The 57,671-nt window shown below is 66.7% G+C and carries 50 protein-coding genes and 3 pseudogenes (1 of these 53 running past the window's edge); 29 read left to right on the top strand and 24 right to left on the bottom strand.

The genetic code is table 11. The annotated features are described in order from the left end of the window. From BAY60_RS35690 to BAY60_RS35625, 14 genes are all read left to right on the top strand, one after another. Positions 1-327: the final stretch of a phytoene desaturase family protein gene (locus BAY60_RS35690; protein WP_110341472.1), read on the top strand. It extends 1,086 nt beyond the left edge of the window; only the last 327 of its 1,413 coding nucleotides appear in the window; its start codon lies beyond the left edge, outside the window; its stop codon occupies positions 325-327. A 334-nt stretch (positions 328-661) separates the two neighbouring features. After that, on the top strand, positions 662-997 hold the full coding sequence (locus BAY60_RS35685) for a hypothetical protein (RefSeq protein ID WP_233520111.1): 336 nt from the start codon (positions 662-664) through the stop codon (positions 995-997). A gap of 141 nt (positions 998-1,138) precedes the next feature. Further along, entirely contained in the window at positions 1,139-2,002 is an 864-nt protein-coding gene (locus tag BAY60_RS35680; RefSeq protein ID WP_009156926.1) for an MlaE family ABC transporter permease, read from the top strand. 16 nt (positions 2,003-2,018) lie between these two features. Then, positions 2,019-2,903, top strand: a complete 885-nt coding sequence (locus BAY60_RS35675) for an ABC transporter permease (protein WP_232285490.1) — start codon at positions 2,019-2,021, stop codon at positions 2,901-2,903. Positions 2,904-2,939: 36 nt separating this feature from the next. Next, complete coding sequence (locus BAY60_RS35670; protein WP_009156924.1) at positions 2,940-3,800, top strand: ABC transporter ATP-binding protein; 861 nt, start codon at positions 2,940-2,942, stop codon at positions 3,798-3,800. A gap of 4 nt (positions 3,801-3,804) precedes the next feature. Then, on the top strand, positions 3,805-5,034 hold the full coding sequence (locus BAY60_RS35665; RefSeq protein WP_110341470.1) for an MlaD family protein: 1,230 nt from the start codon (positions 3,805-3,807) through the stop codon (positions 5,032-5,034). Beyond that, entirely contained in the window at positions 5,031-6,461 is a 1,431-nt protein-coding gene (locus tag BAY60_RS35660; RefSeq protein ID WP_112285700.1) for an MlaD family protein, read from the top strand. The genes BAY60_RS35665 and BAY60_RS35660 overlap by 4 nt, the downstream gene beginning before the upstream one ends. Next, positions 6,461-7,741 (top strand): MlaD family protein, encoded by a 1,281-nt coding sequence (locus BAY60_RS35655; protein WP_110341466.1) that lies wholly within the window; start codon positions 6,461-6,463, stop codon positions 7,739-7,741. The genes BAY60_RS35660 and BAY60_RS35655 overlap by 1 nt, the downstream gene beginning before the upstream one ends. Positions 7,742-7,746: 5 nt before the next feature. Further along, positions 7,747-9,066 carry an MlaD family protein gene (locus BAY60_RS35650; protein ID WP_009156920.1) on the top strand — a complete coding sequence of 440 codons (1,320 nt, stop codon included), beginning with the start codon at positions 7,747-7,749 and terminating at the stop codon, positions 9,064-9,066. After that, positions 9,063-10,328 (top strand): MlaD family protein, encoded by a 1,266-nt coding sequence (locus BAY60_RS35645; RefSeq protein WP_110341464.1) that lies wholly within the window; start codon positions 9,063-9,065, stop codon positions 10,326-10,328. Before BAY60_RS35650 ends, BAY60_RS35645 begins: the two co-directional genes overlap by 4 nt. 13 nt (positions 10,329-10,341) lie before the next feature. Then, entirely contained in the window at positions 10,342-11,637 is a 1,296-nt protein-coding gene (locus BAY60_RS35640) for an MlaD family protein (RefSeq protein WP_009156918.1), read from the top strand. A 119-nt stretch (positions 11,638-11,756) separates the two neighbouring features. Then, complete coding sequence (locus tag BAY60_RS35635; RefSeq protein WP_233520112.1) at positions 11,757-13,973, top strand: MMPL family transporter; 2,217 nt, start codon at positions 11,757-11,759, stop codon at positions 13,971-13,973. Further along, positions 13,970-15,325: a peptidylprolyl isomerase gene (locus BAY60_RS35630; protein ID WP_110341460.1), complete on the top strand. Its 1,356-nt coding sequence runs from the start codon at positions 13,970-13,972 to the stop codon at positions 15,323-15,325. Before BAY60_RS35635 ends, BAY60_RS35630 begins: the two co-directional genes overlap by 4 nt. Beyond that, on the top strand, positions 15,322-15,534 hold the full coding sequence (locus tag BAY60_RS35625; RefSeq protein ID WP_112285699.1) for a hypothetical protein: 213 nt from the start codon (positions 15,322-15,324) through the stop codon (positions 15,532-15,534). The genes BAY60_RS35630 and BAY60_RS35625 overlap by 4 nt, the downstream gene beginning before the upstream one ends. A 12-nt stretch (positions 15,535-15,546) precedes the next feature. On the opposite strand, the gene BAY60_RS35620 is transcribed toward BAY60_RS35625, so the two are convergent. Then, positions 15,547-16,215, bottom strand: a complete 669-nt coding sequence (locus BAY60_RS35620) for a response regulator transcription factor (RefSeq protein ID WP_110341457.1) — start codon at positions 16,213-16,215, stop codon at positions 15,547-15,549. Between the two features lie 38 nt (positions 16,216-16,253). On the opposite strand from BAY60_RS35620, the gene BAY60_RS35615 reads away from it, so the two are divergent. The 9 genes from BAY60_RS35615 (at position 16,254) to BAY60_RS35575 (ending at position 25,828) form a co-directional block, all read left to right on the top strand. Further along, positions 16,254-17,654, top strand: a complete 1,401-nt coding sequence (locus BAY60_RS35615) for a sensor histidine kinase (protein WP_199542760.1) — start codon at positions 16,254-16,256, stop codon at positions 17,652-17,654. Between the two features lie 189 nt (positions 17,655-17,843). Next, positions 17,844-18,950: an NDMA-dependent alcohol dehydrogenase gene (locus tag BAY60_RS35610; RefSeq protein WP_009156912.1), complete on the top strand. Its 1,107-nt coding sequence runs from the start codon at positions 17,844-17,846 to the stop codon at positions 18,948-18,950. Positions 18,951-19,031: 81 nt separating this feature from the next. Continuing rightward, a complete protein-coding gene (locus BAY60_RS35605; RefSeq protein ID WP_110341455.1) occupies positions 19,032-20,015 on the top strand; it encodes a R2-like ligand-binding oxidase in 984 nt (327 codons plus the stop codon). Between the two features lie 109 nt (positions 20,016-20,124). Next, positions 20,125-21,198 carry an NAD(P)/FAD-dependent oxidoreductase gene (locus BAY60_RS35600; RefSeq protein ID WP_110341453.1) on the top strand — a complete coding sequence of 358 codons (1,074 nt, stop codon included), beginning with the start codon at positions 20,125-20,127 and terminating at the stop codon, positions 21,196-21,198. Next, on the top strand, positions 21,186-21,506 hold the full coding sequence (gene fdxA, locus BAY60_RS35595) for a ferredoxin (RefSeq protein ID WP_110341451.1): 321 nt from the start codon (positions 21,186-21,188) through the stop codon (positions 21,504-21,506). Before BAY60_RS35600 ends, fdxA begins: the two co-directional genes overlap by 13 nt. Before the next feature lie 51 nt (positions 21,507-21,557). Next, positions 21,558-22,229, top strand: coding sequence for a sigma-70 family RNA polymerase sigma factor (locus tag BAY60_RS35590; RefSeq protein WP_110341449.1), 672 nt, complete (start codon positions 21,558-21,560; stop codon positions 22,227-22,229). A gap of 11 nt (positions 22,230-22,240) precedes the next feature. Beyond that, positions 22,241-23,731 carry an aldehyde dehydrogenase family protein gene (locus BAY60_RS35585; RefSeq protein ID WP_308191222.1) on the top strand — a complete coding sequence of 497 codons (1,491 nt, stop codon included), beginning with the start codon at positions 22,241-22,243 and terminating at the stop codon, positions 23,729-23,731. Between the two features lie 46 nt (positions 23,732-23,777). Continuing rightward, entirely contained in the window at positions 23,778-24,185 is a 408-nt protein-coding gene (locus BAY60_RS35580) for an SCP2 sterol-binding domain-containing protein (RefSeq protein WP_110341445.1), read from the top strand. A gap of 11 nt (positions 24,186-24,196) precedes the next feature. Next, on the top strand, positions 24,197-25,828 hold the full coding sequence (locus BAY60_RS35575; RefSeq protein WP_110341443.1) for a long-chain fatty acid--CoA ligase: 1,632 nt from the start codon (positions 24,197-24,199) through the stop codon (positions 25,826-25,828). Between the two features lie 570 nt (positions 25,829-26,398). On the opposite strand, the pseudogene BAY60_RS38690 reads toward BAY60_RS35575, so the two are convergent. Then, positions 26,399-27,387, bottom strand: a pseudogene (locus tag BAY60_RS38690) (CoA transferase). On the opposite strand from BAY60_RS38690, the gene BAY60_RS38685 reads away from it, so the two are divergent. Continuing rightward, positions 27,386-27,763 (top strand): enoyl-CoA hydratase-related protein, encoded by a 378-nt coding sequence (locus BAY60_RS38685; protein WP_425466513.1) that lies wholly within the window; start codon positions 27,386-27,388, stop codon positions 27,761-27,763. The pseudogene BAY60_RS38690 and the gene BAY60_RS38685 sit on opposite strands and share 2 nt — an antisense overlap. Here the strand turns inward: BAY60_RS38685 and BAY60_RS35560 are convergent. From BAY60_RS35560 to BAY60_RS35505, 12 genes are all read right to left on the bottom strand, one after another. Then, on the bottom strand, positions 27,722-28,459 hold the full coding sequence (locus BAY60_RS35560; RefSeq protein ID WP_112285696.1) for an enoyl-CoA hydratase-related protein: 738 nt from the start codon (positions 28,457-28,459) through the stop codon (positions 27,722-27,724). The genes BAY60_RS38685 and BAY60_RS35560 overlap by 42 nt on opposite strands. Before the next feature lie 205 nt (positions 28,460-28,664). Further along, positions 28,665-30,104 carry an aldehyde dehydrogenase family protein gene (locus tag BAY60_RS35555; protein ID WP_112285695.1) on the bottom strand — a complete coding sequence of 480 codons (1,440 nt, stop codon included), beginning with the start codon at positions 30,102-30,104 and terminating at the stop codon, positions 28,665-28,667. Between the two features lie 38 nt (positions 30,105-30,142). Then, positions 30,143-31,246: a zinc-binding dehydrogenase gene (locus BAY60_RS35550; RefSeq protein WP_112285694.1), complete on the bottom strand. Its 1,104-nt coding sequence runs from the start codon at positions 31,244-31,246 to the stop codon at positions 30,143-30,145. 531 nt (positions 31,247-31,777) lie between these two features. Beyond that, positions 31,778-32,560 carry an N-acyl homoserine lactonase family protein gene (locus BAY60_RS35545; protein WP_112285693.1) on the bottom strand — a complete coding sequence of 261 codons (783 nt, stop codon included), beginning with the start codon at positions 32,558-32,560 and terminating at the stop codon, positions 31,778-31,780. 38 nt (positions 32,561-32,598) lie between these two features. Beyond that, entirely contained in the window at positions 32,599-34,233 is a 1,635-nt protein-coding gene (locus tag BAY60_RS35540) for a long-chain fatty acid--CoA ligase (RefSeq protein WP_245992962.1), read from the bottom strand. Between the two features lie 52 nt (positions 34,234-34,285). Further along, positions 34,286-34,804, bottom strand: a complete 519-nt coding sequence (locus tag BAY60_RS35535; RefSeq protein WP_112285691.1) for a flavin reductase family protein — start codon at positions 34,802-34,804, stop codon at positions 34,286-34,288. Beyond that, a complete protein-coding gene (locus tag BAY60_RS35530) occupies positions 34,801-36,114 on the bottom strand; it encodes a bifunctional 3,4-dihydroxy-2-butanone-4-phosphate synthase/GTP cyclohydrolase II (RefSeq protein WP_112285690.1) in 1,314 nt (437 codons plus the stop codon). The genes BAY60_RS35535 and BAY60_RS35530 overlap by 4 nt, the downstream gene beginning before the upstream one ends. A gap of 14 nt (positions 36,115-36,128) precedes the next feature. Continuing rightward, the gene (locus BAY60_RS35525; RefSeq protein ID WP_112285689.1) at positions 36,129-36,929 is read right to left on the bottom strand and encodes an enoyl-CoA hydratase/isomerase family protein; all 801 of its coding nucleotides are present in this window, start codon (positions 36,927-36,929) and stop codon (positions 36,129-36,131) included. Further along, complete coding sequence (locus tag BAY60_RS35520; protein ID WP_112285688.1) at positions 36,922-37,983, bottom strand: acyl-CoA dehydrogenase family protein; 1,062 nt, start codon at positions 37,981-37,983, stop codon at positions 36,922-36,924. Before BAY60_RS35520 ends, BAY60_RS35525 begins: the two co-directional genes overlap by 8 nt. Beyond that, the gene (locus tag BAY60_RS35515) at positions 37,980-39,146 is read right to left on the bottom strand and encodes an acyl-CoA dehydrogenase family protein (protein ID WP_112285687.1); all 1,167 of its coding nucleotides are present in this window, start codon (positions 39,144-39,146) and stop codon (positions 37,980-37,982) included. The genes BAY60_RS35520 and BAY60_RS35515 overlap by 4 nt, the downstream gene beginning before the upstream one ends. A gap of 82 nt (positions 39,147-39,228) precedes the next feature. Further along, positions 39,229-40,413: an LLM class flavin-dependent oxidoreductase gene (locus BAY60_RS35510; protein WP_112285686.1), complete on the bottom strand. Its 1,185-nt coding sequence runs from the start codon at positions 40,411-40,413 to the stop codon at positions 39,229-39,231. 29 nt (positions 40,414-40,442) lie between these two features. Continuing rightward, on the bottom strand, positions 40,443-40,799 hold the full coding sequence (locus BAY60_RS35505) for a VOC family protein (RefSeq protein WP_199542770.1): 357 nt from the start codon (positions 40,797-40,799) through the stop codon (positions 40,443-40,445). Between the two features lie 329 nt (positions 40,800-41,128). On the opposite strand from BAY60_RS35505, the gene BAY60_RS35500 reads away from it, so the two are divergent. Together BAY60_RS35500 and BAY60_RS35495 are read left to right on the top strand one after the other, a co-directional pair. Further along, positions 41,129-43,018, top strand: coding sequence for a sigma-54-dependent Fis family transcriptional regulator (locus tag BAY60_RS35500; RefSeq protein ID WP_110341381.1), 1,890 nt, complete (start codon positions 41,129-41,131; stop codon positions 43,016-43,018). Between the two features lie 30 nt (positions 43,019-43,048). After that, a complete protein-coding gene (locus tag BAY60_RS35495; RefSeq protein ID WP_110341383.1) occupies positions 43,049-43,573 on the top strand; it encodes an AMP-binding enzyme in 525 nt (174 codons plus the stop codon). On the opposite strand, the gene BAY60_RS35490 is transcribed toward BAY60_RS35495, so the two are convergent. The 4 genes from BAY60_RS35490 to BAY60_RS35475 form a co-directional block, all read right to left on the bottom strand. Then, positions 43,482-44,093, bottom strand: coding sequence for a TetR/AcrR family transcriptional regulator (locus tag BAY60_RS35490; RefSeq protein ID WP_009156875.1), 612 nt, complete (start codon positions 44,091-44,093; stop codon positions 43,482-43,484). The genes BAY60_RS35495 and BAY60_RS35490 overlap by 92 nt on opposite strands. An 895-nt stretch (positions 44,094-44,988) precedes the next feature. After that, complete coding sequence (locus BAY60_RS35485; RefSeq protein ID WP_110341385.1) at positions 44,989-46,191, bottom strand: NAD(P)/FAD-dependent oxidoreductase; 1,203 nt, start codon at positions 46,189-46,191, stop codon at positions 44,989-44,991. Then, entirely contained in the window at positions 46,188-47,576 is a 1,389-nt protein-coding gene (locus BAY60_RS35480) for a cytochrome P450 (RefSeq protein ID WP_110341387.1), read from the bottom strand. Before BAY60_RS35480 ends, BAY60_RS35485 begins: the two co-directional genes overlap by 4 nt. Before the next feature lie 17 nt (positions 47,577-47,593). After that, positions 47,594-47,914 (bottom strand): 2Fe-2S iron-sulfur cluster-binding protein, encoded by a 321-nt coding sequence (locus tag BAY60_RS35475; RefSeq protein WP_110341590.1) that lies wholly within the window; start codon positions 47,912-47,914, stop codon positions 47,594-47,596. Between the two features lie 161 nt (positions 47,915-48,075). On the opposite strand from BAY60_RS35475, the gene BAY60_RS35470 reads away from it, so the two are divergent. Further along, the gene (locus BAY60_RS35470) at positions 48,076-49,047 is read left to right on the top strand and encodes an AraC family transcriptional regulator (RefSeq protein WP_233520115.1); all 972 of its coding nucleotides are present in this window, start codon (positions 48,076-48,078) and stop codon (positions 49,045-49,047) included. 85 nt (positions 49,048-49,132) lie between these two features. Here BAY60_RS35470 and BAY60_RS35465 read toward each other — a convergent pair whose 3' ends face one another. The 3 genes and pseudogenes from BAY60_RS35465 to BAY60_RS38680 all read right to left on the bottom strand — a co-directional run. Continuing rightward, entirely contained in the window at positions 49,133-50,821 is a 1,689-nt protein-coding gene (locus BAY60_RS35465; protein WP_110341391.1) for an MDR family MFS transporter, read from the bottom strand. Beyond that, positions 50,818-51,312, bottom strand: coding sequence for a MarR family winged helix-turn-helix transcriptional regulator (locus BAY60_RS35460; protein ID WP_233520116.1), 495 nt, complete (start codon positions 51,310-51,312; stop codon positions 50,818-50,820). The genes BAY60_RS35465 and BAY60_RS35460 overlap by 4 nt, the downstream gene beginning before the upstream one ends. Before the next feature lie 85 nt (positions 51,313-51,397). Further along, a pseudogene (locus BAY60_RS38680) lies at positions 51,398-51,544 on the bottom strand (TetR/AcrR family transcriptional regulator); the annotation flags it as partial. A gap of 412 nt (positions 51,545-51,956) precedes the next feature. Between BAY60_RS38680 and BAY60_RS35455 the strand changes: the two are divergent. Continuing rightward, a complete protein-coding gene (locus BAY60_RS35455) occupies positions 51,957-52,559 on the top strand; it encodes a TetR/AcrR family transcriptional regulator (RefSeq protein WP_199542772.1) in 603 nt (200 codons plus the stop codon). A gap of 48 nt (positions 52,560-52,607) precedes the next feature. Further along, entirely contained in the window at positions 52,608-54,947 is a 2,340-nt protein-coding gene (locus tag BAY60_RS35450; protein WP_110341395.1) for an MMPL family transporter, read from the top strand. Between the two features lie 208 nt (positions 54,948-55,155). Here the strand turns inward: BAY60_RS35450 and BAY60_RS35445 are convergent, their stop codons facing one another. The 3 genes and pseudogenes from BAY60_RS35445 to BAY60_RS35425 form a co-directional block, all read right to left on the bottom strand. Continuing rightward, positions 55,156-55,461 (bottom strand): MarR family transcriptional regulator, encoded by a 306-nt coding sequence (locus tag BAY60_RS35445; RefSeq protein WP_110341397.1) that lies wholly within the window; start codon positions 55,459-55,461, stop codon positions 55,156-55,158. A gap of 1,131 nt (positions 55,462-56,592) precedes the next feature. Next, a pseudogene (locus tag BAY60_RS38225) lies at positions 56,593-57,033 on the bottom strand (tyrosine-type recombinase/integrase). After that, a partial coding sequence (locus BAY60_RS35425; protein WP_211330572.1) for a site-specific integrase occupies positions 56,979-57,671 on the bottom strand: 693 nt, incomplete at its 5' end. The pseudogene BAY60_RS38225 and the gene BAY60_RS35425, both read right to left, overlap by 55 nt.

Here is a 57,671-nt window from a genome sequence, read left to right as displayed (position 1 = left end):
CCGCACGGCTATTCGGGCGACGCGACCGAGTCGATCCTCGCTCAGATCGAACGGTTCGCACCAGGCCTGGGCGACCGGATCGTCGGCCGGTCGGTGACGGCCACGACCGCGTGGCCGACCTACAACGCCAACTACGTCGGTGGCGACATCATCACCGGTGAGAACACACCGCTGCAGGTCGCCTTTCGTCCCACAGTGGCGCTCGATCCTTACTACACCGGGATACCCGGCGTGTACATCTGCTCGGCGGCGACCCCGCCGGGTGGCGGCGTGCACGGGATGTGCGGCTATAACGCCGCACGCTCGGCGCTGCGGCGACTCAGTTGAGGCGGTTCGCGATACGTGCGAGCAACAAGATTTTGGAACAGTCCCCAGGCCAGTGACGGGGCCTTTGGTCTGGCACCCCAGGCGGGCTCTCCGTTTCGTTCGTTGGCCCGTTCGGACCAGTGTTGGCCCACACGTGCCGTGTGATCCACGGCATACTCTCACTGCGTTCGGGTCGTGCCTGCGGCGTCGAACGGGAACTGCGCAGCGCCGCGCGACAGAGAGGTTTGATCACATGGGTGTGACGTCGGTTCGCCGCCAGCATGCGGAGCGGACCCGCCGAAGCGGCTCCGGTCAAGGAGGAGCCGGGCAGCGAGCGCCTGGGGACGTCATCGACATGCCGCTCGCGGTACGTGGCGCGTCTACGGGATTCACCGTCCTGCTGCTGGGAAGTCTTGCGCATCCGCTCGTCGCCGCTTGGACTCCAGCATTGTCTCAGCTGTGGCTTCCACTCGTGGCATTGGTTGCTTTCGTGGTGGCGGCGCGCCGCGTCGGCAGGGCGCGCATTCCCATCGTGCACGGCGCGGTGGCCGCGATGAGCAGCTATTTACTGATGTTGCCGCTGGTGTTGCTCGGCCCCGCCGGCGGTGATCCGGCGCAGATCGCTCTGACGGTGGCGGCCTCGCTGATCACCGGAGCTGCCGTCGGCTTTCTGCAGGGCAGCCGAAGGTAGTCGGCTACCTCATGTGAGCCTCGCGTTCGTCGATCCTGTACGGGTTGACGGCCTGGCAAGCCCCCCGCCGCCGGGCAGCTCCGGCCATGTCTGCTGCCCAAGTCGTCAGCATCGGCACACGTCTGAATCATAGGAGCGGCTTTGACTTCCACCGACATCTCGGTGTCATCGCGGCGGCCGTCGCGCGAGCCCGAAGCCAAAACGCGCACACTTGGTGGTCTGGGTTCGTCGGTAGCGAAGCCGTTCGAGCAGGCCGGCGAGATGGTGCGGCTACTCGGTGTCGTTCTGTACTCGGCGATTCGCCACCCGATGGGCTACTGGGGCGAGGTCCGGGACCAGATGTTCCTCACGCTGAGGTTGTGCTCAATTCCGATGATCATTTCCACGATCGCATTCGGACTTGGCGCACCTGGCCTCCAAGGTGGCAACATCTTCTATCTGTTCGGCATTCCCGAGCGTCTGGGTTCGTTCTTCATCATGGCGAGCGTGCGCGAGTTCGCGCCGTGGATCAACGCGATGATCATCGCCGGAGTCATGGGCACCGCCATCACCGCCGACCTCGGTGCGCGCCGTATTCGGGAAGAGATCGACGCCATGGAAGTGCTCGGCGTCGATCCGATCCGGACGCTTGTGGTGCCTCGAGTTGTCGCGCTGACGCTCATCACGGGATTGATGGACATCGTGGCGTTGGTATTCGGCGTCGTCGGTGGATACATCGCGGCCGTCCCTATTCTCGAGGCGAATCCGAGCGCCTTCGTGGCGAGCTTTTTCGACAATGCGACAACGACCGATATCTGGGCGAGCGTGGTCAAGACGTCGCTGTTCGGCATGATCATAGGCGTCGTCTGCTGCTACAAGGGGATGAACCCGGGGAGCGGCCCCATCGGTGTCGGCAAGGCGGTGAACCAGGCGGTCGTCATCGCATTCGCGACCATCTGGATCGTCAATGCCGTGTTCACCGCGATCATCCTCGGTGTGAACCCGGACATGATTGTCTTCAAGTGATGAGGCGGTGGACCCTGTGAGTAGCGGAATGCCACGACCGACAGAGACCGGCACGCAGGCTGGCCGTTCACGAGCCCGTCCTCCGAAGCCGGCCGATGTCATCGTCTCCCCGGGCAGTATCGTCAAGTCCATCAAGGAGGCGGTGACGACCGGTGGTGACATCGCGCGGTTCTCCTGGCAGGTGGTTCGCGCGTTACCTGACTTGCGTCATTACCCGACCGAGGTGTTCCACCAATGTGGCGTGCTCATCCTGTCAAGCGGATTGATCATCTGGATGATGCAGTTCGTCATGGGATACGAGTGCGGCTTGGAGGGCAACTACACGCTGAAACAAATCGGCGCGCCGTTATACTCTGGTATTTTCAACGCCTGGTGTGGCATCCGCGAGATGGCGCCCTACATGTGGGGATACATCATCTCCGCGAAGGTCGGATGCGGCCTTGTAGCCGAAATCGGGTCCATGCGTATCTCGGACGAGATCGATGCGATGGAAGTCATGGGCGTGAAATCGCGCAGTTACCTGGTCGGAGCCAGGGTGGTCGCGGCGTGGCTCGCGCTTCCGTTTCTCTACATCGTCGGACTCGGCATCATGTACATCGGTGAGTATCTCACGACGGTGAAGATGCTGGGCGGGGTGTCCGAAGGCGGATACAGCTTCATTTTCTGGCTCTATCAAAATCCCGCCGATCTGCTGTATTCCCTTGTCAAAGTGATGGCGATGGGAACAGCCGTCGTGTTCGTGGGATGCTACTACGGCTACACGGCCAGTGGCGGGTCCGTCGGTGTGGGCCGAAGTACGGCGAAGTCCATGATGCTGAACATGGTGCTGGTGCATGTGATCGGAGTGCTGGGCACCCAACTGTTCTGGGGCCTCAGTCCCAACGCGCCGATCGCGAACTGATCTTGAGCCAGGTCCCTCTACGGCAAGGAGTTGACGATGTCCTTTGTGTCACCCTCGACGGCGACAGAGCCGACGACGCAACTTCCCCATGCGGGGAACCTGCCTGCCGGCGATCAGGTGCGTCGAGACGGCAACGGACAGCTGCGGCACTCGATGGAAGTGCGGAATGTCGTCAAGTCGTTCGGCAGCTTCCGGGTGATGAACGGAATGAGCATCGACTTCGTCGATGACGCGATCACGACCGTCCTGGGACCTTCAGGGACCGGCAAAAGCGTACTTTTGAAGCACCTCGTAGGACTGCTGGAGCCGGATGACGGAGAGATCGTCGTGTTCGGCAAGAACATCTGGCAAATCAGCGAGAAGGAACGCTACGACCTGCGCAAGAAGTTTGGCGTCCTGTTTCAGGACGGTGCACTTTTCGGATCGATGAATATTTATGACAACACCGCCTTCCCGCTGCGTAAGCACACCGATCTCGACGAGTCGGATATCGAGGAAATTGTGGTGAGTCGGCTCCAGGAGGTCGGGCTGGAGAAGGCAATGGCGAAACTACCCAGTGAGGTTTCGGGTGGGATGCGCAAGCGGGCCGGATTCGCGAGGGCGCTCGTGCTGGATCCCGAGGTCGTGCTGTTCGACGAACCGGATTCCGGTCTCGATCCGGTGCGTACCAGCCTGCTCAACGACCTCATCCTCAAAATGCACAACGAGCACAAGGGGACCTACCTTCTCGTCACGCATGACATTAGGACCGCGCGGAAGGTCAGTGACTATGTTGGCCTGATCTGGCAGGGACAGGTGGTGCATTACGGCGAGGCCGAGGAGGCATTCGCGTCCGAGGACCCGTTTGTCCGGCAGTTTCTCTCCGGAGATTCCGCTGGACCGTTGGGAATGGACTGACTCGATGCGACGCATCTTGGCTTTCGGCGTCGTCGCCGTCGTCGTTCTCGGAGTTGCTGGCTTCGTGCTGGGGAGGGACGACGGTTATCGAGTCGACGTCGTGCTCGCATCAGCCACCAACGTCGTCGAAGGCGGCTCAGTTCACGTCAAGGGTTTCGAGGCGGGCAGGGTAGAGAACATCGCGGTGCAGGACGGCAAGGCCCGGGTCACGTTGGCGATGAACAACGACCACGCTCCGCTGCACGACGGTGCGGTCGTGACCATCGAGTGGAAGGCGGCGCTGGGTGAACGTATCGTCGCCGTCGCGGACGGGCCCGCCGGGAACGCCGTCATCCCGGACGGAGGAATGATCCGAGGGGAAATGCCTACGCCGATGGAGGTCGACCAGGTCCTCGCGGCACTGGATGAGCCCACGCGAGAGCACCTGTCCTCCCTGATCCGGCGGCTTGACAAGTCCGTGGACGGCAACGAAGAGGACCTCCGTGACACGTTGCGGTCGGCGGGGCCGGCGCTGGAGGCCCTGGGTGAGGTTCTGCGGGCGGTCGGCAGTGACGGTCCGGCGATCAAGCAACTGATCACCCAACTGGATGGCATCGTGTCCACGCTCGTCAACCGCGAGCAGGCCATCCGCAATATCATCGAGCAGGTTTCGACCACGACCCGTCTCACCGCACAGCAAAAGCACGCGGTGGCGGAGGCGTTGGACAAACTTCCGGGCACGTTGGACACGGCGAAGACGACACTGGACCGGGTCCCTTCCGTCGCGGACAAGGCGGTTCCGCTGCTCGAGGATCTGAAACCCGCTACCGACAAGTTGCCGTCGGTGGCGCGGAACCTGAGGCCGGTGCTGGCTGACCTGCGCCCGCTCGTCGCGGAACTGCGGCCAACACTGGCGGTGGCGCGGGATCTGCTTCGCTACACCCCGGGGTTGCTGGACAGCGCTCATGGGGTACTGCCGGGCGCCAACTCACTAGTCGGGGACCTCACTCCCGCGTTGAGTTTTCTCCGGCCCTACACCCCGGAGATCGCCGGATGGGCCGCGAACTGGGGCTCCGCGAACGCCAACTATGACACCAACGGCCATTACGCCCGGATCTACGTTCAGGCCGGGCTCGGCAGCGTCAACGTCAATCCGGGCATCGTCCCCCCCGGCTACAAGAAGGACCTGACACCGGCGCCCGGTTCGCTGGTCGACCAGCCCTGGGTGGATGCCGCCGGAGGTGGAGTGCGATGAGCAAGCAGCCCAACCAGGTGCCTCGTCGGCTACCGCGTGGCCGGATTCTCGCCGTCGTCGCGGTGGCCGTGCTCGGGGTGACAGCGGGAACAGTCGGCATTGACCAGGAGAGCGAGCCGGGCCAGACCACGATCGTCGCGCGCTTCGCCGATGCGAGTCCTCTGCTGGTCGGCAACGAGGTGAAGGTCAGTGGCGTGAAGGTCGGCCAGGTGGCGGCGATGGATGTGCGGGGCGGCAAGGCCTCCGTGGTGCTGAGCCTGGAGAGCGAGGCCCTTCCCGTGCACACGGACGCCAGGGCCACCATCCGTCCAGTGAGCCTGCTCGGCGAGCGCTACGTCGAGCTGGATCGGGGAAGCCCCGACGCGCCGGTACTCGGCGATGGCGATGTCCTCCCGATGCGGCAAACCGGCGCGCAGGCCGACCTCGATGAGGTGCTCAACACGGTCGACGACCCCACCGGACGGTCGCTGGCCGCGCTGGTGACCATGCTCGGGGAAGGTATCCGTGGCAACGGCGGAAATGTCGACGCCACCATCCGGGCCCTCGAGTCGTCGATGAACGACACCACGGCCCTGTCCGGTGTCCTGCGGGACCAGAACCAGCTGCTCGGCAGCCTGGTGGACAAGCTGCAGCCTGTCGCGAGCGCTCTCGCCGCCGACCAGGCAGCCAACCTCGACCGGCTGGTCGCCTCGGCGCGAAAGCTCACCGCGGCCACCGCCACGAAACGGCGGGAACTGACCGAGACGTTGCGGCGTCTGCCAGAGACCCTCGCGACGGCCCGCGCGACGCTCGCCCAGCTCACCGGCACCGCCGCCGAGACCACGCCGACCCTCGCGGCGATCCGGCCCACCACCGACGACCTCGCCGCGATCAGCGCCGAAATCCAGCGCTTCGCCGACGCCGCCGATCCCGCCCTGGCGCACGCCAACCCCGTCCTCGAGCACGCTCAGCGCCTGCTGGACGAGGCCAGGCCGGTGGTGGACCAGCTTCGGCAGGCCGGTCCGGACCTGCGGTCGGCGGTGGGCGACCTGCGTCCGGTCGTCGGTGAACTGACCGCCAACCTCGGCAACGTGCTCGGCTTCATCCGTAACTGGGCACTGACCACCAACGGCCGGGATGGCATCTCACACTACTTCCGCGCGATGCTGGTCGTCAGTCCGGATCTGCTCGGCGCGGCCGTGCCCACGCCCAACGGCGCGCCACCCGCGCAGCAGCAAGGTCCGCCCTCCGAACGACCGCCGGAAACACCACCCCAGCCTGACCGTGCGCCGTTGCCCCTGCCGCAGGTACCCGGCCTTACCGGGGACGGCGGCATCCTCGGTGGGCTGCTCTCCACCGAACAGGACCCCAAGGCAGGTGTGACCGGGCTCGACCCACAGCAGGAGCAGGGACTCGTCCAGTTCCTCATCGGGGGAGGAAGTCGATGATGGCAAGCAACAGCAAGCGCCGCCGGCGTTCGGTGCTCACCGGAATCGTGGTGCTCGTGGTGTTCGTGGCCTCCGTTGGCGTCGCGATCACTGCGAACAAGGGCATACCCGGTCTGCCGCGCACCGTGGTGCGCGCCGAGTTCGTTGAGGTCGGAGGCTTGCGCAGCGGGGATGACGTGCGGATCAACGACGTGCGCGTCGGGCAGGTCGGCGAGATCACCCTGGTGGACGGCAAGCCAGTCGTCGAGCTGAGGTTCGATGGCCACCGGTCCATCTACCGCAACGCGACGGCCGTCACCGCATCGGTGGGGGCGCGCTCCGCGCTCGGCCAGAAGTACGTCGCCTTCAACCCCGGTTCACCACAAGCCGGCGCGGTCGACCCCGGGGAGGTCATCCCGGCCTCGGAAACGACCGGAGCCCAGGAACTGTCGGACCTGCTCGCCGTGCTGGACGAGCCCACCCGCAAGGCGCTGGGCTCGACGCTCCGGGAAACAGGCGGCGGTGTCGCAGGCCATACGCAGGACCTGCGAGACACGCTGGCCGCTCTGCCGACCGAGCTGCCCGACCTGGCGACCGTGTCGCGCGCGCTGACCACGGAGGGGGGTGCCGACCTTGTCCAGACACTGCAGGCCGTGGATCGCTTCAGCGGCCGCTTCCAGGGCCGGGAGCAGCAACTCAGCAACCTTGTGCGCCAGCTCGACACCACCCTACGCTCGGTCGCCGTCGACAACGCCAGGCCGGTGTCCGACGCGCTGACCAAGGCGCCGGACACGCTGACCAAGGTCCGCGGCAGCCTCGAGGCCCTGCGGCGGCCGCTGGCCGACACCGAGGCCGCCGCGGCGGCATTGCGGCCCGGAGCACAGGCGCTCGGCCAGGCAACCCCCGATGTGCGCGGCGTGCTGCGAGAAGGGATTCCGCCGTTGAACAAGGTGCCCGGTGTCGCGGGGCAGGCGATGCCCGCGGTGGACGGCCTGACCCGGACGTTCACCGATGCGCGCCCGGTGGCGCCGCGTATCCGGGAGGCGGTCGGCTCGGCGCAGCAACCCCTGGCCGTTCTGGCGCCCTACGCCCCGGAGATCTCGCTGTGGTTCACCCACGCCACCGACGCCCTGCATCAGGGTGACGCGGCTGGCCACTGGCTGCGCTTCTCACCGCCGGTCGGGACGAGCACCGCGACCGGCATCGTGCGGGGCCTGCGTGACCCGCTGACTGCGCGCAACCCGTACCCGGCACCCGGCGAGGCCGCACGAGACAAGAGCACACTGCTGGGACCGAGGTGACACAGATGGAATCGAATCCGCGGAAGAGGCTCGCACGGGCCCGGCGCTCCCCGTTCCGACTCGGCCTGGTCTTCATCGTCGTAGCGTTGGTGGTCGGCGTCGGCCTGTTCAACAAGGACCCCATTCTCACCACGTTGAAGCCGGGCACGACATTCGCGATCCACTTCGCCCGGGACTACCATCTTCGTCCCTACGTCACGGAGGTCAAGGTCGCCGGGGTCCCGGTCGGCAAGGTCACCGCCGTCGAACCGGGGTCCGACGGCTCCGCGCGAGTCGAGGTCAAGGTCGACGGCGACATTCCGGGCAAGCTCCGCTCCGCGCCGTCCGCGGTGATCCGCCCCGCCACACTCCTGGGTGGCAAGTACTACCTCGATCTCGTACCCGGAGGGCAGCCCGGGGACTTCGGCGGCACCATCCCGGTCGCGCGAACGGAGGTCCCAGTGGAGCTCGACAAGGTCACCCGGGCGTTGCCACCCGACACGCTGGAGTCCGCGACGTCGGCCGTTGATTCGCTGGATCGCACGTTGGACGAACGTGGCCGCGCCGCGCTGGACCGGCTCCTCGCCGATGCCCCAGGCACGTTGGACCCGGCGGCCACCGTACTCGACGCCGCCCGGGGCACGCGCCCGGCAACGGACCTCACTCACGTCGTGGGGGGCTTGGAGTCGACGGCGCGGACGCTGACCGAGCAGCCAGGGCAACTGGACGCCATCGTGCGTGACCTGGACACCCTGGGCACCGTGCTGGGGCGGCGCTCGGCCGACCTGGCGGACGCGCTCGCGACGTTGCCCCGGACCCTGGACTCGACGAACGCTGGGCTGCGCCGCCTGGACGGCACGCTGATCCGGCTGCGGGACACCGCTGACCCGGCGCGCCCCGTCGCGGCGGAACTCGACACCGCGCTGGCGCATGCCGATCCCGTACTGGCGAAGGCCCGCCCGTTGGTGACCGACCTGAAGAACCTGCTGGTCGATGCCAGGCCCGTCGTGGAGCGGCTGGTGCCCACCGCCCGCGACGCCACGCCCGTGCTCGACGACGTGCGTGGCCCGGTGCTGGACCGCCTCAACGGTCCGGTCAAAGCCACGGTCCTTTCGCCCTACCACGGCACCGGGCCCTACTCGGACACCGGCGGAGACAGGCCGCTGTACCAGGAGCTGGCGTACATGTTCGCCAATGTCGACCGGGCCTCCTCCATGACCGACGCCAACGGCGCCTCGATCGCGTTCCATCCTGGAGTCGCCCCAGGCACGCTCGCCGGCCTGCCGATCAGCCTGGAACAGCTGTTCCGCAACCTCACCGGCATCGGGAAGGGAGAGCCACGATGAGCGGCACACGGCACCGCCTGCGCAAGACGTGGCAGCGGGTGCGCAACGAGCCGCGCCTGGGACGCAACGTGCTCACGCTGGCCGTTCTGGTGGCCCTCGGCCTCGGCGCCGGCGGATACATCCTGAGTCAGCAGGGATCGGGGACCACGACCTGGCCGTGGCAGGATCAGTTCGTCTTCACAGCCGAGTTCGACAACGCGCCCGCCGTGAGCCCCGGCAACGGACAGGAGGTCCGCATCGCCGGTGTGCAGGTCGGGCAGATCGAGTCCGCTTCGGTCTCCGACGACGGCAAGGCGGAGCTGACACTCTCGATCGAACCCGGTCACACCGTCTACGACAACGCCCGGACGGTGCTGCGGCCCAAGAGCCCGATGAACGAGATGTACGTGGAGATCGATCCCGGTGGCCCGCCCGGCAAGCCGCTCGCCGAAGGGGACATGATCCCGGCAACGCAGTCGCAGCGGCCCATCCAAGCGGACGAGGTCCTCGCGCACCTCGACACGAATACCCGCAGCGCCCTGACCGCGCTGCTCACCGAGTCCGACACGGCACTGGCCCACGCGCCGGAGGCACTGCCGGGCGGGCTGTCCGCCACCGACCGCGTCGTGCGTGACCTCAAACCCGTCGTCGTCGAGCTGCAGACCCGCAAGGACAAGCTCGCGCAACTGGTCACCGCACTCGCTCAGGTGTCCAGCGCCGTCGGTGAGAACGACCAGCGCCTGGCCGAGCTCGCGAGGAACCTGCAGCACACGCTGGCCGCGGCCGGAGAGCAGAGTGACGCCATCGACGAGGCGCTCGCCCAGCTGCCCGACGTGACCGACGAGCTAGGCCGCGCCACCGGCAGCGTGCAGGCCCTGAGCGACCAGCTCGATCCGGTCCTGGACAGCCTGCGGCAGGCCTCCGGCACGCTCCCGGATTCCTTGCGCAGGCTGACCGCCACCGTCGATCGCGTCGGCGAGACCGTGGACGTGGCCAACCCGGTGGTGACCAAGGCCAGGCCCGTCGTCAACGACCTGCGGCCCCTGGTGACTGACGTCAACGCCCTCCTGCCCGACCTGCGGCACACCACCAGCCGGCTGGAGCCGATCACCGCCTCCCTGCTCCCCTATCTCAACGACCTGGGAGCCTTCGTGTACCAGACCAACTCGGTGACCAGCCTCCACGACGCCAATGGCGGCATCCTGCGTGGCCTGCTCCAGGTGACGCCCAGCACGTTGCCGCTCCCGGGCGCCGAGATCCTGTCCAGCCCGACACCACGCTAGGCGGTCGACCACCATGAGAATCTCGCATTCCGTGCTGCCGGCCATCCGGCTCACCGTCCTGATCGTCTTCGTCGCCGTGTGCGCCGTGATCTTCGGCTATCTCTGGGACAACTCGGGCGGGCGGCTTCCCTTCCAACGCTCGGCCTACCAGTTGTCGGCGAGCTTTCCCCGGGTGGCGAACCTGGTGCCCGGCGCGGACGTGATGGTCGCCGGCGTCCGGGTCGGCGAAGTCGCCGAGGTTCGCCCTGCCGGGGAGCGGGCACGCGTGACGATGGAACTGGACAACCAGTATCCGGTGCACGAAGGTGCCACGGTGCGGGTCCGGAACAAGACCCTGGTCGAGGAGACCTTCCTGGAGATCAGCGACGGTGACGGCGCGCCGGTGCCCAGCGGCGCCACCCTGCCGGACTCAGCCGGCCAGCCGCCGGTGCAGCTCAACGATGTTCTGGCCAGCCTCGACCAGCCCACCCGTGAGGCGCTGGCAAGCGCGGTGCGTTCCCTCGGCGGGGCGACGGAAGGCAGCCGCGAGAACATCTCCCGTGCGCTCACCGGCCTCGGCTACCTCGGCCGGGAGGGACAGGGCGCCCTGGCCGCGCTGTCCGCCCAGAGCGACGATCTGTCGAAACTCACGGGGAAGACGGCGACCCTGCTGGCCGCGCTCGACACCAGCCAAGGACAGATTGCCCGGCTGGTCGCCGACGCCGACACCCTGACTCGTACCACCGCCGACGGCGCCGGCCAGATCGAGGCGGTGCTCCGTCGACTACCACCGGTCCTGGACAGCGCGAGCGCCGCCACCGACGACCTGGACCGGCTCTCCACCAGCCTGGCACCCATCGCCCAGAACCTGCGTACGGCCGCCCCCGACCTCAGTGCCGCACTGCGGGAACTGCCGCGGACCTCCGCCGACCTGCGCGGCCTGCTGCCCTCCCTGGACGGCGTGCTGAACACCGCGCCGGACACCCTCACGAGGGTCCCCGCGGTGGCGGCCGACGCGCAGCGCCTGCTGCCGACCCTCGACGTGGCGCTCGCCGACGTCAACCCCATGCTGGCCTACTTGCGGCCCTACGGCCCCGATGTCGCCAGCATGTTCGCCAACATGGCACAGTCGATGGCACGGGGGGACACCAACGGCCGCTGGCTGCGGACGTTCCCGCCGGTCAACGAGCAGAGCGTCCGGGGCAACCCGCTCAACCTCAACCAGATCCCCCTGCTGGACAAGTACAACCCGTACCCCGCACCGGGGGAGGCGGCCAACCCGGGCCCGTTCGACGGCGAGTACCCCCGCGTGCAGCGTGATAACAAATGAGAAGGCCGCGTCCTCCACGCCTCCGGCTCCGACTGCCCATGCCTTGGGGTCGGCACTCCCATGCGCCAGCGGAGAAGCGGCGCCCCCGGTGGTCGCGGTACCGGACCAAACGCGGCGCCGTGACCATCCTGGGCGCCCTGCTCGTGGTCGCCTTCCTGATCGGCGGGCTGGCACAGGTGCGCCTGGAGACCAGTGTCGAGTCCTTCCTGCCACACGACGACCCCGCGCTGCAGGAGCTGCAGGCGGCGGCGTCCGACTTCGGCGGGGACCCCGTCGTGGTCCTGCTCGAGTCACGCCAGCCGGGTGAGCTGCTCGACCAGCAACATTTGCTGCCGCTGCTGCAGCTGGAGGGCCAGCTGTCACGCCTACCCGACGTCGCCGCCACCTACGGCCCCGCGACCACGCTCAACCAGATCGCCGGCCGGGTGCAGGACCTGCTCGCCGAGCTCGCGGGACGACGCGACGCCCTCCGCGCCCGAGGCGGAGACGCGACGGCGGCCGAGTTCGACGCCCGGTACGGGGCACTCCTGGTGCAAGGGCTTCCGGCTGGGCTGCCCACGTTGCGCAACCCCGGCTTCGTTGAGACGGTCCTCCACACACCGGACGGGCAACCCAAACCACAGTGGCGGTTCATGGTCCCGTCCGACCGGGCCGTCGCCGTGCTGATCCGGCCACGCGAGGGGCTGGACCAGGACGGCACCGACCGGCTCGTGCAGAGCGTCCGGAATGCCGTCTCGGCGGCCCGCGACACCGTGGGTGCCGAGCGTGCCATCGTTTCCGGCGTTCCCACGGTGACCTCGGATCTGGCCAGTCAGGTGCGCTGGGAAATCCCTGTGATCGGGGGGATCGCGGTGGTGGCGGTCGCCGCGTGCTTTCTGCTCATCCCCTGGACCCGGGGTGTGCGACGACGGCTCCTGCCCGTGGTGACGACCACCGTGGCGGTGGCGCTCACGGTCGCCACGTTCGGGTGGCTAGACCGGCCCCTGTCCCTGGGCGTGGTCGCCTTCCTTCCCGTGCTCTTGGGCATCGGCAGCTACTATCCAACCTACTTCGCGCAGCACGCCCGGCGTCGCGTCGTGCTGGTGGTCGCCAGCGCGACCGCGGCGGCATTCGCCACCCTGGCGCTGTCCCCGTTACCCCTCGTCCGGGACCTCGGCCTGACGCTGGCCTTCGGCGTTCTGCTCGCCGCCGCGCTGGGTATGGTGCTGGTGCGCGCGGTGTCACGGGCTGACGCTGAGCCTCGCGGCGACCGTCGGCCCGCTACCCGCACCGCTGCGTCCTGGCCGATCCGGGCTGCTGCCGCGCTGCTCGCCGTCGCGGTCGCGGCGACGGGCTGGGTCATGCTGCCGCAGTTGAGACTCGACAGCGACTTCCGCAACTTCGCCGCAGGGCTGGAAACCCTCGAGGACGCGCGTAAGGTGGAATCGGTCATCGGCTCCTCCGGTGAGGTGGCGGTGGTGTTGCGCGGCCCCGACGTGCTCGCACCCCAGGCCGTCAGCTGGTCCCACAGCGCTCAGAGCATGATCGTCGAACGGCACGGAGACCAGCTCCGGCCGGTCATCTCGCCCGCCACCCTGCTTCCCTTCCTCGGGTCGTCGCCGTCCGCCGCGCAGATCGAGGCCGCGACCCGGCTGCTGCCGCCGTACCTCACCGGCTCGGTGTTCCGCGACGACCGGCGGGCAGCTGTGCTCAGCTTCGGTGTGCGCATGGACGACCTCGACCAGCTGCGGACGCTGCGCGACGACGTCGCCAGGAACCTGCCACCGCCCCCGACGGGGTACCGGGTGGAGTTGACCGGCTTGCCGATGGCTGCGGTCCGCGGGCATGAACTTGTCTCCTCCGACCGTGTCATCACCAATGTGGCGGGGATCCTCGCCGCTGGGGGCGTGCTCCTGATCGGCCTGCGCCGCAGGAGCGACGCCGCGCGCGCCGTCGCCGCCGCCACCCTCGCAACCGGGGTCGGCCTCGCCGCCCTGTGGGTGGCACGGGTTCCGCTGACCCCGATCACCGCCGCGCTGGGTTCCCTGACAGCGGCCGTCGGGTGCGAGTTCACCGTGCTGCTCGCCGAAGCGGTGCGACGGGGCAACGCCGCGCTGCGCACCTCCGTGTTGCTGGCCACGGCGACATCGGCCGTCGGGTACGCGGTGCTCGCCGTGTCCCAGCTCGAGGCGGTCCGGGAGTTCGGTCTGCTGCTCGCCGCATCGGTGCTGCTCGCCCTCGGAGCCGCGGCGTGCGTCGTCTGGCTTACCGTGAAGCCCCTCCGGCGGAGCGATCGTCGCCCAGCGACCGCGACCACTCCGCCCGTATCCGTCACCACGCCAGGAGGTGGATCATGAAGCAGCGGCAGACATCCGACGTGACGGATGCCAAGGAACAGGATGCTGATACGCGTGAGAACGACGCAGAGCGTTCGGGCACGGACCGGGACACCCACGTCGCCGAGGATTGCTCGCCGGACCAGCGGCGAGAGCAAGGAACCCAGGGCACGGGTGGCCAAGACCGCGACATCGCCAACAACGACGACAGCGGTGCGGACGGCGTAGATGCCGAGCGGAACGCCGACGGTGAGCCGGGCGGCCTGCGCGGCCTCCTCAGGCGAATCAGGCTCCCGCGGACCCGGAAGGCGCGGACAGTCGCGGCCGTGACGCTGCTGCTCGCGGGCGGTGGCGCGGGCGGCTACCTCTGGTGGGTTGGTGAGCAACTGCCGGACGATGCCGCCTTCCGGATCGACGATCGTGTCGTCACCGTTGACGACCTAGGCGAAGTCACCGACACATGGCGTGCACTCTACGGTATCGAGCCACCGCAGGAGCCCGGCAGGCTGGACCGTTTCCGGCGCGACGCCGCCAAGGCCTATGCGGTGAGCCTGCTCCTCGACAGGGCGGCGCGGGACCACGGCATCGTGGTGGCGGACAAGGCGGCCCGGGACACGTTGAGCCGGTTCGTCACCCAGCAGTTCGGCGAAGGCACCCAAGGTCGCGACCAGTTCGTCCAGGCGCTGGGCAACGCGGGCACGTCGGAACGAGCCGTCCTGGACGAGGTGAAGAAGCAGTTGGCCATGGACCAGCTGTTCAACACGGTCACCAAGGACACACCGGAGGTCGGCGACCAGGAAATCCGTGAGGCATTCAGCAAACGAAAAGATCAGCTGGGGACTCCTGAGCGCCGGGAACTGGCCAACATCGTCGTTCGGACCAAAGACGAGGCAGACCGGATCGTTGCCGAACTCCGCAGCGGGGCATCGTTCGACACGCTTGCCCGACAGCGTAGTCTTGACAGCGCGACCCGAAGCGACGGTGGAAACCTTGGCACCGTGACCCGGGACCAGCTTCAGCCCGGCTACGCCAAGGCAGCCTTCGCCGCTGGGCGGGGTGAGCACTTCGGCCCTGTGCAGAACAAGTTCGGCTGGAACGTCGGTATGGTCACCGGAATCACCCCGGCCGAGCCCGCGAGGTTCGACCAGGTGCGCGACCCGCTGAAGCAGCAACTCGAACTGGAACGAAAGCTCCAAACCTGGCGCGACTGGCTGGCCGAGCGAATCCGCGACGCGGACATCCAGTACGCCGATGCCTACCTGCCCGCATCCCCGGACGCTCCGCCGAGCGTGCAGCCGGGTGAGCTCGGGGTTCCCCAAGGGCAGGAGCCAGCCGAACCCGGTCAGCCGCCCCGGCAAGGGGGTCCCCGGTGAGCACGGCGGGTCCCCTGCTCGTGCTGGCGGTACTACTCGTGTTGCTCGGCCGGTGGGGCTTGCGGAATGCCGACACGGCGGTACCTGCGGCGCTCGGTGCCCGGGAACGCGCCCGCCGCGCGCGGGTGCTGCGCCGGGGTGCGGTCGCCGCACAGGTGGTGGCGGCTGCCTTCGTCGTCGTGTCCGTTCTGGCCTTGTGGGGACCTTGATGCCGGCATGTCTCAGACGCCCGTATCCTTGGGCCGGTCGATCAGCCCATAGTATCCAGCCAGTCCCGCGGCTTCCGCGCGGCTCCCGACGTCGAGCTTGTGTAACAGGGCCGCGATCATGCGTTTGGCCGTACGCTCGGAGACCAGCATCCGTTCGGCGATTTCGATGGTCTCGGCGCCCCGCGCGAGCAAGCCCCACAGGCGCATCTCCTCGGTATCCAATCTCTGGAGAATCGTTTCCGGCGGGCGGCGGATGCCATCCAGCAGCGCGGTGAACAGATCTGGTTCGACGACTCGGAAACCGGCCGCGACGCTTAGTAATGGGGCGACGAGCGTGTCGGGGTCCGCGGACTTCGACAGGTAACCGTCGGCGCCCGCCAACAATGCCTCCTCCGCCAAACCCCGATCGGTGGTGCCCGACAGCGCCAAGATCCTGGTGTCCGGATGGCGCGACTTGATGTGCCGGACTGCCGCCACGCCGCCGATCGGCGGCATGGCGAGATCGACGATCGCCAGACCGGCGCCAGTCGAACCGACCAGCGCGGCCGCTTCCTCCGGCCGGCTGGTCGACCCTGCGACCGAGATACGATCGCCGACCCGGCTCTCCAGCAACAGAGCCAAGCCCTGTGTGAACAGATCGTGGTCGTCGACGATGACCACCACCAGCTTATCACCATCCATGGCCTAACCTTAATACGACTGTAACCAGTGGGGTTCAGATGCCAGACGACCACGTGGGCGCGACGCAGGTGCCCGCTACCGCGATGAGCTGGTGGCGAGCGCCTCGGTCACGCCGGTACCTGGCGGGGCAGCCGGATCCTGGCGACACGCTGCGTCCGGTCGGTTTGATCACCGTCTGGGTCCGGGTCGGCGTCGTGCTCTCAGCGGCGGTGCTCCTGCTGGTGGGGTCCAGCCCGTTCGTCCAGCACACGGCGGCGGCATGGTATCTCGTCGGCATCGCGACGGTCTACTCGACCGTCATGTTGGGACATCCCACCTGGGAGGTCGAGGGTCGAGTGCCGGCTGCGATCATCACCGTCCTGGACGCGGGGCTGGCGTCGGGGATCGTGGCGTCATCCGGCGGCGCGCAAAGCCCAGCGGTGTCTATCCTGTTTCTGGTCATCGTCGCCGCGGCTGCCCGACTGTCCTTTATCAGCACGCTGGGAGTGGCCCTGCTGCTCGGCGGCTGCTTCGTCACAATCGCGCTGACGGTGAACCCCACGAGCGGCCCAACCCACGATCGCCTCCTAGCCGGGGTGTGGTGGGCGCTGTACCTGCTCTTCACCGGTGCGCTCGCCTCGGGGCTCGTCTTGCTGAACGAGCACGCCGAACGCGCCCGCGGCCTAGCTCAGGCGGAGACCGCCGCCGCGCGCATCGTGGCCGACGAAGAGCGCGATCTCCGGACTCGCCTGACGGCCTCCTACGACGCGCAGCAGACTGGGCTGCGCGTGATCCTCCACGAGTTCCGCACACCTGTAACATCCTTGGATGCGCTGGTCCGTGATCTGTCGCGGGAGACCGGTGGCACGGCGCAGTCCGCCGACCCCCGCCTCGCTTTGTTGACCGCGCACGTCGAGCACCTGTCGGCCATGCTCAACGCGCTGGCCGACGTCGCAGCCAGCCGGCGACCAGCCTTCAGCACAGGGCACCTTCGGGTGGTGAACGTGCACGAATTCATACTCATGGCTGCTGACGCAGCTGGCCTGCCGCGTGAACGACTTCGATTGATCGTCTCGCCATCGAACGCCCACGCCCAACTTGATGCCCAGCTCGTCCGCAGGGTCGTCACAAACCTGCTGGAGAACGCATCCCGCCACGGCCGTGACCAGCCGGTCAGTGTCATCGCGAACCTTGACCAAGGCTCGCTGTCACTGGAGATCGCCGACCGAGGGCCGGGAATGCCCCTTGACCGCGCCGTCGAGCTCACCGCCAAGTTCGCGCAGGCCGGGCAGGAACGAGGCACCGCAGGTCTCGGCCTGTGGATCGTCGACCAGATCATCCAGGCGCTGAACGGCACGATCGACTTTCAGGAGGCCGCCGGAGGCGGGTTGGCCGTGCGCGTGACATTGCCCGTGCGGACGCTGGCTGGTCGCCCACCCACCCAGTCGCCTCACCCATAGGTCCGCACCACGAGCGCCAGGGGGTGGCGATGGTGCGCCCAGACCAACTGGGCCTCGACCGATCTTGCGCGGCCCACACTGTCCGTGGCCTTCATGGGCCACTCGCGGCACGGATGGCCCGTATTGCCGGGTGCGCATTCCCCATACGCTGGGGGAAGAAGCCCTTCAGAGTCGAAGGAGACGATGTCGATGAAGACCAAGGCCGCCGTCTTGTGGGGCCTCAACGAGAAGTGGCAGGTCGAAGAGATCGACCTCGACCCGCCGAACGAGGGTGAGGTCCAGGTCAAACTGGCCGCCAGCGGATTGTGTCATTCCGACGAGCACCTCGTCACCGGCGACATCCCGATCCCGTTCCCGGTCGTGGGTGGACATGAAGGCGCCGGCATCGTTGAGGCGGTGGGCGCGAACGTGACCGAGGTGGCCGAAGGCGATCCTGTTGTCTTGAGCTTTCTCCCGGCATGCGGCAAGTGCTCCTACTGCGCCCGTGGCATGACGAACCTCTGCGATCTGGGTGGCGCGGTGATCCTCGGGCCGCAGCTGGACGGCACCTACCGGTTCCATACTCGCGGCGAGGACGCGGGCCAGATGTGCCTGCTGGGTACCTTTTCCGAGCGCACGGTGGTGCCCGCCGCCTCGGTGGTGAAGATCGACGAAGGGTTTCCGCTGGAGAAGGCCGCCCTTGTCGGGTGTGGGGTCACGACCGGATTCGGTAGCGCCACCCGGGCCGGCGAAGTGCGTGCCGGCGACGTGGTCGTCGTGGTCGGGGCCGGTGGCATCGGTGTCAATGCCATCCAAGGAGCACGGGCCGCCGGCGCGCGTGCCATCGTCGCCGTTGATCCGGTCGAGTACAAACGTGCCAAGGCGGGCGAGTTCGGGGCCACGCACACGGCCGAGTCGATGGACGAAGCGTGGAACGTGGTCAGCGAGTTGACCCGCGGGCAGCTCGCTGACGTATGCGTGCTCACCACCGACGTCGCCGAGGGCTCCTACATCGAGCCCGCTTTGAGTCTGGTGGGCAAGCGTGGGCGTGTGATCGTCACCGCGATCGGCCATCCGGACGAGCACACGATGAGCGGCAACCTCTTCGAACTCACGCTCTACGAGAAGCAGATCCGGGGCGCGCTGTTCGGATCCTCGAATCCGCAGCATGACATTCCGCGACTGCTTGAGTTGTACAACCTCGGCCAACTCAAGCTCGACGAACTGGTGACCGCTGAGTATCAGCTGGAGGACATCAACCAGGGATACCAGGACATGCGTGACGGAAAGAACATCCGCGGAATGATCCGCTTCTGAAACTCCTAAGTCGACAGAAACAGTTATCGTCGCCAAGTTATTCCCGCCCTATCCGGCGTGTATTCGAATCGAGGATGTGACATGGCAATCGACCGCGTCATCCAGCACGGTAAGCGGAATGGGTATGGCAGCCTCTGTGAGGGCGGCCTACGCATGGAATCCTTCCCTATGCGGCTGTTCCGGAAGGGAAACAAGAAATTCTGGGACCCGGAAACGATCGACTTTTCGCAGGACGCCGCGGACTTCGCCGCGATGTCGCCGGACGAGAAGAAGTTGACCTGCATCCTTGCCTCACAGTTCATGGCCGGGGAGGAGTCGGTCGCTCAGGACCTCCAGCCGTTCATGGCGGCCATGGCGGCAGAGGGACGGCTGGCCGACGAGGCCTACCTCACCCAGTTCACCTTCGAAGAGGCCAAGCACATGCAGTCTTTCCGACTGTGGTTCGACGCCGTCGGGCTCGGCACGGACCTGCATGAGTACGTGGAGTACAGCCAGCCATACCAGACAATCTTCGCCGAGGAACTGCCCAAGTCCCTGTACGCCTTGGAGAAGGACCCGTCGCCCGCGGCGCAGGTGCGTGCCTCGATTACCTACAACCACGTCGTCGAGGGTTGTCTCGCCCTCACCGGCTACTTCGGATGGGCGAAGGTATGCGCGAGCAGGAACATCCTGCCGGGCATGCAGCAGCTCATCAAGTACATCGGCGACGACGAGCGCAGGCACATGGCGTGGGGTACCTTCACGTGCCGCCGTCACGTCGCCGCGGACGAGCGGACCTGGGAGGTCGTTGAGGAGCGGATGCAGGAACTAATCGAGCCAGCGATGAGTTTGATCGTGAAGCTGTTCGACCAGTTCGAAGCTGCGCGGGCCCCGTTCGGTATCGATCTCGACGAGATGACCGACTATGGCATGGACAAGATCAACCGTCGGCTGGAGTCGATCGAGGGGGCACGGGGCCGCCCCGTCGAGGAGATCGACGAGGACTACTCGCCTATGCAGCTTGAGGACACCTTCGCCGAGGAGGACGAGAAGGCCGTGGCGAAGTCGCTTGCGGCCGTGTCCTGAGCCGACGCGCTCCGAGCACTGTTCCGTGGAACTGTTCGTCCGGGGGCGGAGACCCGACCCGGGCGAACAGTTCGCGTCGGCAAGGTCACCAGAATCGAGGCAGCAAGAGATGGGCACAACAACCGCGCCAGCTGGCGAGGTCACCGTTGACGTGTTGTTCGTCGGCGCCGGGCCCGTGGGCTTGTTCGGTGCCTACTACGCGGGTTTTCGTGGGCTTACCACGGCGTTGGTGGATCCGCTACCGGAGGCCGGTGGTCAGGTACAGGCGATCTACCCCGAGAAGAACATCTACGACATCGCAGGCCTGCCCGCTGTTCAGGGGCAGCAGCTGATCCGCAACCTCCTCGAGCAGGCGAAACCGTTCGGCCCCCGATTCCTGTTGTCTCAGCAGGCGAGCGACATCCGGGAAGTTGCCGATGGCTGGCGGGTGACGACCTCCTCGGGTGTCGTCGTCAACACGAGAGCCGTGATCGTCACCTCCGGAGTGGGTTCGGTGACCCCGCGTCCGCTACCAGCAGGTGAGGAGCTTCTCGGGCGCGGGCTCTGCTACTTCGTCCCGCAGCTGGAGGTGTTCGACGGCAAGGATGTCGTCGTGGTGGGCGGTGGCGACTCGGCGCTGGACTGGGCACTGGCCGCGGTTCCGCGTGCCCGGTCGGTCACCCTCGTGCACCGTCGCAAGCAGTTCCGGGCGCACGAACATTCGGTCGCGCAGGTGAAGGACAGTCCGTGCCACCTGGTGCTCGACGCCACCGTTACCGCGGTTCGTGGTAACGACAGCGTGGAGAGCGTGGACGTCACTGTGCGCGGGGAGGACGGCGCGCGGGAGCTGAAGGCTCAGGTCGTGGTCGCCGCACTGGGTTTTCTGATGGACCTCGGCCCGATCGCCGGGTGGGGCCTTGAGATGGAGGGGCGGGCCATCCGCGTCGACACCCGGATGCGTACGAATCTGCCGCGCGTCTATGCCGCTGGGGACGCGGCGACCTTTCCGGGCAAGGTGAAATTGATCGCCGTCGGTTTCGGCGAGGTGGCGCTCGCCGTGAACAACGCTGCCGTCGAGTTGAATCCGGACGCGACTCTTGCTCCCGGGCATTCGAGTGATCTCGTGCCCGCGTCGGAACCGTTGGCGCCCGAGGGAAATTCTGCACAGCCGCGAAGCAAGGAGGTCGCAGGATGGCGTTCGTGATCGGCGAGCCGTGTGTCGACGTCAAGGACATGACGTGCATCGAGGAATGCCCGGTCGATTGCATCTACGAGGGCGAACGGATGCTGTACATCCACCCGACGGAATGCATCGACTGCGCGGCCTGCGAGCCGGTATGCCCAGTAGAGGCCATCCGTCCCGCACAACACGTTGACGAGGAATGGAAACCATTCCAGGAGTCGGCGCAGCAGGCGTTTACGGGGATCGGGTCACCGGGAGGATCGACCAAAGTGGATACCCCGATACCCGACACCGAGTTCGTGAAAACGCTCCCTCCCAAGGAGGACTAGTCAAGGTCGAAGGTGCGTCGCGATCGCGATGCCGCATCACGAGGAGTGAGTGTGGGCTCAACCGCTGTGGCTCAACGAGGAGCACGCAGCGCCGCCGATGACGGACAGGCCGGCGGTGATGTCGTGGACCTGTCCGCTGACAACTGGGTGCTTGTTCGTGCGGCTCAACGAGGAGACGCGTCGGCGTATGCCGTGCTGTACGACAGATTCGCGACCAGCGTTCACCGCTTTGCCCTATCCCGTGTCCGCGATCGGCACCTAGCCGAGGACGTCACCAGCGAGACGTTCGCGCGGGCGCTGCGGGCAATCAACTCGCTGGAGTACCGGGGACGAGATGCGGGCGCGTGGTTCCTCACCATCGCCCGCAATATCATCTTCGACCACACGAAGTCCGGGTCCGTGCGGCATGAGGTCACGGTCGACGAGCTTCCGGACGCCTCCGGTCACGAGACGCCGGAGGAGCTCGTCATTCTCGGGATCGCGCGAGCGGAACTGATCCGGTGCCTGGGATTACTCGCCGATGACCAGCGGACGTGTCTTGTGCTGCGGTTCTTCTGCGATCTTTCGGTCAACGAGACCGCGAGAATACTGGACCGCGAACCCGGTGCGGCGCGTGCTCTGCAGTATCGGGCGATTCGTCGTCTTGGCGAGTTGATTGGCGGATCTGCGGATGGGCGGCGTCGCGTGCAGCCGGCACCGTCCGGAGGAGAGAAAGGCAGTTGACGATGACAACAATGACCGTTGACGTTCCGGAATCCGTCCAGCGATTTCTCGGCAGGGCTTCGGACAGCATCGTGGTCGGTGCGGAGCAGCGAAGTGCGACCGGGAACGGCCAGATCACGACTCAGGACCCCGCGACCGGTGCGACGTTGACCAGCATTGCGGCCGGCGGGAAGCCCGACGTCGACGAGGCGGTCGCCTCGGCGCAGTCGGCCTTCGGAGAATGGCGAGCGATGAGCGCGGCAGCCCGCGGGCATGTTCTGCTCGACATCGCGACGATACTGGACGCCCATGCCGAGGAATTGGCGACGCTCGAAACCCTGGACAACGGAAAGCCGTTCACCGAGTCGATGTACGTCGACGTCGCGCTCGCGGCGCAGGTCTGGCGCTACTACGGTGGCTGGACGACGAAACTGACCGGGCAAACCGTGCCGGTCTCTCCTCCGGTCGGAGAGGCACTGGTTTATACTCGGCGGGAACCCCTCGGCGTCGTCGGCGCGATCGTGCCCTGGAATTTCCCGTTGCTCATCGCATCGTGGAAGGTGGCACCGGCGCTGGCGGCCGGGAACACCGTCGTCCTCAAGCCGTCCGAGTTCACCTCGTTGAGCGCCCTGCGGATGGTGGAGTTGGCACTCGAGGCTGGGCTGCCTCCCGGCGCGATGAACCTGGTCACCGGCTACGGGCCCGAGGCGGGACAGGCGCTGATCGATCACCCCGGCGTGGCCAAGATCTCGTTCACTGGTTCGACGGACACCGGCAGGCGCATCGTCACCGCGAGCGCGCCACACCTGAAGAAGCTGACGCTGGAACTGGGTGGGAAGTCGGCGAACATCGTCTTCCCGGACGCCGACCTTGCCGCCGCGGCACAAGGCGCGCTGACCGGGATCTTCATGAACCAAGGGCAGGTGTGCTGCGCCGGATCACGGCTGTTCGTGCATCGCGACGTTCACGACGAGCTGGTACAGGAGCTGGCTTCGGCGGCGAAAGCGATCCAACTGGGTCATGGACTGGCCGACGACACCGAGATGGGCCCGCTCATCTCGCCGAAACAGCTGGAGCGCGTGCAGGGGTATGTCGAGTCGGGGCTGCGCGAAGGCGCGACGCTGGTGTGCGGTGGTGACCGCCCGAATGGTGTACTGGCTAACGGCAATTTCCTGAGCCCGACCGTGTTCACCCAGGTCCGCGACGACATGTCCATCGCGGCTGAGGAAATCTTCGGGCCGGTGCTGTCGGTGCTGTCGTTTGACGACGAGAACGAGGCGGTTCGGCGTGCCAACGCGAGCGCCTACGGATTGGCCGCGGGCGTGTGGACCAACGACGTGAGGCGGGCCCACCGCGTCGCAGCGGAATTGGATGCGGGCACGGTATGGGTGAACATGTACAACATGATCGACCCCGCCGCGCCCTTCGGCGGTTTCAAGGCGTCCGGCTACGGACGCGATCTCGGCGAGGAAGCGTTGCTCGGCTACACACAGACGAAGTCTGTGTGGCTGAACCTCGACTGATCCCAAGAGCCAAGCAGAGGCTCACACCACAAGAAAGGAAATCGCAATGGGCGTGTTCAAGGACGAGGCGGAAGTTCACAAGTACATCGGAGGGGTCTTCGAGAAGGGGCTCGCCGATCCCAAGATCGGCCCAAAACTGTCGGGCTCAGGGGTGATCCTGCAGATCACGTACACCGATCCCGACGCGGTCGTCACGGTCGACATGCCGAACGGCAAAGTGTACGCGGGCGCCACCGATCTCAAGCCCGTTGTGGAACTGTTCATGACAGCCGACGACGGAAACCGGTTCTGGCTCGGCGAACTCAACCTCGCGACCGCGTTGGCGAAGGGCAAGGTCCGCGCTAAGGGACCGACTTCGAAGGTCCTGAAACTTGTGCCCGCCGCGAAGTCCCTGTTCCCGGCATATCGTGAGATGCTGGAAGCGGACGGTCGACAGGACCTGCTTTCGGCGTAACGGAGGTCACCATGCTCAGCACCATGCAGACAACACCGCTGACGGTGTCCTCGATCCTGCGGCACGTGGTGCAGAACCACGGCGATCGTGGAGTCCTCACGGCTACCGGTGACGGCGTCAGGCGGGTTTCCTACCGCGAACTGGGCGAGCGGTGTGGCAAGCTGGCGAACGCGTTGCGTCGCCTCGGTGTCGCCGACGACGACCGGGTCGCGACGTTCCAATGGAACAACCAGGAGCACCTGGAGGCCTATGCGGCGATCCCATCAATGGGCGCCGTGCTACACACCCTCAACATCCGGCTGTCGCCCGAACAGATTCGGTTCATCGCCACACACGCCGAAGACCGGGCGGTCATCGTTGACTCGTCGCTCATCCCACTGATGGCCAAGGTTCTCCCCAGCCTCGACACCGTGCGGTTCGTGCTCGTGACCGGAGAAGGTGACATCACCTCCTTGGCGGGATGCGGCAAGGAGGTGCTGCGTTACGAGGATGTGCTGGCTGGCGAGTCGTCCGAGTTTCCCTGGCTGGACGGTGACGAGAACGCGGCGGCGGCGATGTGCTACACCAGTGGCACGACCGGCGATCCCAAAGGCGTCGTGTACAGCCACCGGTCGATGTACCTACACTCGATGGCCGCGTGTTCCGGGAACGCATTCGGCATCGCGGAACCCGATCGAGTGCTTCCGGTGGTTCCGATGTTCCACGCCAACGCATGGGGCCTGCCTTACGCGGCGTTGATGGCTGGCGCGGACCTGCTGCTACCTGACCGATTCCTGCAAGCAGAACCTCTGGCGGACATCATCCAGGCGCAGCGCCCGACGCTTGCCGGCGCTGTGCCCACCATCTGGAATGACCTCTTGCATCATGTCGATCGAAACCCGGACATCGACCTCTCCTCGTTGCGCCTGGTCGCTTGCGGTGGTTCGGCGGTGCCGAGAGCGTTGATGGAGTCGTTCGAGCAGAGGTTCGGCGTCACGATCGTGCAGGCATGGGGCATGACCGAGACTTCGCCGCTTGGCGCAATCGCGACGCCCCCGGCCGCCGCCGAAGGGGAAGACCGAATGCGGTACCGGGCCACTCAAGGACGGCCAGTTTGCGGCGTCGAACTCAGGCTGGTGGACGACGACGACAGGGTGCTCCCGCGCGACGGCAAGGCGGTCGGCGAGTTGGAGGTGCGTGGTCCGTGGGTTACCGGGTCGTACTATCGTGTCGAAGCCGAGGACAGGTTCCACGACGGCTGGCTGCGAACCGGCGATGTCGGGAACATCAGCCCGGACGGGTTCCTCACCCTAACCGACCGGGCCAAGGACGTCATCAAGTCCGGTGGCGAGTGGATTTCCTCGGTTGAGCTGGAAAATCTGCTTATGGGCCATCCCGACGTCGTCGAGGCAGCGGTCATCGCCGTATCCGACCCCAAGTGGCAGGAGCGACCCCTTGCCGCCGTGGTGCTTCGAGACGGCACTGAGACGACTGCCGACCAGCTGCGGTCGTGGTTGGCCGACAAGGTTCCGAAGTGGTGGCTGCCGGAACGATGGGCATTCGTTGACCAGGTCCCGCGCACGAGCGTCGGCAAGTTCGACAAGAAGGCTCTACGCCGTATCCACTCGGATGGCAGGCTGGCGGTGAACGAAGTATACGAATAGCTTCGTTCGTCATCAGGAGCAGTGTCGATGGTTCCGGCTGCGGCTGGCGGAGCTCACCAACGATGAGGTGTGAGCTACCTGTCGGCATGTCACCGGGCATCGACCATGAGACCCCGACCGTGGCGCGAAGTAGCACCGAGGATTGATATCCAGTAGCGTCAACCCAAGCAGAGAGCCGAGTTACAGCCGCTCGCCCCGCACTGCCCGGGTGCGCCGCGCCGACATACGGAGGCGCGGCGCACGACCCTGGACCGCCCAGGTGTCCCCCACGACTGCGACACGTAACCCGACCTGAAGTATGACACGCGACAGCTCCTTCAGCGGGAACGGGGGCACAGCCACCGCTTGCTGGCTGCACCGCGATCTGCCAGGAGTGGCGCTCGACGTGGTGCGCGGTGTGGTCGCGTGGTGGTTGATCCGTCGAGCCGGTCCCGAGCGGACCAATAGTCATCGAACCAGTTCGCGACGTACCGGATGCCTTCGCTAATCCGTTCCTGGTTCCTGGCAACGCGGAATCCACATCAGACTCCCTTCCACGTCGGCGCGGAGTTCCGTAGCTGTCCCATGGCTTCACCGTCGCGTCGTACCGGGAACACGACGTGCCGTTCTCCGTCCAACGTCCGCACCCAGGTCGCTGTTCTCGGCCACCTCGGTGAGCGCGCGGACCGGGCTGACCGGTGCGTCGGTTCCGGCGAACAGCACGAGCCGGGTGTCCGGTCGCGGGTGGCGAATGTGCGGTGCAGCAGCGCGTGTAGCTCGTCGCCATGTCGCAGCTGGTTCCCCAGGCCTGGGAACCGCGTGTCGGCGAACGCAGGCTCGATGGTCGCGAGCACCGCGCGGGTCGGCGCCCAGAACCGCTCGTCGACGGCGCCGAGGGCGAGCCAGCGCCCCGTCGGCGGTCGCGGAGACATCGTTGGTGGGGTAGAGGTGGCGCCGGTCGTCCGCGCCGCGCTCCAGCGGTGGGCCGCCGCGCGCGGCGGCCCACGCGGTCATCACGTCGGTCATGCTCACGTCGAGGTGGCAGCCTAGGCTGGTATGGGGCCCGTTCGTACAGGGCCGACAAGATCGCGATGAGGCGAAGCACGACGAGCCGAGGTCGGCCATCGGCACGCCTCGGCGTGGTTCCTGGCTCCAGCGCCCGCTGAACGACAGTGTGCCGGATGCAGCGAGGTAGTTGATGTCGTGGCCGGGCAGTTGCTCGCCGCGGCTGCCGTAGCCGGAGATGGAGCGGTACACGATGCCGGGATTGATCTCGGCGACGCGTTCGTGCCGACGCCGAGCTCGTTCATCACGCCCGGTCGGAAGCCCTCGACGAGCACGTCGTGCTCCCGCGCCAAGTCGAGGAACTCGGCCTGGCCTGCCAGGGTCTTGAGGTCGATGACCACGCTGTGTTTGTTGTGGTTTGCCGCGGCGAATAGCTCACCGCGGATCAGCCGGCCGCCGTCCCTGCCTACGACGGACCAGAGGTGGCTGACGATCCATCCCTCGGCCGTGCTGGCCACGCGCGGCCCGTTCTGCCCGAACACTGACCGGTCCGAGGAGATCGTGAAGTCGCACATGTACGCCATGTTCGGCATGAAACGGGCCAAGGAGATCTGGATGTTGTGTCGGCGCCACGACGCTCAGCAAGCTCTCCAGTGGAGCTTGGTCAACTCGGTCGTACCGGCGGATGAACTCGACACCGAGGTCGGGCGCTGGTGCGAGGAGAAGGCGTCTTCGGCGGTGACGACGAGGTCACAGCAGCGCACCAGGCTCCAGGCGACGCCGACCGCGAAGCCCTCCACCGCGGCGATCGTGGGCATCGACAGGCGCGCCAGCCTGGTGAGGGCGCGATCCCCGACAGACAACCTGGCGGATGGGGCGCCGATGCCTTCGCCTCGGGACGGGGAGGTTTCACGTCCCCGCCCGCCGAGAAACAGCCTGCGGCTCCGGTGAGCACCAGTGCGCGGATCGTGCTGTCCTCACTGACCTCCGACAGGGGCCGCGTCCAGCTCCGCCCAGGTCTGCCAGCCGATCGCATGTTCCGCCGGCACCATTTGATCGACTAGCCCGAGACGCAACCCCTCTTCGGGGATGACCGCCCCTACCGGTGTAGAGCAACTCCAGCGTCGGGCCCTTACCGACGGCCTCTACCAGTCGCTGCGTGCCGCCCGCCCCGGGAAGCAGCCTCAACCGCACCTCGGGCAGGCCCAGCCGGGTCCCTTCGGCCACGAACTGCGGGTCGCAGGCCAGGGCCAGCTCCAGCCCGCCACCCACGGCCGGACCGTTGACCGCCGCGATCCTCGGCATCGGCAGCCGCTGCAAGTCGTCGAAACCGCGCTGGATCGCGCTGACGAACCTCGGAAACAATGAGTCATCGAGCCCGCGCAACATCTTGATGTCGGCGCCGGCGATGAACCTGGACCGGGTGCTGGTGATCACGACGGCACCGACGTCTCCCCGCCGCACAAGTGAGGTGGCCGCCCGGCTGAGCTGGTCCACGAGTTGCCGGTCGAGCGCGTTGGCGGGTGGCCGGTCGACAGTCAGGACCGCGACCGCCCGTTCGACCTTGACCCGAACGTAGCCGTTCTCCGTGGGCGTTCCCATCGTACTCACCGCGGCGACCATACGATCCTGGTCGGCCGCATCCATCCAACACGCTCACTCGGCCCGAGACACCAGTGGTCTACGCGCGGAGGAGATTTTCGACGCCCCGGTGTGACACGAGGAAGCGACGGCAGCTCGTGACGCGCACGGTACTCGGCGCAGACACTGCGGCCTGCCTTCATGGCCACGGTGCGACAAACTCTGGAATGTCTCTATTTTAGGCTGCGCCAGAAAACCTGAGATTTCCCTACTACTCTTGCTGGCTGATGACCGAGTCCGGCAGCTGGACTGATTTTGTCTGGAGATATTCGTCGAGGCCTGCGGGACCGAGTTCGCGGCCGATGCCGGACTTCTTGTATCCACCGAATGGTGCGCGTGGGTTGTAGGGGGCGCCGTTGATGTCGAGCTGCCCGGTCTGTATCTGGCGGGCGAGGGCGATCGCGCGCCGGTGGTCCGCCGACCAGATGGCGCCGGAGAGCCCGTACATCGTGTCGTTGGCGATCCGGAGTGCCTCGTCGTCATCGCGGTAGCTCATGACGGCCAGTACTGGTCCGAAGACTTCCTGTTGTGCTAGTTCGGAGGCACTGTGCACGTCGGCGAGCACGGTGGGGGCGATGAAGTAGCCGCGCTCGCGTGCGGGCTCGGGGCCGCCGGTGACGAGTCGGGCTCCGCCCGCGACGGCACGTTCGATGTACCCGCGGACGCGTGCTTGCTGGGTCTGTGAGGCCAGCGGGCCGAGTCTGGTCGCTGGGTCGAACGGGTCTCCGACGGTGTAGCGTTGTGCGGCCTGGCGGGCGAGCAGGAGCGCCTCGTTGTAGCGTGATTCGGGCACGAGCATCCGGGTCCATGCCGCGCAGGTCTGGCCGGAGTTGAGGAATGCGTTGCCCACGCCGACTTTGACGGCGGTGTCGAGGTCGGCGTCGTCGAGGATGATGTTGGCGGACTTTCCGCCGAGTTCGAGGCATACCTTCTTGATGGTGTCCGCGGCGATCGAGGCGACGCGTCTGCCGGTCGCCGTCGAACCGGTGAAGGAGACGAGGTCGACTCCGGGATGACCGGCTACCGCCTCGCCGACCTCTGGTCCGTATCCCGTCACCAGGTTCAGGACTCCCGGCGGTAGGCCAGCCTCGTGTGCCGCCTCCACGAACTGGTACCCTGACAGGGGTGCCACCTCGCTTGGCTTGAGGACGACGGTGCATCCCGCCGCGACAGCCGGCAGCACTTTCGCGACCACCTGATACAGCGGGTAGTTCCACGGTGTGATGGCCCCGACCACCCCGTAGGGCTCCCGGATCACCAATGAGTTGCCGACCTGCTCTTCGAAGTTCGTTTCCTCGAGCAGGTCCCGATAGCTGCTGGCGATCGCCATGGGCACGGCGGTCTGCACACCGCGCTGCACCTTCAGTGGCGCGCCGATCTCCTGTCCGATGGTGGTGGCGATGTCCGGCAGTCGGGGCTCCAGTGCCGCGACCAGCCGGGCCACCCGGTCTCGGCGCTCGGCCATGGACACACCGGGATCGAACGCGTTCCGCGCCGCTGTCACCGCACGGTCGACGTCGTCGACGGTTCCGGCCGGCACGTGTCCGATGACCTGCTCGGTGGCCGGGTTGACCACGGCGATGCGGTCTCTCCCGCTGGGTTGCACCCATTGCCCGCCGATGTAGTGCTGTGTTCTGTCGTGCTGGTCCAATGCTGCGGCCTTCCCGGTCGATGGTCGTTGCTGTGGTCTCACATCACGATGCTGGCGCGCACGACCTTGCGGCTGTCCGCTGCGGCGAACGCCGCGTTGATGTCTTCCAGCGGAAACGTCGTGGTGGCGAACTGGTCCAGCGGGAGCCGGTGCTGGTTGGCCGCGAGAAAGGAGAGCGCTTGGCTCAGCGCTGTGGGTTCGTACAGCGAGACGCCGATGACGCTCTTGTTCGCGGTGACCAGCCGGGATGGGTCGGCTGCGTAGGTTTGTCCCATGTTGATGTTGCCGACTTCCAGGTACCGGCCGCTCTGGGCGAGCATCTTCAGGCCTTCCGGCACGACGGCCGGGGTGCCGGCCACCTCTACCACCACGTCCGCGCCGCCGTCGGTCAACTTGCGCGCCCGCCGGATACGATCCGCCGGATCGGGATGATCAGCGAGGCTGATCACCTCGTCAGCTCCGAATGCGCGGGCCAGTTCCAACCGCTCGGGGACCGCGTCGACCACGATGACCTGCGCGGCCCCGCGGGCGCGGGCAACCGCCGTCGCGAACAGCCCGAGCCCGCCGGCCCCCTGTATGATGACGCGTTCGCCAAAGCTCAGGTCGGCTCGCTCCAGTCCGTAGATCATCTGCGACAGCGCACAGTTGACCCCCGACACCACTTCGTCAGGCAGCGTGTCCGGCACGGTGTAGAGCACCGCGCCGGCGGGGAGCAGAAAGTAGTCACCGTAGCCACCAACGAAGTAGGGTGGTCTGCTGGCGTCGCCGAGCATGGCCATCGTCAGCTTCTGACAGGACACGCGCCGTCCCGCCAGGCAGCTCCGACACCGGTGGCAGGGAAAGAAGTAGGGAAACACCACTCGTGTGCCCGTCTGCACCGGCGCGCCGTTGGAGTCCTCGGTGACTCGTTCGCCGGTTGCGGCCACCGAACCGACCATCTCGTGGCCGAGCACGGTTGGTAGCGTCCCGCCGAGCCCGCGGGTGACGAACGAACCGTGCCAGGCGTGCAGGTCTGAGCCGCAGATGTTGGCTCGGTGCACCTTCACCAGCACTTCGTCCGGTCCAATCGACGGTAGCGCGACGCGCCGCAGCTCAAATGGCTGCTCGGGTGCGTTGAATTGCGCGATCCGGCCCTCGAACATGTATTCTTCCTTTCTCGCCACGCCTGTTGCTGGGCCCGCGGAACAGGCGACAGGCCTACTGGCGGCGCGGTCCCGCGGTGAGTCGCAAGGGTTCCGTTTCGCTACACGCCGGGTCCTGGTGAGGAGTCGTTTCTGGGAGCGGTAGTCGGCGGCGGCTGGTGGCCGTGGTACGGCGTGACCGGCGTCGCGGTGGGGTCGAGCGTTCCCGCGGCGATGGCGGCTTCCTGGTGGGCGATCTCCGCTTCCAGAGCGCGATTGTCCCCGCGAGCGCGTGCGGCCAGTGAGCGTGCCGCTGTCGGGAGGAGCGTGCAAGCACCGGGGATGCTTGGTCCGTGCTGGCAGCTTGTGCCGTCAGGCTGCCGGGCGACGTCGGTTGAGGGTGTACCGCGCAACAGCGCACCTCCGAACCGGCGGCGTGCTGGGCGCGCGCACCGCACGCAGCTGGTGGCCGCGGGGATTGGGTGTTCCACCCATGCTTCGTGTCGTGCACGGCACGACGTGCACGAGTATTCGACGAGAACAGCCATGGTGTCAGTCGTAGCAAGCGGGTGCGTGCTTGAGCGTCGCCCAGTCCTCGGGATCGTGGGAGATCCACACCGTGGCATCGTGCGCCCTCGCGAGCTGCTTGAGGCGACGGATCGAGCGGACCGCCTGCAGGGTGTTGTAGTCCGACGGCATCGGAAGGTCTTCGGTGAGGGCCTGGCGGAGGTGGACGGTGTCACCGGTGAGCAGGAACGTCTGGTTGGGCAGCCGCACCAGCACGCTAGTGTTGCCGGGGGTGTGACCTGGCATGCGGTGGATGACGATGCTGCCGTCGCCGAACAGGTCATGATCCGTCGAGAGCTGGTTCCATTTCCAGTCACGCGTCGTGTCGAAATCCGCGGTCCGGAAGAAGGGTTTGGCCGCGGGCAACGGCCAGTACGAGTAGGGCAGGTCGCCTTCACCGATGTACAGCTGAGCGTCGGGGAAGAGCCGGATGCCGCCGGCATGGTCGAAATGCGCGTGCGAGACGATCACGTGATCGATGGCCGAGGGCTTGTAGCCAAGCGCCTCGAGTTTCCGGTCCACACGGTCCTCCGGTCCGTAGGCGAGTCCGACGACGTCCGCGAGGTCGCCGTAGACGGCGTGCGGGTCCTCGGCCGCCTCAAACGCGATGCCGGTGTCGAACAGGACCAGCCCCCGGTCGTGTTCGATGAGAAAGGACGGTACCGGAATGGTGACCTGCCCCTGCCCGTTGACGATCATGATGCCGGTGTCGAGTGTGAATTCCGCCCCCGGCAAAGCCCACATCCGGTTGGCTGTTCCCGTGTTCATGTCGTTTCTCCTTGGTGTCGTCTTGACTTGGTTTCGCGTCAGGGGGTCTTGTCCGTGCTGTGGTTGTTTCCGGCGGCAATTTGTTGACGGAGCAGCTTCTTGTCGAATTTTCCGACTCCGGTCTTGGGTACCTCGTCGACGAACACGAAGCGGTCCGGCAACCAGAACTTGGGGAACTTCTCACGGAGGAATTCGGTGAGATCGTCGGACGCCACCGGCGAGTTGGTGGCGACGATGGCGATCGGTCGCTCCAGCCAGACCGGATCCGGTGCGGCTACCACCGCGGCTTCCCGGACTTCCGGATGCCCCATGAGTGCGTTCTCCAAATCGACTGACGAGATCCATTCGCCACCGCTTTTGATCAGGTCTTTGACGCGATCGACCAGCGACAGGTAGCCGTTCTGGTCGATGACGCCGACGTCGCCGGTGTGGAACCAGCCACCAGCGAAGCTGTCCTGGGAACGTGTGTCGTGGTAGTAGGCGCGGGCCACCCAGGGGGAGCGCGCGAGGATCTCCCCGGCGTGTTTGCCATCCCAGGGCAGCTCTTTGCCGTGGTCGTCGACCAGCTTGATCTCCACGAGCGGCATCGGCTTGCCTTGGGTGCCGAGCAGGCGGAACTTCCCCTCGTCGTCGAGGTCGGTGAACTGGCTTGTGAGGGTGGTGAAGGTGAGCAGCGGCGACGCCTCGGTCATGCCCCAGCCCTGGCACACGTGCACGCCGTGTGCTTGCTGCCACCACCGTATCTCGCCGATCGGGGGCGCCTGGCCGCCCAGCCACAAGGTGTGCAGCGAGTCGAGAACGTAGGATTGCCGTCCGGATTCGAGTTCCTGGCGCATGAGCATGCCGACCGTCACCGCGGCGACGCAGACACTGACTCGGGCGTGCTCGATGATCTCCAGGTAGTGGTGCGGTCGTGGCTGCGTTCCCGGCAACGCCAGCGATGCTCCTTGCAGGGCGCAGGCGTACGGCATGCCCCACGAGTTAACGTGGGACATAGGCGTCACCAGGAGATAGGTCTCCCGCTCGGCGACGCCGATCGATCCCTGCAGGCACAGGATCAGGGCGTGCAGCACGGTGCTGCGGTGGCTGTACACCACGCCCTTGGGTTCCCCGGTGGTGCCCGACGTGTAGCACATTCCGGCTGGGCTGTCCTCGTCAACATCGGGGAACTCGATCTCCTCGTCGGCGTCGGCGAGCAACTCCTCGTACCCGTAGACCGGTCCCAGCGCGGTCGTCGGCGGCGGGCCATCCCCGAACACGACCACTGCTTTCACATTGGTGAGCCGGTCGCGGATCTGTTCCAGCATCGGCAGCTGTTCAGGACTGACCAGGAGCACGCTGTCCCCGGCGTGTTCGATGACGTACCCGATCTGGTCCGGGGATAGCCGGATGTTGATGGTGTGCAGCACCGCGCCCATGCAGGGCACCGCGAAGTAGGCTTCGTAGTGCTGGTCGGTGTTCCAGCCCAACGTGCCCACCCGGTCACCGGTGCGTACGCCGAGCCGGTTCAGCGCGTCAGTCAGCCGCCGAACTCGCTTCCCGAATTCGGCGTAGGTATAGCGGCGGTAGCCGTCGTCGCGCCGCGTGATGATCTGTTTGTGCCCGAAGAGCCGTTCCGCGCGCCACAACAGCGTCTTCAGTTGCAGCGGCCGGTCCATCATGAGACTGTCCACGCTGCTCTCCCTTCGAACTCGGTGCCGGGTGTACCGGCTTTCCGCCTCGCTGTCAGGCGGAAAGCCGGGCGAAGTCCCGGGCGTAGTAGACAAGGGGGGTGTGATCGCGCAGCCGCACGTTGACCGCTTCGCCGATGAGGATCACGTGATCACCGGCCGGGTGGCGGGCCTGCGTCCGGCACACCAGGGAGGCCACCGCCTCTGGCAACACCGGCAGACCGTCGGCGTCCGTGTCGAATTCGCCACCGGCGAACTTGTCCGCTCCCTTGGTGGCAAACCGTTTCGCCAGGGGAGCATGCTCTTCGCCGAGGATGTTGACCACCCACTTGCTTGAGGTGCGGAAGGCACGGTAGCTGTCGGCGGAGACGGCCAGACAGGCCAGCACCAGCGGCGGTTCCGCGGATACGGAGCAGAAGGCGCTCGCGGTGAATCCCCACCTCGCTCCGCAGTGGTCGGTCGTGGTCACGATGGTGACTCCGCTGGGGAACCGGGACATCGCCTCGCGAAACTGCGCCGCGAACGTCTCATGCGCCGGAGGGCCCTGTTGGCCGCGTGCGGTGGTCTCGGTCATGGCTGCGACTGCTCCCGGGCGGTTGTCGGCGTGCCGCCGACCGGATCCAGCCGGTGTCCCAGCCGGTCTCGTTTGGTCATCAGATAGGCGGCGTTGTGCTCACCGGCCGTGACGATGAGCGGTACGCGCGACGCGATCGTGATGTCGTAGCCCGAAAGCCCCGAGTATTTGGCCGGATTGTTGGTCATCAGGCGAATCGAGTGGACGCCGAGGTCGGCCAGGATCTGAGCCCCCACACCGTACTCGCGGCCGTCCACCGGCAGGCCAAGGGCCAGGTTCGCGTCGACGGTGTCCAATCCCTGGTCCTGCAGGGTGTAGGCACGGAGCTTGTGCCCGAGCCCGATGCCGCGGCCTTCCTGACCTCGCAGGTACACCAGGACGCCGCTGCCTGCCTCGGCGATTTCGCGCAACGCCTGGCGTAGTTGCTCCCCGCAGTCGCAACGCGCCGAACCCAGGACGTCGCCAGTGAGGCACTCGGAGTGCACGCGGACGAGGACCTCGTCGCGGTTCGCGCCGTCCCCCGCCACGAGGGCGAGGTGCTCGGTGCCGTCGAGCAGGGAGGTGTAGCAGAACGCGTCGAAGGTGCCGTAGGGTGTCGGCAACGGTGCCTGCGATGTGCGTTCGACGAGGCGCTCGGTGCGCTGACGGTAGCGGATCAGATCCGCGATGGTGAGCACGGTGAGCCCGTGACGTCGGGCGAAGGCGACCAGCTGTGGCGTGCGGGCCACCGTGCCGTCGTCGTTGACGATCTCAGCGAGCACGCTGGCGGGTCGCTTCCCGGCCAGCCGCGCCAAGTCTACTGCGGCCTCGGTGTGCCCAGCCCGTTTGAGCACGCCGCCGGGCCGAGCGCGAAGCGGGAAAACATGGCCGGGCCGGGTGAAGTCGTGCGGACCGGCCGCCGGGTCGCTCAGTGCCCGGATGGTCGACGCTCGGTCTGCGGCGGAAATGCCGGTGGTGGTGCCCTCGCGCAGATCCACCGAGACGGTGAACGCGGTGCCACGGGGATCGTCGCCCATGGCCACCATCGGTTCCAGGCGAAGTTGGTCCAGGCGTTGCCCGTCCATGGCCACACAGGCGAGGCCGCTCGTGTGGCGCACCAGGAAGGCTATCTGTGCACTGGTGACGGTTTCCGCCGCGATGATCAGATCACCCTCGTTCTCGCGATCCTCATCGTCGATCACGACGACGAACTCGCCCCGGGCGAAGGCGGCCACCGCCGCGCGCACCGCCGTGTCGCCCTCGTCGGTGTTCTGGGAGCCGGACACCTGGATCGGCCGCGCGGACCGCTCGTGACATTGCATCTGTCGCATTCGTCGACACCGTTTCACTCTGGGAGTTTGGGCTCGGATCGTTTGACACCTGTTTTCCGCTTGGCGCGCAGCGCCGCCAACGTCGCGGCCGAGTCCTCCGTGGACTGCACGACGGCCATGTGTGAGGCGATCATGTTCAAGTGCGTTCGCGCGTCCAGGTGCAACGACTCGTATGTCGCACGCTTGATGAAGCCGACCGCCACCGGGGGCAGTGCCGCGAGGCGGGCGGCCAGCTCGTAGGTGCGGGTGAGCAATTCGCCGTCGGGGTAGCAGTGGTTGGCGAGTCCGATTCGCTCCGCCCTCGGGCCGTCTACCACGTCGCCGGTGAGCAGGAGTTCGAGTGCGCGGGCAACGCCGACCAGCCGGGGAAGCCACAGGCAGCCACCATCGCCTGGGATGAGGCCCGCGTGAATGTAGCCTTCGCTCAACCGGGCCGACTCGCCGACCAGACGGATGTCGCACATCAGCGCCATGTCCAGACCGGCGCCCACCGCGGTCCCCTGTACCGCTGCGATCACCGGTTTGTCCAGGTCCTCCAGGGCGCGTGCCACCCGGTGTACCTGGTCGGTGAGCACCCGCCGACGCGACAGCGGCGCCGGATCCACGGAGGTCAACTCGTCGAGGTCGATACCGGAGCAGAACGCGCCGCCTGCACCGCGCACCACGACCGCCCGCACCTGATCGTCCTTGGCCGCCTCGTGCAGCGCGTCCGCCCAGTGACGCACCATCTGAAGGGTGAAGGCGTTCTTCCGCTCGGGGCGGTTGAGCAGAATGGTGGCGACCGCGTCAGCCCGGGAGTACTCCAGGTCAGCCATTTGCGCGCACCTCCGCCGGGTCGGTCACAAGCGTCCACAGATCTGGTGCGGCGCAGGCAGCCGCGCCGAGTTGCCGCTCCCAGAACCGCTCATTGCCGAACTCGTCGCGCCATGACCACAAGCGGGTGGTGATCAGCCGCAACGGATGCTCGTCGGTGAAGCCAAGCGCGCCGTGTACCTGATGGGCCAGTCGCGCCACCACGCCTGCGGCACGACCGGCCTGCGCCTTGGCCGCTGCCGTGAGGATCCAGTCCGGTTGCTGACCAGCTGTGGCGGCCGACATCGCGACCGTGGTGCTGGCCGCCGCCTCCTCAGCCATCGCCGCGAGGTGATGGCTGACGGCCTGGAACCGGGAAATCGGGCGGCCGAACTGCTCCCGCTGCCCGGCGTAGGTGATCGTCGAATCGAGTGCGGCTTCCATGGCCCCGCTGAGCAGCAGTGCCCGGCCAAGCGCACCGCGAACCCGAAATGCCCTGCCGGAGATCGTGGCGTCCACTTCGGTGACGTCCTCGCCCGGCACGAAAGTGTCCTGCAGCAGCAAAGTATCCCGGGGCTCTCCGGCCAGGTTACGGCCACGTTCCCACGCTTCCCTCGGCGAGTCCAGGATCGCCACCAGCGGCTCGGCACGGTCAAGCAGCACCGCGACCCGCTCGGCCAGGTGGCCGTAGGGAACCCTGGACAGTTTCCCCGTCAACCGGTACCCCCCGGCGCATCGGTCGACTGCCATGTCCGTGGGCGCCGACGCGGTCAGCGGACCGGTCGGAACCGTCCGGCTGGCCGCGGTCAATAGCCACCCTGCCAGCAGCGCCGTCTCCGTCAATGGCACCGGCACCGCGGCGCGTCCGATCTCGTGCACCACGACCGCGGCCTCGGCCAGCCCCGCCCCGGCCCCACCAGAGGACTCGGGCACCGGCAGCACGGTGAACTCCGCCTTTGTCAAGGAGTCCCATACCTCGTCAGCCCACCCGCCTGAGTACCGGGCCGCGGCCTCCGGCGTCCACTCCGAGCAGATCTGAGCCGCGGTCGCCGCGATCGCGTGCAACTCCTCGTTCATGCGCGCTCCAACGCCTTGGCGACGACCCCGCGCAGCACCTCGTTGGTGCCACCGCGCAGGGTGTATCCGGGGGAATGAAGCAGACCGCGAACAAGGTGGCTGGTGAACGTGCCCGGCGCCGCGTCTGGATCCGGCATCTCGTCGGCGAGCATCCGCGCCCGCTCGGCCACCTCCTGTTCGAACCGGGTGCCCAGATCCTTGACCAGCGCGGCGGCCACGTCGGCGGGTTTGCCCGCCGCGAGCATTCCGGCGACAGACAACGACAACTGCCGCAGGGTGAGCAGGCGGGACGTGAGCGCGCCGATCTCGGCGACCGCCGCCGGGTCTCGGTCCGCGCGTCGGCGTACCTCGGAGACGAGCGCGGCGAGCAGGGGGAAGGTGGTGAGCAGGCGTTCCGGTCCGCTGCGTTCATAACCCAGCTCAGAGGTGACCTGGCCCCAACCGCTGCCGATCTCACCCAGCACGTACCGATCCGGGACGAACACTCCGTCCAGCTGTACCTCGTTGAACTCGTGCTCACCGGTGAGCAGCCGGATCGGCCGTACGGTGACACCCTCGGCACGCAGGTTCACGATGAACTGGCTCAGCCCGGCGTGCCGATCTCCGGTATCCGGTGCGCTTCTGGCGAGCACGAAGAACCACTGCGCCCGATGTGCTCCGCTGGTCCACACCTTCGTCCCGGTCAGCCGCCAACCGCCAGCCACTCGGACCGCTCGTGTCCGCACGGAAGCCAGGTCGGAGCCGCTGTCAGGTTCGCTCATGCCGATGGCGAAGTAACAGCGTCCCGCCGCGATCTCAGGCAGGAACTCCGCCCGCTGCTGTTCGCTGCCGTAGCGCAGCAGCGAGGGCGCTGTCTGGCGGTCAGCGATCCAGTGCGCCGCCACCGGGGCCCCCACGGCGAGGAGCTCTTCAAGTACCACCTGCCGATCCAGCACCGTCCGTCCCTGCCCGCCGTACCGGCGCGGAATGGTCATGCCAATCCACCCGTGCTCGGCCAGCCGCCGGGAGAACGGCTCGTCCCAGCCGGTCAACCAGGAGTCACATTGTGGGGTGAACGCACCTCGCCGGATCTCGGAATCGAGAAACGTACGTACTTCGGCCCGGAGCGGTTCCAGACCGGGCGGAACCCGCACCACATCTATCGGTAGAACGCGGCTGCTCATCAGTGTCTCCTGTTGTGACAGAGGGATCCGCCGCCGCGGCCGGTCGGCGAGGGGAATGGTCCGGCCGCGGCGGTCACGTGCCTCACAGCCAGTTCGGAGCGATCTCGGAGGCCCACAGCTCGATGCTGCGCATCTGCACGTCGTGCGGCACCGGGCCGGGGTACTGCCACTGCAGCAGATACTCGGGGTCGTGCTGCGACACCAACTTCTCGATCCGGCGGTTGATGTCGTCAGGCGTACCGACGAACTCGAAACCACGCTCACACAGGGTGTCGTAGTCGGCCCCGATCTGGCCGGTCTCGCCGGGATTCCGCATCACCTCGGCAAAGCCCATCGGCCCGAACCAGTTTGGGAAGATGAAACCATTACCGCGTCGGGCCCAGTAATGGGCCTCATCGGCGTCTCGTGACACCAGCACGTCGCGGAAGATGCCCACCCCCTCCCCGCGCTTGAGCGCTCCGCGACCCGCCGCCTCGGCCTCCTCCTGATACACGTCCAGCAACCGAGAAATGACCTCGTCATTGGTGTTCATCACGATCGGGACGATGCCCTCGCGGGCGCAGAACCGGAAGGACTCCTCGCTGAAGCTGAACGGCTGGAACACCTGCGGCCACGGCTTCTGGTACGGCTTCGGGGCGATACCGACCTCGGTGATCACGCCCTGATCGTCCTGGCCACCGCCAAAATTATTCACCGCTTCGTGATTGAAATCGATTCCCGGCGGCGGAACCTGCCAGTTTTCGGTTTTCAGAGACGTCGTGCGCTCGCTCCACAGCGCCTTCATGATCTCCCAGTGCTCGTTGAACCGCTTGCGGTTGGCCACATCGCGTTCCGACTTGTCGGAGGACGTGGCGCCGACGTGGTACGTCTGCCCGAGCACGTCCGCCCACCGCTTCTGATACCCCCTGGCGATCCCGACGAAGGAGCGTCCGCGCGTCATCTGGTCGAGCATCGCGAGGTCCTCGGCCAGCCGAATCGGATTCTGGAACGGCAGCACGTTCGCCATCTGCCCGACCTTGATCCGCTGTGTCTGCATCGCGATGTACAGATCGAGCAGGATCGGGTTGTTCGACTCCTCGAAGCCTTCGATGTGGAAATGGTGCTCCGTAAACGCGACGCCCCAGTACCCGAGATCGTCAGCCAGTTGCGCCTGCTTGGTGATCTGGAAGAGCATGTTCTGGTAGTTCTTGTCGTTGACCCCAGCGAAGCCCTTCTTCATCTGGTCATAACTGCCCACGGCCGGCAGGTAGAACAAAATCTCCTTCATAAGACTTACTCCTCACATCGGTTAACTGGTCAAGCCCGGCTTCGGTAGACCACGAAAGGGTTCCCGCTGGGGTCCCGCAATACCGCCCGAATCTCGTGCGCCCCCTCAACCGGCCCGGACAACACCGTCGCACCGGCCGCCAGCAGTCGGGACACCGCAACCGAGACGTCGTCGCTCCGGAACACCGGCAACGCCGACTCCGGCACCGGATGGTCAGCCGGAGTCGCCAAGGCGAGCTTTATCGACCCGGCGGAGAGTTCGGCATAGTCGTCCCGATCCCGCATCCGGACACCGAGCCCCAACCCATCTCGATAAAAGGCCAATGAACTTTCCAAATCGGACGCGGGGAGCAGGATAGACCGCAAATCACACTTCGAATCAGCCACAAACACTCCATTCGTCCGATCTCGCGAGTTTGGCCGAGGTTTCACCTGTGGAAACAGATTGTTACCCGCCACGCGGACGAGCACGCCGTATCAATGTGAGACGACGACCCTGCCTCGCGTCTGGCCGAGGGATCGACCGCGCGTTTTCGCAGCGTGTCGGGCACATGATGGCCGAAGGTTCAGGTCAACGACTTCTGGGCGGAGCCCACTCAAGCCGCGTCAAGCAAAGGTGACCTGTGTCTCAAAGTGAGACAATCGGGCCAACGGGATTCCGCGCTACTCTGGTTGGACCATCACGTCACACCCCCGTGGACGATGGAGTGCAGGCAATGGAGCCCACCTCAGTCACACTCGGTGGCCGTGCCTCAGGCGGGACGGCCACACCTGAGGCACGCCGCGAGTCCCCACAGCTGTCCGTACGTGCCGAGATCGCGCTGTCATGGCGCCGGTCCGCAGCCTGCGGAATAGCCCCTGACAAGAAGGCTGAACTACCCTACGATCCGGACTTCGACAGTGACAGCCGACTGCTGAAGGCGGCCACGCCGGTGGTAGAACGTCTCGCCAGTTCCCTGGCCGACACCTCCACCAGCATCCTGCTCGCCGACCGGCAGGCGAGGATCGTGCGGCGCTGGGTTGGCGAGAAGCCGCTGTACAGTGCATTGGACAACGCATACGCGGCCCCCGGGTTCGCCTTCGCGGAGGAGTACGCCGGCACTAACGGGTTAGGCACAGTCCTGGAGGAAGCTCGAACGGTCGCGGTTCGCGGCGAAGAACACTACGCGGACTTCCTACGCCACCTGTCGTGCGTTGGGGTCCCCATCCACAACCCGGTCACCCGAGCCGTCGAGGGAGTTCTCGACATCACCTGCCTCGCTGACGACTACAACCCGCTCATCCCCGCTCTGCTCTCCGAATCGGTACAGCACATCGAAACCCGGTTGAGCCACCTGTCGTCCCCCGCCGACGTCGCCCTCGTCGAGGCGTTCACCCGTGCCCGCCGTCTGCATCGAGGCGCCATACTCGGCCTCAACCCGAACATGATCCTCACCAACCCCATCGCCAGCGGCAATCTCACACCCCAAGACCAGGCGGTACTCTGGGACGCGTCCACACAGTTGGCTCGTACCCAGCGCTCCGAAGTAAGCGTGGACCTCACGCACGGGCGGTACCGTGTCCGGTGCCAATCCGTCACGACCGCCTCCCACGACCCCGCTGGGGTCGTGGTGTACCTCGATCCGATCCGGCCTCGCCACCTCAGCACGGGCTACCGCCCATCCGCGACGCCCACCGGCACCGGCTGCACACCTCCAGCGGGACGCAGCCCACAGTGGCGCCGCGTCACCACGCGAATCCAGGAACTGGCTCAGCTCCCCGATCCGGTAGCGATCACCGGCGAACCGGGCACAGGCAAGCTCTACCTGGCCAAGTACCTGCACGAACTGTCCAGCCCCGCCCGGGGACTGCGCGTTTTCAACGCCGCCGACCCCACCGAGACCGCACCCAAGGACCTGATCATCCGGACCAACGATACCCTTGGGCAAGGCGACAACGTCATCGTACGGCGAATCGAATACCTTCCGACACAGGCGCAGGCGCAGCTGCGGGCCCTCGCGGCGACGAGCCCCCATCCCGCCTCCGCATCGACAACCGGACGACTCATCGTCACCGCCCAAACCACGACCCACACCCATGAGCGGCTCGAACAAGCCCTCGCATCCTACCCGCACCACCTGTGGGTGCCGCCGCTGGCCCAGCACATCGAGGACATCGCCGACCTGACGTCGGTCCTGCTCACGGAACTCGCCGGCCAACCCACCGCACACTGCAGCCTGCCAACGCTACAAGCCCTGATGCGTAGCCCATGGCCGGGCAACATCGCCGAGTTACGAGACGCCCTTGCCGCCGCACTCAACGCCAGCCATGGCCAGGAGATCCAACCGCACCACCTACCGACCTGGGTGCTCAAACGTGCACACCAACGACAATTATCCGTAATGGAGCAGTCGGAGCGCGAACTGATCATCGAAACACTAGCCAGCGTCGGGAACAACCGGACACAAGCGGCGAGAATCTTGGGCATCGGCCGCGCCACCCTGTACCGCAAGATCCGTACCCTCGGCGTCTCCACCGCCCAGGAACTCCAGATGGGGCTATCTGATCAACTTATCGGACAGTCCCACTGCCAGGTGTCGCGAGACCGTCGAGGACCAGCTCGCTGATCGCGGCGGAGAAGCGCGCTGCGTCGACGGATGGATCGGCGGACGGCCGCGCTGAGGCCAGCGACGGTGCTGGCTCCGAAGACGCTCAAGGACACGGCGCCCGGATCGGCACCCTGGCTGGGGCCCGTCGGAGACACCGTCGAGCAGGAGCTCTACCGGCACCCGGCCGTCCGTGAAGTGGCCGTCGTCGGCGTCCCCGACGTCCACTGGGGCGAGACGCCAGTGGCCACCGTGGCGCTCCAGAACGCCGCCGAGACGACGGCCGAGGAGCTCATCGCGTACGCCCGGGAGCGGCTTGCCCACTTCAAGTGCCCTACCCGGGTCGAGTTCGTGGCCGAGTTGCACCGCACAGCGCCGGCAAGGTTCTCTAGACGGTGCTACGTCAGCAGCAGGGCGCAGACGAACACGCAGTACGCCGCTGAGCTCAGTTCAGACTGCTCCCGTCGTGCCAATCCGGCGCAGGTCACGATTCGAGGGAGAGGAACCGGACCGCGACCTCTGAGATCTTGCGTGCTGTCGCGGTTCGGTCCCATCTGGGCAGGGCCAGGTGACTGACTGTCAGGCGGACCATGGTGTCGGCCGCGTCGATGACGTCGTTTTCGGGAAGACTCGGGTAACTCTCCGCGACCCATCCGGCCAGGGTGTCGGAGGCGAGGTCGAGGAGTCGCGCGGAAGTTGTGAGCAGTGGGAGCATCCCCGTGGACGCTTGGCTCCCCCCATTCAGGTCGCGGTTGGAGATGAGCACCGCCTTGAGCAGGGGGCTACGCCCCGCCTCGTCCAAGGTGTAGTCGACGGCTGCAGCGATGCCGCGCTTCGCATCGCCGACGTGCGCCTCCAGCGCCCCCTGGATGCCCTCCAGGAAGCGTGAGGCTTCCCGAAGCACGACGGCTTCTCCGAGGCCGGCCTTGTCACCGAACTCCTTGTAGAGAGCTGCCCGCGACACCCCGGCTCGGTCCGCCACCTCCCCCATGCGCACCCGGTCCCAGCCGCGGTCGATGATCAAGTCGTGGGCAGCCTCGAGGACAGCCGAGCGCATGTGCTCCCTGAACCGTTCACGCATGGAGTGTGCCCGCATGAAAGACAGGGTAGCGATCTCTGTCTCGCTACCGACTCCCGTCACCGATCTGGACAAGATCAAGCTACCGTGCGTGGTCGTCTGCAACCCTGGTCGTGACGCTGTACGACTGGACAAGGCCCCGCGAGTATCCCGCACCAACTGCCGTGGTCGTCGGCAACTCTCGGAGGTCCTCGACTCGAATGGCACCGGGTCCCCGACCAGTAGCGTGATCGGACGACGACGGCCCAACACCACCCTCCGTTCGTAGGCTGGCACGATCGTCTGCACGCCCCACTGTGCAACAGGAGTCAATGGAGCTGACGTCTCGTCTCCAGCGCGATGCGAACAGTACCCGATCCTTGAGCGGCATCAGACTTCCCTCCGGCCGCTTCGTGATCGATCCTTTCGGGTAGACGACGAGGGCGCGCGATCCACGGCTTCGACCGCAGCGCGGAGCCCAGCTCGGCTGTTGGAACGATCGACCTCGACGTGGCCGGCCGGCCGAAACCACCAGCCGACAGCTCTGCTCTGAAACGGGCTCGTCTTTGCTATGACCGGGGGTCCGGCCCTCTGGTCCAGGATCATCTCCGCCGGGAACAACGGATCGGTTCGGGAGACAGGGCTGACCGCCGGCACCGCACCTCCCGTCTCGGCGAGGCGTCCCGTGCCGCGCCAGTCCACTCTCCTGGCCACCAGCAGCAGCGGTTTGCGAACGAGCAACACCAGCCACCATGCAGGACCGCGTGCGTCTCTGGGGACGTGCCTCACGTCTGCAACCGACGCGATTCACGGACGCCCAGGATGTTAGACAGAAGCCCCATCGCCGTCCACGCTGTCGACATCCAAGTCATCCTTGTTCGCCGCACTGGGCGGTGCCTCGGTGGTGACCACGGTCAGCGGTCGGCCCCCTTCGTCACACCGCAACCTCTGCTGTCAGGGCGGCCATATCGACTGCGGTCCCCTGGCCGAGCATGCGCTTGGTGGTCATGAAGTCCCGGGGACGGTTGACACAGTCAGCGGCTATCAGCTCGCCCTTCCGGAGGTAGTAGCAGGTGAAATCGCGGTCGGCGGTCGGGTCACCGCTCAGGACGATGTCGTCATAGCCCGTGTTGAGTCCCGCGATCTGGAGCTTGAGGTCATACTGATCCGACCAGAACCACGGGAGCGCCGTGACCTCCTTGTCCGTTCCACAGATGGTCGCCGCTGCCACCTTCGCCTGCTCCACCGCGCTCGGCACCGACTCCAGGCGGATCCGTCGGCCGTAGCGTGGCATGTCCTGCGAGGCGCAGTCCCCGGCGGCCACAATGGTGGGATCATTGCTGCGCGCGTGCGCGTCGATCAAGATCCCGTCGTCCACCGCCAGGCCGGCTGCCTCGGCCAGTTCCGTGGTCGGCTCGATACCGACCCCGATGATCACGAGATCGGCTGCCATAAGCTCGCCGCTCGCCAGGACCGCCTCGCGGACGCGGTGGTCACCGACCAGCGCCTCGACCGATGCGCTCGTCCGCACGTCGACTCCCTCATGTTGGTGGACGCGCGTGAAGAATGCCGACACCTCAGGAGCGGTCACCCGCTCGAGGACACGGTCTGCGGCCTCCAGCACGGTGACGTCAAGACCCAGCGCGCGCAACGACGCGGCGGTCTCCAGGCCGATGTAGCCACCACCGACGATGACGGCACGCCGTCCGGGGATGGCGTCCTCGCGGATCCGCTGCACATCAGATGACCGACGTAGGTAGTGCACCCCATCGAGCTGGGTGCCGGCGGCGCGCAGGCGTCGTGGGCGTGCGCCGGTGCAGAGAGCCAGGGCGTCATAGGACAGTCTGTCCCCCGTGCTGAGCAGGACCTGGCGAGCCGAACGATCGATCTCCTCCACGCAGGCGTCCAGGCACTCGATGCCCTGCTTGAGGTAGAAGTCCTGGGAGCGAATGGCCAACTCCGTCAGCGAGCACTTGCCAGCGAGGTAAGCCTTCGACAGAGGAGGTCGCTGGTAGGGCAGCACCGACTCGTCACCGACCAGCACGATCTCACCGGACCAGCCCTCCTGGCGGAGGCTGGTGACCAGCTGCGCCCCGGCATGACTGGCACCCACCACCACCGCGCGCGCTGAGCTCATCCGGCGCCCTTGGGGGTGAGCTCGACCATCAGCTTGCTGATGCCCCGAACGAAGTTGGACTGGACGTATTCCGGCTCCCCGACTACATCGATCCTCTCGAAGCGCGGGAGGATCTCCTCCCAGAGGATCCGCAGCTGCAGCTCGGCCAACCGGTTGCCCATGCACCGGTGCACGCCGAACCCGAAAGCGATGTGGTTGCGGGCGTTGGGCCGGTCGATGATCAACTCGTCCGGTCGCTCGAACACAGTCTCATCGCGGTTGCCGGACGCATACCACATCACCACCTTATCACCCTTACGGATGAACTGGCCGTTGAGCACGGTGTCGGTCTTGGCGATCCGGCGCATGTAGGCAAGCGGAGTCTGCCAGCGGATGATCTCTGAGACCATGTTCGGGATCAGGTCCGGATTGGCCTTGAGCTTCTCGAACTGGTCGGGGAACTGGTTCAGCGCGAGAACGCCACCACTCATCGAGTTGCGCGTTGTGTCGTTGCCCCCGACGATGAGCAGGATCAGGTTGCCGGCGAACTCCATGGGACGCTTGATCAGATCCTTGGTGCTCTCATTACTCTGCAGCATGGTGATGAGGTCGAACCCGGGCTCTTCACCGGCCGCGAGGCGGGCGGCCTTGTCATGCCACAATGTGCTGAGTCCACGCGCCATGCCCACCATGCCGCGGAACAGCTCGTCGTTGTCGGAGGGGCCTCCGTTGGCCTGCTCCATCGAGGTGGCCAGGTTTGACCACTCGACGAGCTTGTGCCGCTGCTCGAAGGGGAAGTCCAGTAGCGTCGCCAACATGCGGGCGGTGAGCTCGATCGACACGGTGCTCACCCAGTCGAAGGGTTCGTTGACGGGCAGGTTGTCCAGGACGTCCCTGACGCGCTCGCGAATGAGGCCCTCCATCTCGCGGAGGTTCTTCGGAGCCACCACCCCTTGGACGGCGCGGCGCTGAACGTCGTGCTTGGGCGGGTCCATGGCAATAAACATCGCGATGTCCATGAACCGCGGCGGCGCCCCGATGACAATGAGAGGTTCCGCGGAGAAGACCTCGTGGTTCTTGTCCACCGCAATGATGTCGGCGTGACGCGTGACCGACCAGAACGGTCCGAAGGGACTGTGAGGCTGGTAGTGGACCGGGGCCTCGTCGCGTAGGCGCTTGAAGTAGGAGGCCCAGCGCCCCTGCCGGTAGAGGAACGGGTTGCTGAGGTCGATGTCTTCGAGCGCGACTTCTTCGACCGGCGGGATCGGGCGTTCGACGAACATCTTCTGCCCGTTCGTGCGGGTCAGCCAGCGTCGGCCCTTGTCGTAGAGGTGTGCGGCCTGGACCTGTCGATCCAGCGGGATGGCGGCCTCGACCTTCCTCTTGACTGCTTCAGGGATCTTCATCTCGTCGACACCTCCTGCTACATCTGGAATTCGGGCAGTTGCACGGTCAGGCCATCCCATGACTCGGAGGCCTTGATCTGGCAGGACAGCCGAGACGTCGCCTGTCGCTCGGGGTTCATCGACAGCATCTCCTCTTCCACCGGACCGGACGGGCCGACCTTGTCGGCCCAGGCAGGATCCACGATCACGTGGCAGGTGCCGCAGGCGGCCTCTCCGCCGCAGTCGCCATCGATGCCCGGAATGGCGTTGTTCGTCGCGACTTGCATCAGCGAGCAGCCCTCCTCGAGGGGCGCCTCGTGCTTCTCCCCGTCGTGCGACACGAAAGTAACGACTGCCATCGACAACTACCCCACTCTTGACCACAAGACGGACACTTCCTTCATGATTGTCGTCGGCGTCCGACAAGGCCATGTCGAAGCCGCGCCATCCTGTTGTGAGTTCGGATCACGTGAGGATCGCCATGTGGAGAGACGAGCCAGGCGTCCCATCTCTTGTGTTCGTGCAACTGCTGAGCAGTTCAGCGATCGATCAGAACGCCGTGGAGGAGTTCCGCGCCATCATGGCGCGCGAGGGAACCGGCGAGCTGACTCTGATTCAGACCCAAGCGCAAGCACCGCTGCGGTGGTTTCGCGAGGTCTATCCCGAACTCGACGCCGAGCAGGCGACCCGGCTGGGGATCGCCTGCGCGGAACAGGCCCAGCTCACGTCCTTCGGGCCGATGAGCGTGCCGCTGGTCAGCGCAGGAACCGTCGCCGAGGTCGTGCAGCTGCTGACCTATCTTCCGGTTATCACCAAGGCCGTCACCACCCAGTTCGATCGCCAGCCGGAGGACCTGACGATTCGGCTGTCCGGGAACGCAGGAGAACCCGACCTGGACTGTCTAGTCGTCACCTACTGCGGCCTGGCCCTCATGCGGTTGATCGACCTGCTGGTCGGCGACACGTCGGAGGTGACCATGCATAGTCGCTGGCCGGAGCCGAGCGTCCTGTCTCGAGAGGCATGGCCAGGGGGTCGGCTCGTCTTCGACGCCCCCTTGTCCTACCTGCATATCCCTGCACGGACGCTGCACACGGCCTGCCGCTTCCCCGACCCACTCGCCTACGAAGTCGCCATAACTGACCTCCAGCAGGCGCTCGAACGTCGGGCTGGCCCCCAGGACTTCACCCGCAGAGTGCGGGAGCTGTTGGACGACAGGCCAGGGGTGAAGACGATCCAGTCAGTCGCGGATGAGTTCTCGATCTCCTCGAGCACCCTGAAACGCCGCCTCGCCGCGGAGGGAACCAGCTTCCGCGAACTCCTCCAGAAGTCCCTGCTCGACCGTGCCCGGATACGGCTGCTCGACCGATCCACGTCGGTCAGTGAGGTCGCCGCCGAACTCGGCTACAGCGACGTCACCAACTTCTCGCACGCCTTCAAAGCATGGACCGGCTCCTCACCGAGCCACTTCCGACGCGCCCACCAGCACCCTTGAGCACGGCTCCCAGCGCAGCCTCTCGGCAGGACCGCGGCTGGGGCGCCGTCCGAAATTTGTTTGACAGACCCTCGGAGGCCGTCCATCAGTCACCCGGCTGACCAACCTTCCTGGAGACTTCGCCCGATCCGGGCCGGTTCTCGTGGTCGGTGAGATGCGCGTCGGGGTCGACCGAGGTTTCGAATGCGGTGGCGAGGTCCTCGGCGGAGGTGTGTCCGTGGGTCTGTCGCAGCGGGGTTTCGCGTAGGAAGAGCAGGGTGACGAACCCGAGCAGCGCGAACGGTACGGCGGCGAGGAAGGTGGTTTGCAGCGCCTCGGCGAACCCGGTGGTGACTGCGAGATGGATGGGCTCGGGCAGCGCCGCGATCTGTTCGGGGCTGCCCTGGGTGGCAGTCCCGGCGGGCATCTGGTCGGCGGTGACCCCGGCCGCCTTGAGCTGCGCGGGGATGGTGTCGCGGAGGCGGTGGGTGAGCAGTGCGCCGAAGACTGCGACTCCCATCGCGCCGCCGAGGGAGCGGAAGAAGGTGGCTCCGGAGGTCGCGACGCCGAGGTCGGCGTGGGGCACGGCGTTCTGGGTCGCCAGCACGAGGACCTGCATCACCATGCCGATGCCTGCGCCGGTGATGAACATGAACACCCCGGCCAGCCACAGCGAGGTGTCCACCGACATCCGGCTCATCAGCGTCAGCCCCAGGACGGCGACCAACAGGCCGACGACGGGGTAGATCTTGTAGCGGCCGGTGTGGGTGATCATGCGTCCGGAGGCGATGGACGTGGCCAGCAGGCCGACCATCAGGGGAAGCGTCAGCAGGCCGGATGCGGTGGGTGACTCGCCTTTGACGATCTGCAGGTACTGCGGGAGGAAGATGATGGCGCCGAACATGGCGACCCCGACCGCGAAACCGGCCAGGCTGGTGATGACGAAGGTGTGGTTGGCGAACAGTCGCGGGGGCATGATCGGTTCGACCGCCCGGCGCTCCTGCCAGACGGTGAGCGCGAGCATGAGCACCGCCACCGCGGTCAGCCCGTAGGTCCAGCCCGAGTTCCAGGCGAACTCCTTGCCGCCGAGCGAGAGCATCAACAGCAGGGCGCTGATCCCGGCGACGATGAAGAAGGCCCCCAACCAGTCGATGGCATGCCTGCGGCGCGGGAACGGCAGCTTCAGCACACGTTCGGTCACCGCCAGGGCCGCGATGCCGATGGGGATTCCGACCCAGAAGGTCCACCGCCACGAGAGGTGCTCGACCAGGAAGCCACCGAGCAGTGGCCCGGCGACGGTGGCCAGGCCGAAGACCGAGCCGATGTAGCCCTGGTAGCGGCCGCGTTCGCGGGGGCTGACGACGTCGCCGATGATCGCCTGGGACAGTGCCATCAGCCCACCAACGCCGATTCCCATCACGGCCCGGAATCCGACGAGTTGCCCCATGTTCTGGGCGAACCCCGAGGCCAGGGAGGAGACCAGGAAGATCCCGATCGCGGACTGGAACATGATCTTGCGGCCGTACAGGTCCGACAGCTTGCCCCAGATCGGTGTGGAGGCGGTCGAGGTCAACAAGGTGGCCGAGACGACCCAGGCCAGCTGGTCCTGGCCGCCGAGCTCACCGACGATGGTGGGCAGCGCCGTGGCCACGATCGTCTGGGACAGGGCGGCGACCAGCATCCCCATCATGAGCCCCACCAGGACGGTGAGGATCTGCCGGTGCGTCAGCCCCGGCATCACCTGTTCGCCGGGTGCCCCAGGGGCACCGGCTTCGGGGGAAGACGGCGTGCTCATCGCTGGCTCCGTTCTGTGCTGTTCGGGTCCGAGGCCAGATGCTTGTCGAGGCCGGCGTTGAACGCGGCGAGCAGGGAAGCGAAGTTCGCCAGGTCCTCGGGCGACCACGACTGCAGCAGCTTCCGGACGACACCGCGTCGTTCCGCCCGGGTCGTGGTCAGGACGTCTCGGCCGCGCTCGGTGAGTCGCAGTCGGAAGGCGCGTCGGTCCTCGGTGTCGGCTTCCCGCGTGATCAGGCCGGCCTGCTCCAGGGAGGCGACCTGCCGGCTGATCGTCGAGGCGTCCAGGTGGAAGTGTGCTGCCAGCGCACTGGGCCGCAGTGGGCCGGTGTCATGGAGCCACGCAAGGATGCCGTAGGCGGCCCTCTCCACGACCTGCTCGGTCGGGCCCCCGCGCAGATGCACCTTCTGGGCGCGCCGCACCAACAAAGTCAGCTCCTGCTCGATGGACTCCACCGAGACCAGGTCGGCCTTCGACCCAAGCGGTTGCATGTACCAACCATAACCGGTGGAGGGACAGCGAGCGCACCAGCCCGCCATTCTCGCGTGGCCAGAGCCGGGGCGAGGCCGGGAGAAGCACGGCCACCAGATCGTCCTGGCTTGCCGAGGTCAGATTGTCGAGGCCGACAGCGTGGCGAGCCAGGGCGGGGCCCGGAATCTGCGATATCGCGAGCGCGGCGCGCTGGTGTGTGCCCGGCGCCGACCAGGTCGAAGACCGTGCCAACTATCAGACCGGTTTCGTGGCCCAAGTCGGGCCACATTCCGCACACGAATGGCAACGATGGTGGCTGCCTGTCACCCGCAGGGCGTTCAAGCGACTACCTCGTCCACCACGGGAAACCCAGCAGGCCGGACGGCACTCAAACCCGCCTCGTCCACGGATCCTGCAGGCGCAGGAAACGAGCACCTCAACCCCACGCGCCTCAGCGGCTTGCTTGAGCCGGATGCCGCGACGAGTGGCACCTCCGATTCTCAGGGGGCCTCCGACCTCGCCGTCCGCTGCGAAGCCCGTCGTGCCGTCACGCCAGCGGCCCGCCGTCGCCGGACGGCTGCCTGGGAGCAACTGCGCCGAGGCCAGCATCGATGTGCACATTGGGCAATTTTGCTCATTGGGCAGAGGTGGGCATACTGAGGGCGTGGATCGTGGGTTGCGGGACCTCAAGCGCGAGGCGACGAGAGAGGCGCTGGCCAAGGCGGCGTTCGAGCTGACCCGTGAGCGCGGCTTGTCGGGGTTTGTCACCGCGGACGTGGTGGAGCGGGCGGGGTACTCGCGGCGGACCTTCGGCAACCACTTCTCCTGCAAGGAGGAGGCGGTCGCTTCGGTCGCGTTCGGTGGTGTCGACGACGCCAGCGCGATCCTGGCCGGCCTTCCCGCTGACCTGCCGCTGCTCGACGTCCTGTTGGCTGTGATGAAGACGCAGTTCACCACGGACGCGTTGGTGAGGATGCGCGAGCTGATGGCGATGGCGCGGCGGTACCCGACCCTGGAGCCCCACGTGCTGGGCGTTCAGCAACGCATGCGCCATACCGCGCAGGAACTCTTGGGCTCGGTGGCGGGGGACCGGTACCCCACCGTCTACGTGCCGCTGTTGTTCGGTGCCGTGTACGGCGCCGTGATGGCCGCTCTAGAGGGAACCCTTGATGTGGACCTCGGCGGCGAGTACGACCCCAGCCCCGCGTCGATGGACTACAGCTCGTTCCTCGACATCACTTTCGACTACCTGCGCCACGGCTTCTAGACCTTCTAGACACCGCCCCTCTTTGCCCTCAAGGAGCACCAGTCCCTCATGTCCACTTTCTTGTACCGGCTCGGACGAACGGCGTTCGGCAGGCCGTGGCTGTTCATTGCGGGCTGGCTCGCCGCCCTCGCAGTGGTCGTCGGTGCGGTCGCCATCAACGGGGTGAGCGTCAGCTCGGAGATGAAGATCGAGGGCACCGAGGCCCAGACTGTGCTCGACCGCGTAGCCGATGAGCTCCCCGCCGCCTCGGGAGGGCAGGCCAGTGTGGTCTTCACCGCGCCCGACGGTGAGCGCCTCGACACGGCGGAGCGACTCGCGGTGATCAGCGGCACCGTCAGCGACGTCTATGACCTCGACAAGGTCGTCAATCCCCTTGACCTCGCCACGGGTACCTCGGAGGAGGGCACCCCAGGCACGCCCGAGGAGAAGGCACCGGGCACTCCGCCAGCCGGGCCGGACCACGGGCAGGCGCCTCCCTACCAGCCGCTGCTGGTGGACGGGGCACCGGTGCCCGGCGTGCTCGTGTCCTCGGACGGGCAGGTCGCGCTGTTCCAGTTCCAGTTTACGGTCGCCTCCACCTCATTGACACCTGAGGACGTCAGCTCGGTGGTCGAGGTGGTGGAGCGTGCCGAGCAGGGTACGGGGATCACCGTTCTCCCGAGCGACTCGCTCAAGGCCATCGAGATCCCGGTCGGTGTTGGCGAAGTGATCGGTCTCGCCGTCGCCGCCCTGGTGCTGGTGCTCACCCTGGGCTCGCTGATCGCGGCCGGCCTGCCCCTGATCACCGCGCTGGTCGGCATCGGCATCGGCGTGGGCGGCGCGTACGCGCTCTCCACGGCCGTCGAGATGAACTCCGCCACGCCCGTGCTCGGTCTCATGGTCGGCCTCGCCGTCGGCATCGACTACGCCCTATTCGTTGTCAACCGGCAGCGACGGCTGATTCTCGATCAGGGACTCACCGCACAGGAGGCAGCAGGCAGAGCTGTCGGCACCGCAGGCAGCGCGGTCTTCTTCGCCGGCCTGACCGTCCTCATCGCGCTGACCGCGCTGACCGTCATCGACATCGCGATGCTCTCCACGATGGCCCTGGTCGCGGCGTCCACGGTGGCCCTGGCCGTGCTCATCGCCCTGACCCTGCTGCCCGCGCTGTTAGGGCTGGTCGGGGAGCGGATCTGCTCGGACAAGGCCCGAGCCCGACGCTACGCCAAGGCGGACGCGGAGTCCCACAGCGTCGCTGACCACTGGGTCAAGGGTGTCATCAGGTTCCGGTGGCCCGTCATCGGCGGCGTGGTCGCGATCCTGGGCGTGATGGCGATCCCCGCGGCCAGCATGAACCTGGGCATCCCAACTGGTGCGACCGCGAACCAGGACACCGCCGCCCGACAGAGCTACGAGGCGGTCTCCCAAGGCTTCGGTGAGGGATTCAACGGCCCGCTCCTGGTCACCGCGGAGCCCACCGGCACCGCAGGCCGCGTCACACCCGAGCTGACCGCGAAACTGGCCGACGAGTTCCAACACCGAGACGACATCGTGCTGGCCGCACCCGTCGGCGTCAACGAGGCCGGCGACCTGGCCGTGTTCAGCGTCATCCCCACCTCCGGCCCCAGCGACGAGGCCACCAGCGATCTTGTGAAGTCGCTGCGCGAGCCCAGCAACGCGATCGCCCAGAGCAACCAGGTGCGGCTGGGCGTGACCGGGTTCACCGCCATCGGCATCGACATGTCCGACAAACTCGCCGATGTCCTTCCGCTCTACCTCGGCATCATCATCGTCCTCTCCGTCCTGATCCTGATGCTCGTCTTCCGCTCCGTGGTCGTCCCGATCAAGGCCACAGCCGGCTTCCTGCTCAGCATCCTGGCCACCTTCGGTGCCACCACCGCCGTCTTCCAGTGGGGCTGGCTCAGCGGCCTCTTCGGGTTCGACACCGGCGGCCCACTCATGAGCTTCATGCCGATCATCGTGACCGGCATCCTCTACGGACTCGCCATGGACTACGAGGTCTTCCTGGTCTCCTCGATGCGCGAGGCACACATCCACGGCCAGCCGGCCCGACACAGCGTCGTCCATGGGTTCGACCAGGCCAGCCGGGTCGTCGTCGCGGCCGCCATCATCATGGTCGCGGTGTTCTCCGGCTTCATCTTCAGCCACGACATCATGATCAAGCAGATCGGCTTCGCTCTCGCCGCTGGCATCCTCATCGACGCTTTCGTCGTCCGGCTGACCCTCGTCCCGGCGCTCATGGCCCTCTTCGGCGAACGAGCATGGTGGCTGCCCCGCTGGCTCGACCGCCTGCTGCCGGACCTTGACGTCGAGGGCGACAAGCTGCTGACCATGCTCAACCAGCAGGCCGAGGCCACCGACCGACACCACATCGAGGTCCGCGACTGAACGAGCCCCCCGGAAGCATCCGGAGCCGAACCACCGGGGGCACGTTCAGCAGCCCCACCACGTCGACCCCGTCTGCCCGCACGGCCGAACGCGGTCGACCATCACCGCCGGTGTCTCGGTCACCGAGGATCCAGCCGGTGATCAGACCAGCGCTCCAGCATTCCCTCCAGCTCGTTGCGCAGGAACGCGATGAACGTCGTCGCCTCGGCTAATCGGTGGCCTTCACCGCCGGGAGCGCCGAGCTCGACCGTGGCGCTCTCCAGCGTGGACTGCCACTGCTTGAGAACCGGGATCCAGGGGCCACGACCATGCCCCAGACGTTGCCGTCACAGACCCGGTAGAGCTCCGCCCTCTTCCCGGGTTGGCGTTCCTTGACCACCATCCGCGTCGCGGTGAGATGGCGCACCGCCCCCGAGATCGCGGCCGGACTGACCCGAAGCCCTTCCGCGAGCGCGGCGGAGGTGTAGCGTTCGGCGTCGTCGGCGAGCATGTAGGCGAACACCCTGGCCGACATCCGTGGGACCCCGCCTCGTTCAGGATCAGGGCGATGCGCTCCACCACCCGGAGCAGCCCCTCGCCCTCGTCCTGCCAGCGGCTCGCCATCATCTGCTCACCATCACCCATCCAGCCAGGCCCACCCGGTACGACCTGCGGGGATGCTGCCCGCAGCCGCTGCAGCCTGCGGGCCACTGACACGTTCCTCACAGGACTCGGCCCGGCGTCGATGTCGCCTCACAGCCCGGACGCTCCAGCCGCCCCCGATCCGTTTGGCCGCCACCGAGCCGTGGTTGGCACCGACGTCCCGCCGGGCACAGGTTCGAACTCGTCGGCCCCCAGCGGCCGGTGTTGGGGCTGCAGTCAGAGATCGAACTGCGAACCGTAGACTCAGGAGGCGTCCGGGCCATCGGAGTCTGTTTCAAGGTCGGCACCACCCCCTCCAAGTTCGGGACCGTCCGGCCCGAGCTGGCCGGTCGTCAAGGTGTACTGGATCGCATTTGCGCAGGTAGTCCTCAAGATCGCCCAACCCGCGGGCGATGTCCTGACGCAGCCTGCGTTCGGCAAAGAACCGGAGGCGGGGCGGAGGATGTTCGCGAACCCACTCCATATACATGAACTGCCCCATGCACCAGCATGCACCGAACGCGACGCTGGCAGCCACCAGCATCCACCACGCGACTGCCAACACATCCCACAGCGCGTTGCCCAGCTGTTGCCATGCCAGCCCGTACGGATCCCGGTACCTCAATTTCACCCACCTCCACCCTGGTGGCCGAACCGAGCATCACGATCACCCTGTACCCAGCGGTAGAGTTCACCGTACGCTGAAAAACTCAGGAGGAAAAGGGTAGAGCCGTGCGGCCGGCCAGCGCCACTACCTCGGAGCGGGTCTGTCAAACGAGCCGCGAAGCGGGCGACCACAGCGCCAGACGTCCCGTCGGCATGCCGGTCACTGAAGTGAGCATCGCTGAACAACCACCATCAGGAACCTGCAGGACCGGATCACACGGGCGTGTCCGGGAGCGTCCGCGAGTCCTACCGGCTGTGTAAGTGACGAACTGGCCGAGCAGCTTCTCCGCCCGATCTAACCGGAAACCGAGTGCGCGGCGGACACCCAGATAGTCGGCGAGGGCTGGACGCAATGCGCTCATGCCGTACCGTCCGAAGCAGGCCAGTGACGGGCGACCGGACGCAGGGCCGCCACGTCGACCTTCGTGTAGAGCGTCATCGTGATCGGATCACGATGACGCAGCACCTGGCCGATCTCGGCCAGCGAAGCGCCTGCGGTCAGCATTGCGTTGGCCGCGCTGTGACGCAGTCGATGCGCATACATCACCGGTAGCCCGGCTCGGCGGGCCGGCCGCGCCACCACGTTGCTGACGGTGTTCCGGCTCATCGGCCCATGTGGCGCCTACGCGCAGACAAACACGTGGCGGGCACCGGTTTTCGGTCGCCAACCAGTCAGATACGACACGAGCGCCTTGCCGACATCAGCAGGCAACGGTAACCGCTCAACTCGACGGCTCTTGCCAGTCACGGCCAGCTCACCGTTGCGCCAATCGATATCTGCCAGGCGCAGGGATGCGATCTCGCCAGCACGAAGCCCGAGCCGCGACAGGACCGCCAGGATCGCCGCATCCCGTTGCCCACCTGGCTATCGAGATCGCACGAGGCCAGCAGCGCCGCCACCTGATCGGTGGGCAAAGCTTTGGGCAGACCAGCCAGTTTCCATCGCGCCACGGCTGGCACCGCCAACGCCAACCCGACCGGGATGGCGCCGGTGGCATGCAAGTACCGCAGCAGCGACCGTAGTGGAGTCACCAGCCGTGGCACTGACTGCGGATCGCGATGCGATTGCTCCACCACGAACGCGGTGACATCGCCAGCGGTCAGATTCTCCAACTCCAGTCGGCCCTCGCGCATCCGCGACACCACGAACCCACGGACAGCACGAATGTTCCGGTCGATCGTCCGGTCGGAAAGGCCACGCTCGCTCGCCTCGTAGTTGGCATACTGGGCCAGGAGAACATCAACGGCCGTCACCATCACGGGCAGCGGATCAGCCAGCGATACCCCCGCCGTCGGCAGATATTCCAGCAGCGCCGCCCATGACCCCCGCCTCCAGCTTCTGAAGCGCCCCGGCGCGTCCTTGGCGTCGATGAACGCCTCCACCGTCGCCGGGCTGAACGAAGTGTCAACGGCAGCTGAAACCTGACCAGGTGTCGG

The sequence above is a fragment of the Prauserella muralis genome, from assembly GCF_003202285.1.
Classification (GTDB): Bacteria; Actinomycetota; Actinomycetes; order Mycobacteriales; family Pseudonocardiaceae; genus Prauserella_B; species Prauserella_B muralis.
The sequence above is the reverse complement of the archived record's forward strand: the minus strand, read 5'-3'. Positions and strand labels throughout refer to the sequence as shown.

What these genes read in the sequence shown, in the direction of transcription:
- BAY60_RS35500 (WP_110341381.1), top strand. Translation starts at nt 41,129, where the DNA reads ATGGAGCCCACCTCAGTCACACTCGGTGGCCGTGCCTCAGGCGGGACG.
- BAY60_RS35480 (WP_110341387.1), bottom strand. Translation starts at nt 47,576, where the DNA reads ATGAAGATCCCTGAAGCAGTCAAGAGGAAGGTCGAGGCCGCCATCCCG.
- BAY60_RS35545 (WP_112285693.1), bottom strand. Translation starts at nt 32,560, where the DNA reads ATGAACACGGGAACAGCCAACCGGATGTGGGCTTTGCCGGGGGCGGAA.
- BAY60_RS35585 (WP_308191222.1), top strand. Translation starts at nt 22,241, where the DNA reads ATGACCGTTGACGTTCCGGAATCCGTCCAGCGATTTCTCGGCAGGGCT.
- BAY60_RS35465 (WP_110341391.1), bottom strand. Translation starts at nt 50,821, where the DNA reads ATGAGCACGCCGTCTTCCCCCGAAGCCGGTGCCCCTGGGGCACCCGGC.
- BAY60_RS35630 (WP_110341460.1), top strand. Translation starts at nt 13,970, where the DNA reads ATGAAGCAGCGGCAGACATCCGACGTGACGGATGCCAAGGAACAGGAT.
- BAY60_RS35685 (WP_233520111.1), top strand. Translation starts at nt 662, where the DNA reads ATGCCGCTCGCGGTACGTGGCGCGTCTACGGGATTCACCGTCCTGCTG.
- BAY60_RS35575 (WP_110341443.1), top strand. Translation starts at nt 24,197, where the DNA reads ATGCTCAGCACCATGCAGACAACACCGCTGACGGTGTCCTCGATCCTG.
- BAY60_RS38685 (WP_425466513.1), top strand. Translation starts at nt 27,386, where the DNA reads ATGTACGCCATGTTCGGCATGAAACGGGCCAAGGAGATCTGGATGTTG.
- BAY60_RS35660 (WP_112285700.1), top strand. Translation starts at nt 5,031, where the DNA reads ATGAGCAAGCAGCCCAACCAGGTGCCTCGTCGGCTACCGCGTGGCCGG.
- BAY60_RS35670 (WP_009156924.1), top strand. Translation starts at nt 2,940, where the DNA reads ATGTCCTTTGTGTCACCCTCGACGGCGACAGAGCCGACGACGCAACTT.
- BAY60_RS35645 (WP_110341464.1), top strand. Translation starts at nt 9,063, where the DNA reads ATGAGCGGCACACGGCACCGCCTGCGCAAGACGTGGCAGCGGGTGCGC.
- BAY60_RS35515 (WP_112285687.1), bottom strand. Translation starts at nt 39,146, where the DNA reads ATGAGCAGCCGCGTTCTACCGATAGATGTGGTGCGGGTTCCGCCCGGT.
- BAY60_RS35445 (WP_110341397.1), bottom strand. Translation starts at nt 55,461, where the DNA reads ATGTCGGCCAGGGTGTTCGCCTACATGCTCGCCGACGACGCCGAACGC.
- BAY60_RS35580 (WP_110341445.1), top strand. Translation starts at nt 23,778, where the DNA reads ATGGGCGTGTTCAAGGACGAGGCGGAAGTTCACAAGTACATCGGAGGG.
- BAY60_RS35550 (WP_112285694.1), bottom strand. Translation starts at nt 31,246, where the DNA reads ATGTTCGAGGGCCGGATCGCGCAATTCAACGCACCCGAGCAGCCATTT.
- BAY60_RS35665 (WP_110341470.1), top strand. Translation starts at nt 3,805, where the DNA reads ATGCGACGCATCTTGGCTTTCGGCGTCGTCGCCGTCGTCGTTCTCGGA.
- BAY60_RS35490 (WP_009156875.1), bottom strand. Translation starts at nt 44,093, where the DNA reads ATGCGGGCACACTCCATGCGTGAACGGTTCAGGGAGCACATGCGCTCG.
- BAY60_RS35600 (WP_110341453.1), top strand. Translation starts at nt 20,125, where the DNA reads ATGGGCACAACAACCGCGCCAGCTGGCGAGGTCACCGTTGACGTGTTG.
- BAY60_RS35485 (WP_110341385.1), bottom strand. Translation starts at nt 46,191, where the DNA reads ATGAGCTCAGCGCGCGCGGTGGTGGTGGGTGCCAGTCATGCCGGGGCG.
- BAY60_RS35560 (WP_112285696.1), bottom strand. Translation starts at nt 28,459, where the DNA reads ATGGATGCGGCCGACCAGGATCGTATGGTCGCCGCGGTGAGTACGATG.
- BAY60_RS35610 (WP_009156912.1), top strand. Translation starts at nt 17,844, where the DNA reads ATGAAGACCAAGGCCGCCGTCTTGTGGGGCCTCAACGAGAAGTGGCAG.
- BAY60_RS35525 (WP_112285689.1), bottom strand. Translation starts at nt 36,929, where the DNA reads ATGGCTGACCTGGAGTACTCCCGGGCTGACGCGGTCGCCACCATTCTG.
- BAY60_RS35530 (WP_112285690.1), bottom strand. Translation starts at nt 36,114, where the DNA reads ATGCGACAGATGCAATGTCACGAGCGGTCCGCGCGGCCGATCCAGGTG.
- BAY60_RS35535 (WP_112285691.1), bottom strand. Translation starts at nt 34,804, where the DNA reads ATGACCGAGACCACCGCACGCGGCCAACAGGGCCCTCCGGCGCATGAG.
- BAY60_RS35510 (WP_112285686.1), bottom strand. Translation starts at nt 40,413, where the DNA reads ATGAAGGAGATTTTGTTCTACCTGCCGGCCGTGGGCAGTTATGACCAG.
- BAY60_RS35650 (WP_009156920.1), top strand. Translation starts at nt 7,747, where the DNA reads ATGGAATCGAATCCGCGGAAGAGGCTCGCACGGGCCCGGCGCTCCCCG.
- BAY60_RS35450 (WP_110341395.1), top strand. Translation starts at nt 52,608, where the DNA reads ATGTCCACTTTCTTGTACCGGCTCGGACGAACGGCGTTCGGCAGGCCG.
- BAY60_RS35520 (WP_112285688.1), bottom strand. Translation starts at nt 37,983, where the DNA reads ATGAACGAGGAGTTGCACGCGATCGCGGCGACCGCGGCTCAGATCTGC.
- BAY60_RS35615 (WP_199542760.1), top strand. Translation starts at nt 16,254, where the DNA reads ATGCCAGACGACCACGTGGGCGCGACGCAGGTGCCCGCTACCGCGATG.
- BAY60_RS35605 (WP_110341455.1), top strand. Translation starts at nt 19,032, where the DNA reads ATGGCAATCGACCGCGTCATCCAGCACGGTAAGCGGAATGGGTATGGC.
- BAY60_RS35475 (WP_110341590.1), bottom strand. Translation starts at nt 47,914, where the DNA reads ATGGCAGTCGTTACTTTCGTGTCGCACGACGGGGAGAAGCACGAGGCG.
- BAY60_RS35495 (WP_110341383.1), top strand. Translation starts at nt 43,049, where the DNA reads ATGGATCGGCGGACGGCCGCGCTGAGGCCAGCGACGGTGCTGGCTCCG.
- BAY60_RS35460 (WP_233520116.1), bottom strand. Translation starts at nt 51,312, where the DNA reads ATGCAACCGCTTGGGTCGAAGGCCGACCTGGTCTCGGTGGAGTCCATC.
- fdxA (WP_110341451.1), top strand. Translation starts at nt 21,186, where the DNA reads ATGGCGTTCGTGATCGGCGAGCCGTGTGTCGACGTCAAGGACATGACG.
- BAY60_RS35655 (WP_110341466.1), top strand. Translation starts at nt 6,461, where the DNA reads ATGGCAAGCAACAGCAAGCGCCGCCGGCGTTCGGTGCTCACCGGAATC.
- BAY60_RS35640 (WP_009156918.1), top strand. Translation starts at nt 10,342, where the DNA reads ATGAGAATCTCGCATTCCGTGCTGCCGGCCATCCGGCTCACCGTCCTG.
- BAY60_RS35620 (WP_110341457.1), bottom strand. Translation starts at nt 16,215, where the DNA reads ATGGATGGTGATAAGCTGGTGGTGGTCATCGTCGACGACCACGATCTG.